Genomic DNA, 57105 nt, shown 5'->3' on the forward strand with positions numbered 1-57105 from the left:
CGCCACGCGCTTCGACCGGCGTGCCATCCACTTCCTCGGCTTCCTGCAGATCGCAGCCGCCATGCTCTGGATGCGCTGAATGTCGAGTCAGCCTAGACGGCCAGGAGCTCAACTTCCGGCCGCTGGTTATCGGCAGCTACGGTGTCTTCTTCGCCACGAGCTGGGCGGTCTCAATCCTGACCGCTGAGCGGCCAGGGACTCAACCTAACCTCTTGCAACCCCATGGACAAGCGCAATAGTTTTGGGCATGTTTCCACAGGTCCAGCATCTTTATCCGACGTTCGCCCTCAGATTTGGCCTTCAAACCCATCAAAAAGGCCATATTATCATGTTAAAACAGAACGATAATAATTTTCCACACCCCTCGCAAACACCCCTCGCAAGGCGTGTTTGAGCACATGGTGCGCCTGGATACGCTCCAGGAGGCCTGGGAGCGGGTGCGCGACAACGCCGGCGGTCCCGGCGGCGACGGGCAAACCGTGGGGCAGTTCGCGATCCAGAGCCCCACGCGGCTGCTGCGCCTGCGCCGCGACCTGATCGGTGGCACCTATCGCCCCGGCCCGTTGCGGCCGGTGGACATTCGCAAGGACGACGGCAGCCTCCGCCGCCTGTCCATCCCGTGCGTCATCGATCGCGTCGCACAGACCGCCGCGGCCACCGCGCTGATGCCGGTGCTGGAGCCGGAGATGCGCGTTCTGTACATCCTGATCGGCCGCGACAGCGTCACGGGGGTCATGGGACAGATCCTTGTGTGGGAGAGGATGGGGTGCCGGTTTCTGCTAGCGTCTGGCGCTTGCGTCACCGGCGCGCGGTGGCTATGATGCTTGCATGAACAGCAAGCACAAAAAGACCTTGGAGGCCGTGTTCCGGGATCCCGTGTCCGGGACCATCGCCTGGGCGGATATCGAGGCGTTGCTGCTTGCGGTGGGCGCGGAGCGGATCGAGGGCAGCGGGTCGCGCGTCCGGTTCGCACGGGGCGATGCGATGGCGTCCTTTCACCGGCCGCATCCGGCCAAGGAAGCCAAGCGCTATCAGGTCCGGGATGCCCGCGCCTTCCTCCAGGCCATAGGGGTCACGCCATGAGCACCATGACCTACAAGGGCTACAGCGCCCGGATTGAGTTCGATGCCGACGACGAGATTTTCGTGGGCCATATCGCCGGCATTCAGGACCGGGTCGGGTTCCATGCCGACACGGTGGCCGATCTGAAGACGGCCTTTCATGAGGCGGTCGACGACTACCTCGACGCCTGCATCAAGGTCGGCAAGGCGCCGCAAAAGCCGTACTCCGGCAAGGTGATGTTCCGGGTCGATCCGGAGGTGCATCGCCGGGCCGCCATGGCAGCGGAACTGGCGGGCAAGAGCCTGAACCAGTGGGCCGAAGAGGTCCTCGACCGGGCGGCGGAGTGACGCGGTTCGCCCCTACCGGCCGAGGGCGGCGTTGATGCCGGCGAGCAGATCGGTGCCGGCGACGACCATCTTGGCCGGCATCAGGCCGATCTCGTGCAGGGTCTGGTCGCCGATCTCCCAACGGAAGTAGCGCACGCCCTTGATGGTGTAGCCAAGGCCGGCCTTGTCCTCGCGGGCCCAGGTGTCTGTCGGCGTCGGGCTGGGCGAGACGGCCCTCGTAGACCAGAACGCTCGGGCGGGTGGTGCCGTCCATCTCGTCGACCAGGGCGCCCCGGAAGGTGAAGGTGTCCACGGCGCCGGGCGGGCGCAGCAGCATGCGGTCGTCGACGGGCGCGCAGGTGGCGGCAATGTCGGCCTCGGCGTCCTCCAGCGCGGCGGCGGTGACGCGCTCCGGCATCCAAGGCGGCGCCCTCGCTGGGACGATACCCCGTATTCACCATGCCCAGCAGAATGGCCCGCGCCTCGCCGTTGAGGCCGTTCAGCGCCCCGGGTGCCAGAAGCTTCTCGCGAATCCAGCGACTGGAGAAGGGCGGCCGGGTCCGCTGCTCGCCTTCCCGAAAGGCCAGTTCTCCAAGGGGCAGGTCCAGCCCGAGCCGCTTCACGCTGTTGACGGTCTTTAGGACGGCGCCCAGGTGGATCAGATCTTTGTTCGCCGATCCCGCGCCGACGTCTCCGGACTCGATGCGCTCCAGCCACCATTGCCGGAAGTCCAGCATGTCGTCCCGGGTAATGTCTTCGATCGGCTTGTCGCCGATAACCGCAATGGCGTTATTGACGGCTTTGATGCGAGGATTTCGCCAACGGCGCAGCTGATCCGGGCTTTTCCCTAGGGTCTTCTCGCGGGCAAGCGTCCAGTATAGGTCCAGGGCTCGCGACAGTGTGATGGCCGGGTCCTGAACCGTGCCCAGCAAGGCGGAGGCTTCGACGGAATCCGGCGTGCCGGATGGGGCCGGCACGGCCTCGACCCGGTCCAGCAAATCCTCGCCGGGCAATCGGGCCACGCGACCGACGTCCAGATAGCGGTATCCCCGCACCCGGGCCAGATCCTGGGCCGCAGCATAGCGGGCTTCGGCGTCTTCCGTATCGCCCGCAAGCCGGGCTTCCCAGGCTTCGATCATCTGCGCCCAGGCCCGATCCGCCTTGCCTCGGGCGACCGTTTCAGAGTCCGTATGCAGGCTGATCCAGACGGTTTTGCGCGGCTCTACTGGCTCATACCGACAGGGTACACGCCGACGCAGATGGTAGGTTTTGCCCCGGAGGAGGATGCTCACCGCCGTTCCCTGTGTGCTGCGTTTTGTGTAGCACAAAGTGTAGCACGAACGACGGACCCAACCCAAACGCACATTGCCCGAGCAAGGTTTTCCATGGCCGGGCAATGGGTTAGCATGTAGGCGATATGCTTCAACTGGCGGAAGGGGTGGGATTCGAACCCACGGTACGGTTGCCCGCACGGCGGTTTTCAAGACCGCTGCAATCGACCACTCTGCCACCCTTCCTGACCGCCCCGCCAGACCGTGCGGCCCTGCGACTCACGGCGGACGCCCTTTTTGTCGAAGCCGCGACGGCGGGTCAATCCCTACGCGGTTCCGCGTTCACATCGGGACGAAGGGCGTCATATCGGGCGGGCCGGCGGCGAACCGGATCACGGGCGGGCGCGGGTCCAGCGCGGGCGCCGGCAGCGCGATCTGGGTGGCGCAGATGGTGCCGAATCCGCTGTCGTACGCGAAGCACATGCCGGCCCCGGCCATCGCCGCATCCGGCGGCGGCCCCATCGTCTGCACGGCCGTCCAACCCGCCCACCCCTCAGGCGCTTCCGGGTCCGGCACGGCGGCCGCCCGGAAACGCGGCAGGTGGGCGGCGATGCGCGGATCGCCCGTATCGTTGACGTCGGCGGCCGTCAGCATGGAGAGCCCCTCCGCGAGCGCCTCCACGGCGACCGGCCCGGTCCCGGCGTGACGCACCCAGAACGCCTCGTGCGTATCGGCGACCACCAGATTGAACGGGCGGTAGGCCTCGGGGTTCAGGTCCGCGAAGACCTCTGCGGCGTCGCGGGCGTCGGCGTGATCCAGAGCCTCCAGCACCAACTCACCCCGGCTGCGCTTGCCCTCCTGCGGCCCCAGGGTGCCGTGACGGTTGAGCATCGCCGCGACCACGCCGTGATCGTTCCAGCCGAGCCACGAGCCTCCGGCCAGATCATCGCGTCCGGCGATCACCTCGGGCCGATCCGGCCAGTGGCGGCCGGGCGCGGTCCAGGGCCGGTCGCGCATTTCATCGCGATTGGCCGCCAGAAGCAGCGGCCAGGCGTGACCGGGGCGGCGCAACAAAACCAGAGTGCACATGCGAAACGATCTTTCCTGAATGACGGGTGCAGGACCGATGGTCCGGCGGTCCGTCGCAATAAGGGGCGCTGTCCGCGCATCCAACTTTAGGGTAGGCCCGTTGCGGTCGCGAGGGTATAAGGGCACCCGTTCTGCCAGTAGGCCTTGCGAACGAAGAAGGGGGGACCATGAGCGATCCGTTCCGCGACCGCGAAAAAGGGTTTGAAGCCAAATACGAACACGACGAAGCCCTTCGTTTCCGGATTCTGACACGCCGCAACAAGCTGCTGGGGCTGTGGGTGGCGGCCGAGATCGGGAAGACCGGACGGGACGCGGACGTGTACGCGCAGGCGCTGATCGACTACGCCCTGGTGCACGGCGCGCCGGACGCCCTGGCCTCTCGGGTCTACGCGGACCTAACCAACGCCGGCGTGGAGATCACGCGCCATCGGCTGGAAGTGCGCATGAGCAAACTGCTGCATGAAGCGGAAGCCAAGATCAACGAGGAACGGGTTGCGGGCTCCCCCAGCTTCTAGGTGTTTGGTCCCTGCGTGTGATGGCTTGGCGTTCGGTTGAAGACCTCCAGCATGGCCTCGCAGATCGAGCGGATCGGCTCGCGAGGTATTTTAAATCGTAGTGCCTTACGTTGCTTTCCTTTTTTTTATGCACTGGGATGCCGGGCCCACAAATCGTCCCACGATCGGGCTTGGGTATGACCGTTTTGGCCGGGAGGTCGGTGACGCGGCGGCCCCTCATCGCAACACGAACCGGATGGTAACGCGGGCGGTGGCGGAGACCGGAATGCCCGCCCGTCGGGCCGGTCGGAAGCGCCAGCCTTCTACGGTTCTCGCGGCGGCGCGATCCAGGAGGCCGTAGCCGCTGCTGCGCGTGATGGTCACCTGATCCGCGGCGCCGTCGGGTAAGACCCGGACGGACAGCACGACGGTGCCCTCCTGGCCGAGTCTCCGCGCCTGCTGCGGATACGTCGGGGCCGGGTTCCGGGCGCTGCCAAGGGTGTAGCCCGGGGGGTGATGTGGATCACCGCTCCCGGCCGCCAGAGCCCCCTGCGCGCCGGCCGTCGCGGTGGTCGCCGGCCGGTCCGAGCGGGCCGTGTCCGGTCCCGTCCGACGCAGCGCCACCGGGGTAGGGGGCGCCCGATCCGGTGCCGTTTGCGGGGGGGGCGTGGTGCGCGATGGAGCGGGCCTTTGGGGCTCCGCCGGGCGCGGTGGCGGCGGGCTTGGTGGCGGTGGTTCCGGCTCAGGCTGGGGCTCGGGCTCGGGCTTGGGGTCCGGTATCGGTTCGGGCTGCGGTTGCGGCTCGGGTTCCGGCTCGGGTTCCGGCGTGGTGTCGACGTCGGTTTCGGGTGGCGACGCGGGCGCCGTGTCCGGCGCGGATGCCTCCGTCGTCTCCGGCGCGGGCTCGTCCGCCGTATCCGGGGTTGGTTCCGGCGCCGTCTCTGGTGCGGCTTCCGGTGCGCCACCGCCTCCCCCGGGTGGTCCCGCCAGCAGGACCGCGAACACCGGCGGCCCGACGGGCTCAGGCTCCGGCGCGGACCCCGACCCCAGAAGAACGGCCGCCGCGAGCACGCCATGGATCCCCACGGAGGCCAGACCGGCCAGCGCGATCTCGCGCGGCCGGGCCGAGCGAACGGCGGGCGCAGGGCGGTCCGTCTGGGTCCGGGGAAGGGCCGCATCGTCGCGCATGGCCGCCTCCGTTGCCGTCACGAGGCATGGCGTTGCGGTTCACGGCGGCACTCTTCGACGTCGAGCCGTCGGACGGGCGTCACCACGGGCACCGCCTGAACGCGCCCCTGCCCGAACCGAACGGCGTAGACGCGATCGAGCCAAGGCGAGGCCAGAACCGCCTCCGCCGGGCCTGCGGTGACCACCCGGCCCTGATCCATCAACACCAGCCGTTCGCAGGCGCGGGCCGCCAGCGACAGGTCGTGCAGGACGACGACCACCGCGCGGTGCTCAGCGCGGGCCTCGTCGCACAGCATCTCCATGACCGCGAGCTGGTGACCGGGATCCAGCGCCGCGACCGGCTCATCCGCCAGGATCACCGCCGTGTGCGCCGCCAGCACGCGCGCCAGCAGGACTCGGGCTCGCTCGCCCCCCGACAGGGCGGTGACGGGCCGGTCCGCGAACCGGGTGCTGTCGGTCTTGGCCAGGGCGGCCTCCACCGCCGCCACGTCCGCGCGCGCGAGCGATTGCCAGGGGCCAAGATGCGGCAGGCGTCCGAGTTCGACGGCGCGCCGGGCCGTGACGGGCCAGTGCACGTCCTGACCTTGCGGCAGAAACCCGATCAGACGCGCCCGGGCCCGGCTGCCCGGGCGAGGCAGCGGCGCGCCATCCAACGTCACCCGTCCCGCATGGGGCAGGACCCCGGCGATCGCCCGCAGCAAGGTGGACTTGCCGGCGCCATTGGGGCCGATGACGCCGGTGACGGCCCCGCGTGGCGCCTCCAGCGTGACACCGTCCACGAGCGTCCGTCCGCCGATACGCACCCCCACGTCCTCGATCGCAAGGCCGGTCACGAGCCCTGTCATGGCATGGTCCTCCAGTGCCGCAGAACGAGTGCCAGGAAGAACGGCGCCCCCAATATCGCCGTCAGCACCCCGACCATGACCTCCTGGTGGGTCGGCAGGACCCGCGCCAGGGTATCCGCGACCGTCACCAGGGCCGCGCCGCCCAAGGCGCTCGGGATCAGCAGGCGGCTGGGCTGGTGCCCGACGAAGGGCCGCATCATGTGCGGCACCACCAGCCCGACGAACCCGATGGCACCGGAGACCGAGACCGCCGCGCCCACCACCAGCGCAATGCCCACGATCACCAGCGCCCGCAGGCGCCCCAGGTGGACGCCCAAGGTCTGCGCCGTCTCCTCGCCCAGGGTCAGGGCATCCAGGCCGCGCGCGGTGGCCAGCAGCAGCCCACTGCCCACGATCAGGAAGGGCAGCACCAGCACGACCTCGTTCATCGACCGGTCCTTGATCGACCCCATCAGCCACAGCACCATCTCGTTTAGGGCATAGGGGTTCGGCGCGAGGTTCAGGGCCAGCGAGGTCAAGGCCCCGGCCAGGCTCGACAGGGCGATGCCGGACAGAATCAGGGTCAGGGTGCCGGGCGCCCGCCGGGCGATCATCAGCAGGATCAGCGTGGTGGTCGCGGCCCCCAGAATGGCGGTGGCCGGCAGCGCCCAATCCGCCCAGGCCATCAGACCGAAGTGAAAGGCGATCACGGCCCCCAATGCGGCGCTCGACGACACGCCGATCAGGCCGGGCTCGGCCAGGGGATTGCGCAGCAGGCCTTGCAGAGCCGCGCCGGCGAGCCCCAAGGCCGCGCCCACCTCCAGCGCCAGCAGGGTGCGCGGCAGCCGGACCTCGCGCACGATGGCGGTCACCACCGGGTCGCCGTGTCCGGCCAAGCCCTCCAGCACCGCCAGCGGTCCATAGGGCACATAGCCGATCATGAGGCCGCCAAGGGCTCCGACCAGCCCCACGGCGAGCAGCCCGATCGCAAACGGCACGCGGGCGCTCATGGCTGGAGGTCCGCGGCGTTCAGGTGCTCCAACCGGCTCTGCAGGACCGCCGCGGCTTCCGCCAGGACCCAGCCGCCGCACACCCAGTTCCGGCCCGGTACGTCAATACGGTCGATCCGCGCGGCCCGGCGCACGAAGGCCGGATGGTTGCTGAACACACGCGCCCTTGCGGCGCCCGGAGAATTAAAGAAACTGGTGATGATCACCTCGGGCGGGGCGGCGATGAAACGCTCCAGGTTCCACGACGTCCAGCCGGTCAGCCCGGCCTCCGTGGCCTGATTGCGCAGACCGGCGGCCTCCATCAGCGTGGCGACGTACGCACCGTCCGCCGCCGTGCCGCCGCCCGGCCGCAGGTACAGGGCCAGGCGGTCCCGGCCCGGCGCGGCCTGACGCAACGCGTCCACCCGCGCCACAAAGCGCGCGGCCAGCGCGTCCCCGCGCTCGGGCTGGCCCAGGGCATGCCCGATGTCGCGGGTCATGGCCGCGATGGCATCCATGTCGTTCAACGTCGGAATCCGGACGACCCGCACGCCGAACCGTTCCAGAAGGCGGGCCGTGGTGTGGTCGGTCCACGCGTTCGTGATGAGCACATCCACCCCGGCGTCCAGATATGCCTCTGCGGCGTTGGGCCGGCGCGGATAGGCCGCCGCGTCTTCGGCCAGCAGCGACAGGCGTGGATCGGTGGCCTGCGACGACAGGGCCGCGATCTGCGCCGGGTCCGCCAGCGCCAGAACGTACTGATCGCCGCATACGGTGGCGGACGCGACGCGCGGCAATGGCGTCGCGCCCGATGGGCTGGGTTCCCCCCAGCTCTGTCCCCCACAGGCGAGACCGATGATCAGCAGGAGCGCGCCGACCAGGCTCCCGCGCGCCATCAGCCGCCCCCGCATGGGTTCCCATGGCCGGTGCGGTCCAGGGGATCCGGCTCCAGCCCCAGATACCGCCGACGCAGGTCATCCCAGAGATCCAGGCGGGACCAGTCCGGCGTTTCCGTGATGACCTCGCCTGGGTCCAGGAACGGATGCGGCAGGAACACGGTCATCTGGTTCTCGTTCTGGCCGTTGAACAGCCTCACCTGCCAGCTTCGCGGCGTGCCGTCCGGCCGCAGCATGCGGGCGAGTTCGGCGCGGTGGGTCCGCCGGTGCGCCGCCAGCGCCGGGCTGGTCGGGCGGTGCGGCAGGCCCTTGTTCTCGCCGATGCAGACGTGGAAGTGCCACGCGCCCAGGTCCACGGTGGCATAGCCATCCAGCAGACTGATGCGGCGCGGTGGCTCGGTAAGCTGGATCTCGTAGACCGCGCCCTGGATCAGCGTGCCGAACACGATGCGATCCCAGGCGCCCTCGAATAGGTCCTTAAGCAACTGCAGCAGGGTCGCCTCGTCGGTGGGCAGGGGGAAGATCTCCACCCGGCCGGCGCCCGGTTCCTCGACGAGGTAGGGAATCGGCGCCGGCGTGGCCGTCGTCTGCGTGGACATGGCATGAACCTCCTCGCGATGGGGGCGGGATGGCGGTGCCGATATCAAAACCGGACCGTCAATCCGGCATAGAGCGCCCGCCCCGGCGTGCCGTAGGCCGCGACCTCCTCGTAGTCGGCGTCGAACAGGTTCTCGACCCGGCCGTGCAGGGTCACGGTCTCCAGAATGTCGTAGGCGAGCCGGACGTCGGCGGTCCAGAACGCGTCGCTCTTGCCGTTGAACCCAGTGGTCCGGTCACGGTAGCGCAGCCCCACATTCGCCGTCCCCTCGCGCACGAACCGCCACGTGACGGAGGCGGTCCCTTGATTGACCGGGATATTGTCCAGGCGCTTTTCGGTCTGATTGTCGATCGCGTTCTGCCACGTGTAGGAGAGGCCGACGTCGACATCGGGGTGCGGACGCGCGGTCAGGCCCACCTCGACGCCCTGGGCGAACGCCTCGTCGACGTTCACATACCCGCCGCCGTAGCAGCCCGGCCGGTCCGCTGGGCCGCCGCGCCAGGCGAGTTGGTCTTGCGTCGAACTCTCGAAGTAGGTGACATGGCCCAGCACGCGCTCATCCCACAGGCGCTGGTCGAGGCCGATGTCCCAACTGCGGCTGGACTCCGGCTCGAGGTCGGTGTTGCCATAGCAGGGGTCGTAGCGCTCGTACAAAGAGGGCGTCTGCCATGCCGTGGCATAGCTGCCGCGCAGCGTGGTGCCCGTCGGCTCGATCGTATAGGCGGCGCCCAGGCGATACGTGGCCTCTGATCCATAGCTTTCATGCGTGTCGGCGCGCAGGCTCGCGGACAGGTCCAGCCCCTGCAGCGGCGTCACGCCAAGGCTGATGAACCCGCCGCCCTTCCAAAGCTCTTCATCGTTCCGGGGCGCCAGGGCATTGCCGCCGCTGGGCGCGTAGACATCGATGCGCTCGTTGGTCGCATCGCCGCCCACCTCGACCGAGACGCCCTCCATGACCGCCCAGGATGCGACATAGTCCAGCCGCGTCTTCCCGCCGTCATAGGAATCGTTGCCCCGTCCCGCGCCATCGAAGTCGCGGGTCGACAGCGTGTCCGAGATCCCCAGGGTGTGAATCAGGGTGTCGTCCAGCGTCTCCAGGGTCGCGGAGGCCCGCACAAACCGCTTGGTCTGCCGGTCGGCGCCGTCGACGTCCCCGGTGGCGTAGTCCCACTCGAAGCGTTCCTGCAGATACCGCCCGACCAGATCGAACCGCAGGTCGTCGGTGGCCTGAAGCCCGAGACGACCGCCAATCGTGAAGGCGTTGTAGGGGTCCTCTTCCCGACCGCCGCGGTTTTTGTTGAAATCCGAAAAGCCGTCGGAATACGTGCCGCTGGCCGACAGGCGGAGGTCGATGGGGCCCTGCTGGCCGCCGATGGCGCCGCTCAGTCGGGATGTGTTGTAGCCGCCGTATTCGGCGTCGACATGACCGGACAACGGGCCGGTGGCGCGCTTGGTGGTGATGGTGATGACGCCGCCCCCGTTGTCCGCACCAAAGCGTCCGGGGCGCGCGCCGCGCAGAACCTCGATCCGCTCGACATCGGACATGGTCAGGTCGTCGGTCAGATACTGCGCATTGGCCCGGCTGGTGTCGCTGACCTCGATTCCGTCGATGAACACGCGCGTGTTGCGCGGCCCCAGACCCCGGATGGAGATCGCCTGCGGCTGGCCGACGGACCGTTGGCCGTTCAGGGACAGGCCGGGCACGAGGGTCAGGGCGTCGTCCAGCCGGCGGATCTGCTGGTCTTCGATCTCCTCGGCGGTGACGGTCGTGTCGGCGCCGGTCGCGCGCTCCTGGGGAACGCCCTCCAGCCGGGGCGCGGAGACCGTGATCGCGGTGTCGGCGATCGCATCGTCGTCGTCGGAGTCTTCAGCGGCCCAAGCGATACTGGGCGCCGACAGCGCGAGTGTGCCCACCACCGCAAGGCGGGCCAGAACGGAGGATAAGGGATAGCACGGATCAGACGGACCCATGGGCGCGCACTCCATCGTCGGGGCGGCCCATGCGCGCGGGGGTGCCGGATCGGCACACGTCCCCTCTGTTCGCGCCACGCCACCCCACCAGGTTGACGACGGACGTCGGCCATCAGCGAACGGTCCGGCGCGTCACGGACGCACGGCTTCCATTCCCTGATCCTGGACATTGGCGGAGGGCGCGACTGGCGCGCATCCATTCGACAAGCCCGGCGACGTCCACACGGCGCGTCACCGCAACGGCTTGCCCGCACCCCCGGCACACCCCGACCGTGGGTAGAGTGACGCTGTCGGTGGCAGGTCTCCTGGCTCGCGGGTCACGGATCCGAACCACCTTCCCCGGTCCCCGAAGGGGCCGAGTGGCCTTTCGGAACGGATCTCGCCGCTCACAGTTGCGGGGGCAGCCACGGCTTGCGGTTCCGGTTCGGACCCGCTCCGTCGTTCCCTTTTCACCTCCGGCCCGAAGACCGTGAGGAACCACCAACATCGTCACCTTTAGGAGCCACCGATCCGCCTGTCAAGGCGGAGGCGTTCATTCGGCGCGCGTGGTCACGGTCGCGAACGCCGTGGCCCGGGACGCCGCCAGGGCCGGGAACGAGCGCCCATCGGGATCGGCGGGCAGGGCGGCCGTGGGGCGGGCGTGTTGCAGCACGATGTCCCGCACGCCCATGGCTGCCAGATCGGCGGCCAGCCGGTCGAGCGCAGCGGCGTCCAGCAGGGCCGGATGCACGGTGGTGCGGGCCTCGAACGACACGCCGCTGGCGATCAGTCGGCGCAGGCTGTCCCGCGCCGCCACCCCGCTACCGGGTACGCCGGTCACGGCCGCATAGTCATCGAACGGCGCCTTGACGTCGAATCCCACCCAGTCGAGCCGGGGCAGCGCCGTCGCCAGCCGCTCCGGCCAGGGGCCGCCGGTATGCAGCCCCACCGCGAAACCAAGCGCCCGCACGGCATCGATGGCGTCGGACAGGCCGCGCTGCGCGGTCGGTTCGCCGCCGGAGAACACCACGCCGTCCAGCAGGCCGCGCCGGCTGTCTAGGAACGCCAGGATATCGCTCCAGGCGACGTCTTTGGCGTCGTCCGGCGGATGCGCCGTCAGCAGGTCCGGGTTGTGGCAGTAGGGGCAGCGCCAGGGGCAGCCGCGCAGAAACACGGTCGCCGTCAGTCGGTCGGGCCAGTCCACGGTGGAGAAGCGGGCGAGGCCCCCAATGCGCAGGTCCCCAAAGCGACGGGGAGCGGTTGGGTCAGTCAACGGTGCGGCTGTGTTCGCGGAACGCCACGCGGTCGGCGAACTCGCCCTGCTTGCCCTGGTTAAAGGACGACACCGGGCGATGATAGCCCATGACACGGGTCCAAATTTCGCAGGGCTGGCGCTCCTCGTCCTTCAGTTCCAGGACGGCGGGCGTGCCCAGCATGTCGGCGGTGGTCAGGTGGCTCATGGGGATCGGTCCTTGTCTCAGAGATCGGTGTTGCGGTCGGCGTCCCGGCGCTTCCGCGCCAGGAGTTCGGCATCGCATTTCGGGCAAAAGGCGTGCTCGCCGGCGATGTAGCCGTGCGTGGGGCAGATGGAGAACGTCGGCGTGACGGTGATGTAGGGCAGAGCGAACGACCCCAGCGCCCGCTTGACCAGCGCCTTGCAGGCGGCGACCGAGGAGACGCGCTCGCCCATGTACAGGTGCAGCACGGTGCCGCCGGTGTACTTGCGCTGAAGCTCTTCCTGGCGCTCCAGGGCCTCGAACGGATCGTCCGTGAAGCCCACGGGCAACTGGCTGGAGTTGGTGTAGTACGGCTGGTCGGGCGTGCCGGCCTGAAGGATGTCGGGGAAGCGCTTCTTGTCCTCGCGGGCGAAGCGGTAGGTGGTCCCTTCGGCCGGCGTGGCCTCCAGGTTATACATGTGGCCGGTTTCTTCCTGGAACGCGACGATGCGCGCCCGGATATGGTCCATCACCCGCACGGCGAAGGCATGGCCCTCGGCGGTCGTGATGTCCTCCGCGTCGCCGGTGAAGTTGCGGATCATCTCGTTGACGCCGTTCACGCCCAGCGTCGAGAAGTGATTGCGCAGCGTGCCCAGATAGCGGCGCGTGTAGGGGAACAGGCCGGCGTCCATGTGCTGCTGGATGACCTTGCGCTTGATTTCCAGGCTGGTGCGGCCGATCTCCAGCAGCCGGTCGAGCGCCGCCAGCAGCGCCGCCTCGTCCCCCTTGTGGAGGTAGCCCAGACGGGCGCAGTTGAGGGTCACAACGCCCAGGGACCCGGTTTGCTCCGCGCTGCCGAACAGACCGTTGCCCCGTTTCAGCAGTTCGGTCAGATCAAGTTGCAGCCGGCAGCACATGGACCGCACCATGTTCGGCGACAAATCGGACTTCAGGAAGTTCTGGAAGTAGGGCAGGCCGTACTTCGCCGTCATCTCGAACAGCCGGTTCGTGTTCTCGCTGTCCCAGGGGAAGTCCTTGGTGATGTTGTAGGTCGGGATCGGAAAGGTGAACACGCGCCCCTTGGCATCGCCGGCCGTCATGACCTCGATGTAGGCGCGGTTGATCATGTCCATCTCGGCCTGGAGATCGGCGTAGGTGAACGGCATCTCCTCGCCGTCGATCACCGGGACCTCGTCGCGCAGGTCCTCCGGGCAGGTCCAGTCGAAGGTCAGGTTGGTGAACGGCGTCTGCGTGCCCCAGCGCGAGGGCACATTGAGGTTGTAGACCAGCTCCTGGATGGCCTGACGCACCTCGGCATAGCTCAGCTCGTCCTTGCGGATGAACGGCGCCAGATAGGTGTCGAAGGAGCTGAACGCCTGCGCGCCGGCCCATTCGTTTTGCAGCGTGCCCAGGAAGTTGACGATCTGGCCCACGGCGCTGGACAGATGCTTGGGCGGGCTGGCCTCCACCTTGCCCGGCACGCCGTTCAGGCCCTCGGTCAGTAGGGTGCGCAGCGACCAGCCGGCGCAGTAGCCGGACAGCATGTCCAGGTCGTGGATGTGCAGGTCGCCCTCGCGGTGGGCGCGCCCGACCTCGGCCGGGTAGACGTGCGACAGCCAGTAGTTCGCCACCACCTTGCCGGAGACGTTCAGGATCAGACCGCCCAGGGAATAGCCCTGGTTGGCGTTGGCGTTCACCCGCCAGTCGGCGCGGTTGAGGTATTCGTTGATGGAGCGTCCGACGTCGACCACCGTCTCGCGGTCGCGGCGCAGGCGGGTGCGCTGTTCGCGGTAGACGATGTAGGCGCGCGCGGTCGCGGTGTGGTTGGCCGAGATCAGGGCCTGCTCGACGACGTCCTGGATCTGTTCGATGTGCGGCGGCCGGTCGTGGAACCGGTGGGACAGCACCTTGGTGATTTGGATGGCCAGTAGGTCGGCCTCGCTGCCGTCGAACTCTCCGGTCGCCTTACCGGCCCGTTCGATCGCCAAGCGGATGCGGTCGCGGTCGAACGGCGCCTCGGTGCCGTCGCGGCGCACCACCGCGCGCGGGGGCGCCACCAGAGGGCGCCGCGCCACGATGCCGGGCGTGGATTGGGGCTCAAGGAACGACGACGAAGTCATGCGGGCGATCCACTCCGAACACAGGGAGGCGGAGGGACCGGCCGCGGACGCGACACCGACGCGCGAATCCGAGAGGACCTCGCACGGCACCGACACCGCTCCACCGGGGCACCCCGCCCGAGGGAGAGTTAGGGCTCACGGCAGGTCTCCTGGCTCGCGGGTCACCGCAACCACCCAACCTTCCCGGCCCCCGGAGGCGCCAGTGGCTTACGCAAGGCGGTCACTCGCCGCTCACAGTTGCGGGGGCAGCTTCGGTTTTTGGCCCTGGCATTCGCCGGGAAGACCGGGCGCACCAAATTCCCTCTTGGCACGGCACGCCCCATATCTGGAACGCGCAGTGACCGTGAGCGCGATATATGGGGCCCAAGCCCACATCGATGTCAAGGATTAAGGTTCTCGATCCGCCGCGTAGGGCGCGAAGCGGCGGCGAGTCTCGTCGATGCGCAGCGGTTTGCCCAGCGGTTTGCCCAGGGGTGGAAAGGCGCGTTGCGGGCCGTTCGGGCGTTCGCAGACCGTGCCGTCGGCGCCGATGGGAGCCGCGGCGGCCGGGGTGGTCAGATCCGAAGCGGTCGCAGAGATCAGCCGCTCGGCATCACGACCTGTTTGATGTGGCCGGGTTCGAGGCCCTCGACCCGTCCCCCCGGGAAGGCGACGGACGTCGAGTCTGGGCGCCTTCAGTCGGCTTCATGCCGACGTCCTATGGTTTTACATAGTGCATAAAACGTCGTTTTGGCTTGGGTCGGGTTGCCTTGCGACGGATCGCACCCGCTCATCACAATTGGCTTGATTCATTGAAAAAATTCTGTCGGGGCAGGATGGGGCGGTCCCGTCATTCTGCTGAGTTCCCGACCGCCAGCGTTCCGAAAGCAGCCCTATGTGTCCTACACTCTTGAGAAGAAACGCATCGCCTCGGCGCGTCTCTTCGGGGTACATGTCTTATGGTGTGTTTGGGTGGTTTTTCGGCCTAAAATAGAAGGCTGCGTGCTCTTGACCAAGCGAGGGGCGGGACGGTGTGTCGCGCGCGACCATGTCGACCGCGCGACACACCGTGTCCGTCGACACAGACGCGGCGCCAAAGGCGTGCACGCACGGTCACTAGCGCTGCGCGCATACAATGCGTGCGAACAAATGGATTGAGAACCGGTCCCATACGGTCAACACTTCCCCAGGCGACTCACATGCCTCCGCTGACCCGACGTCTCCGACACAGTCCCAAGCCGCTGACGATGTCACAGTATGCACTGGAAGACCTCGTGTACCAGGGACACCCCTTCCGGTATCTGCGGGCGTTCGACCGCGGGCAGGGGCAGCGCGTTCTCATCAAGACGATCACTGCGGACGTCTCACGCGAGGCGGCGTCAACGCTATCCAAGAAGGATCTCGAACGAGAGGTCCGGATCCTGTCGCGAGGACAGGGGACGCGGATCATGCGCCCGCTGTCGCTCACTCTGGTCAACGGGGCGCCGGCCGTTCTGTTCGCGGATGCGCCCGGCACGATCTTGTCGCATGGCCTGGAGGAGGCTCCGGTGCCGTGGATCCGCGTCCTGTCGTGGGCGGTGGATATCGTCGACGCGCTTCAGGACCTGCATGGCGCCTGGGTCGTCCATCGCAACGTCAATCCGTCCAGCTTCTGGTGGTCGCCGGAGACGGATGAGGTGCGTCTGATCGACGCCGCCTGGGCGGTGGAACGGGACCCGGGGCATCCGTATGTCGCCAACTCCAAGGATCTGGTGGGGGCGTTGTCCTATGTGTCGCCGGAGCAGACCGGGCGCACCGGAACGCCGGTCGATCACCGGAGCGACCTGTACTCCCTGGGCGTGCTGCTGTTCGAGGCCCTGACCGGCGACGTGCCGTTCCGCGCCGAGGACCCGATGGCGGTGATCCATGCGCATCTGACCCGGCCGGTTCCTGACGTGTCCGGCCGCAACCCCAGGGTTCCGCGTCCGGTGGGGGGGCTGGTGGCTCGGTTGTTGGCCAAGGATCCCCGGGACCGCTACCAGAGCGGCTATGGCCTGCGGGTCGATCTGGAGGCCCTGCTGGCCCAGGCGCGTGCGGGCGGGGCCCTGGACTCCGTGCGGTTGCGCACCGCCGATCCACCCAGCGACCTGCGGCCTCCGGCCCGCACCCACGGCCGCAACAAGGATATCGCGGTGCTGCAGGCGGCCCACGCCCGGGCGCGCCTGGGCGGGTTCGAGGTCGTGCTGGTGGCCGGAGAATCGGGGAGCGGCAAGACCCGGCTGGTGCAGGAACTGGAGGCCGCGGTCGGGACGGTCGGGGACCGCTTCGTGTCGGCCAAGCTGGACCCGTCCGCGCAGTCGGTGCCGTATCTGCCGATCAGCGAGGCTCTGGGGCACCTGGTCTCCGACATGCTGGCGCGGGACGAGGAGACGGTGAACGCCTTTCGCCGCAGCCTGCCGGAGCGTCTGGATGAAAACACGGCGCTGGCGGTGGAACTGGTGCCTGGGCTTGCCAATGTTCTGGCCCCCACAACCAAGGCGTCGGCAGGGCCGACCCAGGAGGCCCAGGCCCGCGCGTTTCTGATCCTGCGGGAACTGGTGCAGGCGTTCACCGCCCAGGGTCAGGCCCTGGTGCTGTTTTTCGATGATCTGCAATGGGCCGATGCGGCCTCGTTGCAGACCCTGGCCGCGTTGGGGCGCGACGACGGTCTGCACAATCTTCTGCTGATCGGCGCCTATCGCAACACCGAAGTGCTCGCCGGTCATCCCTTGCTGGACACGATGGCGGTGCTGGAGACAGCGAACGTCACCCTGTCCACGATCCATCTCTCGGGGTTGGATGGCGATACCGTGGCGGCCTTGGTCGCCGAATGCCTGAACTGTCCGGTCGAGGATGTCGCCGATCTGGCCCAGGCCTGCTGGACGAAGACGCTTGGCAATCCATTCTTCGTCACCCAGGTGCTGCACACCCTTATTCGGGCCGGGGGGCTGGTCTTTGACCACCGGCGAGGCCGATGGGAGTGGTGCGCCGAGGTCGTGGGTCGTCTGGCCGCCGCCGACAACGTCGCGGGCTTGATGGTCGAACGGCTGCACACGTTGCCGCCGGCCACCCAGCGGGTTCTGTTGATGAATGCGTGCGCCGATTCCGCAGTGGACCTGAGCACGCTCGCGGTGTTGAGCGATCAGTCGCTGGAACAGACCGTGCGTGCGATCACCCTGGCCCGGGAGGCCGGGCTGGTGGCCGCCACAGTGCGATCCGCCGGGACGGGGGCCGTGGGGGATGAGGCGGCGGAGCGGCCCTCGGTCGACCGGCCCGATACCACCTACCGGTTTGTTCACGACCGGATCCAAGAGGCGGCGCTGACCCTGGTGGACCACGCCGAGCGGACCGCCATCCACCGGCGTATCGGGCGGACTCTGCTGGCGCGGTTGCCGAGCACCGCGATCGACGATCACGTTTTCCAGCTCATGTATCACTACGTTTGGGCGCGGGCGCTTCTGGAGGATCCGGCCGAGTGCCAGGACGTGGCCGACCTTGCCCTGCGGGCGAGCCGAAAGGCGGCCGCGACCGGCGGCTTCGGGCCGATGTTGGAGTACGCGAGCTTTGGTTTGGCACTGTTGCCCAAGGACGCCTGGCAGCAGGCCTATCCGCTGACCCTGGGTCTGCACGACCAGTGCGTGGCGGGGGCCTACATCAACCATCAGCACGCTCAGATGGACGCCAGGATCCGGGACGTGGTGGCCAACGCCGCCCGGCCCGTGGACAAGACAGGGGTGATCGCCTACCAGATTTTGCGGGCCAACGCCGACGGCGCCATGGGCCAATCCATCGACATCGGGTTGGCGTTCCTGGAGGAGTTGGGGGTGCCCTTTCCGCGCCATCCGACGGCCGAGGACGTCGGTGCGGGGCTGGCGCAGGTTCAGGCGCTGTTGGGGGACCGCGCCGTCGACACGCTGGCCGCGCTGCCCGAGATGGTGGATCCTGTCGCGCATGGCTTCATGCGGATCTGCAATGCTATGGCCGGCCCGACCTACAACGCGGAGCCGGCCCTGTTCCTTTGCATGGTGTTCAAGCAGGTGGAGTGGTTCGTGACCCACGGCAACAGTGCCGATGCGGTCGCGGGCTATTCGACCTACGCCATGGCTTTGTGCGTGGTGGCCCGTCGCTACAAGGACGGCCAGGCGTTCGGCGCTCTGGCTTTCAAGCTGGCAGATCGCTATAATGCCGGTTATATAAAGGGTCGCCTCTATCTTAACGTGTACCTGTTCGTGCACCACTGGCGACACCATTTGACCGAAACCCTGGCCCCGTTGATGGAGGGGTGCCGTCAGGCCTACCGCCACGGCGATCTTTTGTTCGCGTCTTTGAACTCGACCGTGTACTGCCACCACTCCTGGTGGGCGGGGGCGCGGCTGGCGGAGGTCGAGGCGACCATGGCCGACCGTCACGCGTTTATTCAGGATGCGTGCGGGCACCACGGGATCGCGCGCTGGACCCGCTTGTACTGGCAGACCGTGCGCAACCTACGCACGGCGAGCGCGGATCCGGTCGCGCTCGTGGGTGACACCTTCGATGAACGCGCCAGTGCGCCCCAGCCGGACGAGACCGACCAGACGTATGTGCTGCTGTACCACCTGTGCAAGCTGATCCTGGCCGTGCAGTTCGAGGATAGGACGGACATTCCCCGGCACCTGGAGGTGGGATTCCAATACCTGTCCGCGTGCAACGGTATCGTCATCGTGCCGGTGTTCCACTTTTTTGCCTTTCTGGGCCGTGTGTTGGTGCTGCGCGATCCCGATATCCCACCCGCGCCGGAGCAGGCCGAAGCGATTCGTGCCGGCCTGGAGGCCCAGGCCGAGGAGATGCGGGTGTGGGCCGAGAATGCGCCGATGAATTTCGCCCATAAGCACGACACCATGCTCGGCCTGCTCGCCTGGCTCGACGGGGACGCCGCAGGCGCGCTGCACCGGCTTGATTCCGCGATTGCTGGCGCCAAACGCCATGGGTATCTGTGGGATCAGGCGGTCATTCAGGAGTGGCTGGGGCGTGTCTGCCTGGACCTGGGCCACTCCCAGCTTGGCGCCATGGCTCTGCGCGAGGCGCTGCATACGTACGCGGCGTGGGGAGCCGGGGCCAAGGTCGCGCATTTGACGGCGTGTTATGGTGCGTGGGACGCTGGCGACCGCGGTATCGTCCCGGGGCGTGTGGGCGACGGCACGGGCGGGGTGTCCGACGCCATCACGCACAGTGATCTCGATCTGGCCACGGTGTTGAAGGCGTCCCAGGCGATCGGCGCGGAGATCGTGCTCGGGCGGCTGTTGGACCGTATGATGCAGACGGTGCTGGAGAACGCCGGCGCCGATCGCGGTGTGTTGCTGCGGGTTGAGGTGGGCGCTGGCGGCCTCAGGCTGTGGGCCGAAAAACGGGCGGGTGACGCGACCCACGTGGTGCCGGACGCGAACGGGATGGTGACCGAGGGGATGCTGCCCCTGGCCCTGGTCCATCGCGTCATGACCACCCGAAAGACGGTGATCGTGCCCCAGGATGGTCCCGATGGGCGGGCGCGGTTCGACGTGCCGCTGGACCGGCATGGGGTGCGCTCCGCTCTGTGCTTGCCGATCCGCGTGCGGGATGCCGTGCCTGCCGTGCTGTATCTGGAAAACCGGGTGACGCCGCACGCCTTCACGCCGCAACGGGTGACCATCCTGGACATGCTGGCCGGCCAGATCGCCGTGTCGCTCGAGAATGCGCGCCTGTACGAACAGCTTGAGGTGCGCGTGGCGGAGCGGACGCAAGAGCTCCAGGCCAAGATGGCGGAGCTGTCCGAGGCCTACGAGGCGCAGCGCACCACCCAGATCAAGCTGGAAGCGCAGGCCATTGAGCTGCGGCAGGCCATGCAAATCGCGGAGAACGCCAATCTGGAACTGATGGAAAAGAATGCCGTCATCCAGAAGATGGCCTCGACCGATGCCCTGACCGGTTTGTGCAACCGGCGCTCTTTTGATGACATCCTGGCTAAGGAGGTGGAGCGCGCGCGACGCTACCAGGACACTCTATGCTTGGCCATCGTCGACATCGACCACTTCAAGCGGTTTAACGACCGTTACGGTCACGCGTTCGGGGACGTGGTTCTGGACACGGTGGCGCGGGTCTTGGTGTCGCGGGTGCGTGCTGCCGATACCGTGGCCCGCTGGGGCGGCGAGGAGTTCTGTATCCTTATGCCCGAAACGGACCTGGATGGTGCCCATACGGTGTTGGAGGATATTCGCACGGCCATCGCCCAGATCGCGTTGCCTGACGTCAATGAATCGCCCACGGCCAGTTCGGGCGTTGCGGCTCTGGAGGCCGAAGAGTCGCCCGACGCTCTGTTCAACCGTGTGGACGCGGCGCTGTACGCCGCCAAGGAAGGGGGCCGGAATCGGGTGCGGATGTTTCGCCGAGGGCGGCTCGAATAACCGTCTGAGCGACCGCCCCGGCGCCCGTCACCCCTGTTCATCACCCGTGGCCGTCATCAGGGGCCGTCATCAGGGGCCGTGGACACGGCCCTGAAGGTCCGGTTGGGTCAGCGCGATATACCCGGGGGAATCGCGCAACGCCCGCAAGTGCGCATCGAACCGTGCCACGAAATCAGCGGACACGGTCTTCTTGGAAAACATGGCGTAATAGCGTGTCTGGGCGGCGATGCGATCAGTGTAGATGTGAAGCGTGTTCTGCAAGGCATTTTTCTCGATCAAATGCGCGCAATTCCGAAAGTCGCAGACCGCGTAGTCAATGCGGCCGCCCTGTAGCATAAGAAGGTTCTGGTAGTTCTGGTCCACGACCTCGGTCGTGACGTTTTGCTTCAGGAACGTGTCGAACGGGTCGCCATACCGATACCCGCGGACGACGCCCACGCGGCCGCGTTTCAGGTCGTCCCAGGAGGAGAAGGGGAACCGCGCGCGATCCGCCGCGCGCACGGCCACGACCCATTCGGATTCGATCAACGGGGTTTCAGGAAACCACAGGGCATCCCGACGGTCCTCGGTCAACACGCCGCTATAGGCCAGATCGATGTCGCCGGCTTCCGCCAGCCGGACGGCGCGGCCCCACGGGTAGACCCGCACCTCCTCAATGGGCACCTGCATGGACTCCAGCACCGCCAAAACGATGTTGGTGGCGATGCCGGCCACGCTGTTTCCGACCCTGTATTCGTAGGGAGACCACTCATCGGTCCCGAGGCGCAGGCCATCGGCGCCCGCCCAGGTTGCGCCACCGATGGGGCCGCCGAAGGGGCGCAGCAGAAGCAAGAGAAGCAGCGGTCCGCCGCCTACCCACAGAACCAGCCGCCGCATGGTGCCCCTCCCCAAACTGGTGGCCTCCGGCGGCCTTCTGCTATCGGTGCCAACGACTGTACCAGAAAGCGTGCGGACTCCTGAACAGGGAATGGTTGTGTCACGATGCGGTCCGGTCGCGCCGACAGCCTGGCGAACGACCTGTCGTTGTGTCTTGGGCACGTCGGGGATGCCATACGGGCCCGTTCCAGGCGACGCGCTGGGGCGCGCGGTGACCGCCGGGGGGCGTTCCGCCCTCGAGGCTCAGTGTCCGGTCGGACGGGCCCAGGGGCTCGGCCACGGTGTGTGTGACAATTAGGCGGGCGGGTGCCGTATAGAGTGGGTTCGCGGCGGAAGGCACGCGGGAGGCCGTTAGGCCGTCTCGACACGACAACACTTGTAATAACATATATCGTCTATCATATCCGCATCTAGCGGAAGGCGTAGCGGGTGGCGATGGAACAGAACAGATCGCTTGTGTTACGTTCGTTCTGTGGTGTCCTGCGGCAGGGCGGGGAGCAGCGGGCCCTGGCGTTTCGGGATTGCCTCCCCGCAGGTCATGGCTCATGGTCGTTCCATCGCTTGCCAATCAAGCAGCCAAAGGTGCCACGCAATGAGCACGTGGGCGGACGATTACAATCAGTACCGGAGCTGGTTGACGGACCAAGGCGTTATATTCTCTTTTTCCGGGTATTTGTCAGAGGATATGCTCTCTACACTCGCGGCGGCGCTGAAACAGCGCATGGCCCTGACCGAGACGGACTCCAACGTTGCCAAGCGAGTCTTCTCTGTTTTTGTGGAGCAAGTGCAGAATATTATTCGATACTCGTCGGATCGCCTGTCAGCCCAGGCTCCGACGGTTGAGATGAGTGCCGGAATGGTGTCGGTCGGCGCCGAGGCGGGACGATTCTTTGTCATCTGCGGCAATGCGGTGGACGCGCCGCGCGTTGCGACGCTGCGGGAGCGGCTGGAGTTCCTGGCCGGCCTCGATCGCGATGCGTTGCGTGCGTACTATCGGCAAAAGTTGCGGGAGGCGCCCGAGGCCGACAGCCTCGGGGCATCCATAGGACTGATCGAGATCGCCCGTCGGTCCAGTGAACCGATTGCCTATGACTTTGTATGGATGGACGAGGAGCAAAGCCGGGCATTCTTCTGTATCAAGGCGTTTATTTGATGAACGATGGGCTCGTCAGCATGGATATGATCCGCATTGAGGCGACAGACCGTTCTCCCGAGGTCGTGTTCGATTTCGACCAGGGGCGTTTCACCCTCTCGGGCGAGTCGTACCCCGAGGACTCGGCGGCCTTTTTTGCCCCTCTTTTAGCGGCCGTCCGGACCTATCTGAGTGACGAACAGCCAAAGCCTGTTACATTCGATCTGTCCATGCATTACTTCAACAGCAGCAGTGCCAAGGCCCTGATGAACCTGTTTCAGGACCTTGAGGAGGCGGCGGAACAGGGGTGGCCGACGACCGTAAACTGGCATTATCACCCCGATGACGATACGATGGCAGAGTTTGGCGAAGACTTTGCGCTCGACTTCAACCATGCGGAGTTCCGCCTGTGTCCAACGCCCGAAACCGCGTGACGGTGTCGTGACGACGCCTCTGAAACACAGCCCGGACGACGCAGCTGAATTCAGCCTGTTCGAGGTTGAGGAGCGCGTCCTGCGCGAGGCGGATGCGATGGTCCGCAAGCTCGACGAAGTGGCGGGCGGGGTGAACGCCCTCGCGGCCGCCTATCGGCGTGGGTACCGGGAACAGCGGCGTCTGGTGCGGCTGAGCGACCGTATGCAGGGCGAACTGCATCAGGCCAACCGACACCTGACGGACCAGGCGCAGGCGCTGAAAAAGCTGAACGCGGCCCTGGAAGCCGAGATTGTGGAGCGGGAACGCCTGACGCTCGAACTGGAGCGTCTGGCGACCGTGGACGAACTGACCGGCTTGGCCGGACGACGGCATTTCATGGTTCTGGCGGAGCGTGAACGCGCCCGGACGGAACGGTTCGTCACCTGCCTGTCGGTCCTGATGCTCGACCTCGACCGGTTCAAGGCGATCAACGATACCCACGGACACGGTGTCGGCGACGCTGTGCTGCGGGCCTTTGGCGCCGTGCTCCAGCGGGAGTTGCGCCAGATCGATGTGGCGGGCCGGCTGGGTGGGGAGGAGTTCGCGGTGCTGTTGCCGGGCGCCAATCTGGGCCATGGCCTGGAGGTGGCGGAACGCCTGCGTGCCGGGACCGCGGAAATCGGCCGGAATTCCGCAGACCTCCATCGTGATAGCGGGGCCGAGGCGCCGCCGGTGCCGGTCACGGTCAGCATCGGCGTGACCACGTTTATGCCCGGCGATACGTTGGACGCTCTGTTGAAGCGCGCCGATACCGCTCTGTATGCCGCCAAGCGGGCCGGGCGGGATCGGGTCCTGTGCTGGACGTCCGCGATGTCGGACGATAGGGGGGCGGCGGAGGCGTCGTGATCTCGGAGGCCCGCCAAGAAGGGCGGGGGGCGTGATGAGAATGGGGGCACGGATCATGGCCACGGCCACGGCGTCGGTTTCGGCAAGCGCGGTGGCGGCCCGCTCCGTTCGGGCAAAAGGGCGGCATCGGAGGCGCGCTGGGCGGATGGGGGGCGTGGCACGGCGTGCGGGTGTCGCTGTTGTGTGTGCGGGCATCCTGACGATGCTGGTGGGCCGGGTGGGTTTTGCGTCGGCCGAGGAGCCGGCGGACACTCGGTCCTCCTACACGGAGGTGCTCGTGGTCGGTGTGGAAAGCGTGGCCTATCGCCCGCTGTACACCGTCGAGGCCGGAACGTACGAAGGCTACGCGCGGGCGCTGCTGGATGCCTTCGCGGCGGATACGGGCCTGACGCTGGACTATCGGCCCATGCCGGTCACGCGCTTGTACGCAAGCTTTGCGGCGGGCCGGATCGACCTGAAATTCCCGGACAATCCCGCCTGGAACAGGCCCTTCCGAGACCAGCATGCCGTGGTGTACAGCGTGCCGGCGGTGGCGGTCCTTGATGCATCGGTGGTGCGCGCGGATCGGGCGGACCTGACCCCGGAGGCTGTGCGCACGCTCGGCACCGTCGTGGGGTTCAGTCCCTGGCCGTGGGCCGAGCGGATCACGATGGGGTCCGTGACACTTGTTGAGAATGCGGATTTCGTCTCCCTGGTGCGGCAAGTCCTGGCCGGTCGGGTCGATGCGGCCTACGCCAGCATTGCGGTGGTGAACCGGGTGCTGGACGTGGATCTCAAGCAGCCCGGCGCGCTGGTGGCCGCGCCCCATTTGCCCCAAGATTCCGTCGAATACCGTCTATCGACCATCGCGCGGCCCGACATCATCGGCCGCTTCGACGCCTGGATGGAGACGCAGGACGCGCGCGTGCGGGCCTTGAAAGCGGACTATGGGGTTGAGCGCGGTGTCAACCGTGACGGGAGCCTTGGGCGCGGGCCATGATCGAGACATCTCAGCCGTTGGATCCTCGCTCATCCTCGGTGCGCCGCCGCCTCTGGCGTGGCCTGACGCCGCGTCTGGCGCTGGTCACCCTACTGGTGGCATTGGTCGTGGGCGTTGTGGGCGGGGCGCTTGAATTGGCCCTGGACCTCCACGAATCGCGCCGCACCGCGCGGGAATCCCTCGATAACATCGTGAATTTAGTGCGGGCCTCCGCTGCCGAGGCGGCCTTTCAACTCAACCCGGGCGTGGCGCAGCGGGTGGTCGATGGTCTGGCGCGCAACGAGACCGTTGCCAGCGTGGACCTGCGTGACAACTTTGATGGCAGGCTGGCGCACCTGGAGCGGGATACGGCCGACGCGGACGCCGGGCCGGGCGTGTTTGGCGGCTTGTTCGCGGACATCAGCCGGAGGGAGGTCGCGCTGACCTACGATACCGGCGGCGGTGCGGAACTGGTGGGCACACTGACCATCACGCTGTCGCCGCGCGCCCTGGGGGAGCGCTACGCCTATCGGGCGTTCACCGGTGTCGTGGCGGGCGCGTTGCGCGCCCTGCTGATTTCGGCGGCGCTGGCTGTGGTGTTTGCCGTGGTCCTCATCCGGCCGCTGCTGCGGCTGTCCGCCGATATCGGGCGGGTCGACCCGACCCATCCCGGGGCGTCGTCCATCGCCATGCCGCGCGGTCACGCCGGGGATGAACTGGGGGACGTCGCCGGGTCCCTGAACGACCTGCTTGGCGCCTTTCAGAGCAGCCTGGATGCGCGCGACCGGGCCGAGGCCGCGTTGCGGGCGCTGACGGCCGATCTGGAGGAGCGCGTGCGCCAGCGGACCAAGGATCTCGAAGACGCGATGGATGAGTTGGCGGCCGAGAAGGATGAGACGGAGGCCGCCTTCGCCCGCCTGGACGACGCGCATCAGGCGTTGGAGCACGCTAACCGCATGGTGCTGGAAAGCATCCGGTACGCGCGGCGAATTCAGACCTCCCTGCTGCCGGACAAGGCGGCGATCGACGATCTCGTGCGCGAGGTCCATGTGTGCTGGGAGCCGTTGGATGTGGTCGGCGGCGATTACTTCTGGTTGGAGCGACTGGATGACGACACCGCCGTGCTGGCGGTGATGGACTGCACCGGCCATGGGGTTCCGGGCGCGTTCATGACCTTGCTGGTGGCCTCCGCCCTGGATCAGGCGCTGCACGATCGCCGGTTGCGCGCGCCGTCCGATATTCTGGCCGCGTTGGATGCCAGCGTGCGGGCGCGGTTGCGTCAGGACCACCCGGACTCGGACAGCGATGACGGCCTGGAGGCGGCGGTATGCCTGTGGAACCGCCGGACGGGGACTCTCACCTTCGCGGGGGCCGGGTTGCCGCTGCTGTATGCCTGTGACGGCGTGGTGCAGGAGGTGCGGGGTGATCGCGCCTGGCTTGGCTACCGCTCCCTGCCCACCGCGCCGGCCTTTACCGATCATGATATCGCGGTGCGGCCTGGGATGGCCTTCTACCTCCTGACGGACGGTGTGCCGGATCACATGGGCGGGCAGCCGCGCCGGCTGTTCGGACGGCGGAAATTGGGCCGTATTCTTCGCGATCTTCAGGGACGCCTTATGGCCGATCAGCTTGCGACCCTGCGCACGGCGCTGGAGGACTATCGGGGGCCGGAGCCACGGCGGGACGACATGACTTTGATCGGTGTTATACCACTATGACCTGTTATCAGATCTGATTTGGCGCGCGCGTCGCTTTACCTATGGTCGGGCCTGTGGAATGCTCGCCCTCTTTTTTTTAACAGTGGCAAGCCGTGTCCGATCCTTTGCATACGGAATCGAAGCTGTCCCAGGACGGGGGCGGTGGGGACCCCGCGGCGTCGACCGGGGCGTTGGCGGCGGCTGCGGCGCGGGCGGACGGTCGCCTAGACGCTTCGACGGCCGATGGCACGGCAGCATCGCTACCGACGGCGGGCGTGCGGCGGGAGGTCGCGCCGTGGCGTCGGACGGTCTACGTCGTCAGTCCGTCGCGGAAGCATCGTTTGACCGTCTCAGATGTCCTGGCGGGGCGTTATACTGTGCGGGTCTTCTGGGAGACGTCCCTGATGATCCTGGCCACGATGAAGCGCCGGCCGGATATCATCATCCTGGACGAGGCGGCTGTTCGGAGTGGGGCGGAGGCGGCTCTGAACCGGCTCATGGAGCATCCAACGCTCCAAACCGTGCCGCTGCTTGGTCTGGCGCAGGCGCCCCGGTCGGCCTTTACGGCTCTGCTGCGGGCGCGCGCGATACCCTTCCTGACCCGGGACGTGCGACCGGACGATCTGCTGTCGCTGGTCAGCGACATGATCAGCGACGGTGTTGAGCGAAACTGGATCACGATTGAGCCGGTCCAACGCAAAGCTCTGACCGATAGTGTGGCGATGTTCCGCACCGTGTCCCGTCTGGTGGTCGCGGGCGAAACGATCCCATACAACCACGTTCGGGAAAGCTGTGCGTCCCTGGTCACGGCCGTGTCCAATCGGAATGTTTTCAGCCTGTTATCCAGCGTGAAGGGGCACGACAATTATTCCTATGTTCATTCCGTTCGGGTTGCGACGTTTCTGTCGCATTTCGGGTATGAGTTGGGCTTGCGCGGCGAGGAATTATACACCCTGACCGCCGGAGGGTTGCTGCACGATATCGGCAAGTCGGCGATTCCCCATCACGTTCTGAACAAGCCCGGGCGGTTGACCGAGGGCGAATGGGCGACGATGCGCACGCACGTCGATGAGGGCCTTGCCATCATCGACCGCGTGGACAACGTGCCGCGCGGTGTTGTCACCATCGCTGCCCAGCATCACGAGCGACTGGACGGCAGCGGGTATCCGCGCGGTCTGAAGGGGGCGGACCTGAACGATCTGGCCCGCCTCGCGGCCATTGTGGATGTGTTCGGGGCGCTAACGGACCAACGCACCTATAAGGCGCCCCTTCCGGCGGACCGTGCCCTTGCCATTATGAGGGACATGACCGGGCATCTCGACATGGGTTTGGTTCGCCTGTTCCAGGACATGCTCATGAGCACCGACACGCTGCTCGACACAGGGTAGCCGGTCCTCCGATCGTCCTTCTGTGTTCACGGGCGGTATTTTGCACGGCACCGTCGGACCGTGTATTGCACCGCACACTTCTGCGGTGCGTCCTCGAATAGTCAAAATTTTAGGTTAAAGTATCTTAACGTTATGTTACAGTAACGCACTGAGGCGATCGTTGCGGAGGGGGGCTCAATGTTCACGCTGTTTCGATTGGTGCCGAAGCGGGATGCGATAATAGCGCATGTGCCCGTTTTGGTGGTGTCTCTGCTTATGGCCGAACTGTTCTACACCTTCGGCAGTTTTATCCTCCAATGCTTGGCCTTCCTGGCGACCTGGTTCCTGGTCGATCTGGTGGTGTCGGTCGTGCGCGGCGCATCGGGGGAATCCGAGCCGGGACTGTGAGTTCGCCACCTCCAAATGGACCGGCCATCCTGCTTTGGCGGGCGTGACGTCGTAACCGGCGCCGACTCGGCCGTTGTGGCCGCGCGAGGGTGCCGAAGGGGCCAAGGTGCGCGCGGTATGGCAGATCATCACCGTGGTTCTACGCGGATATCGCGATCTTTCTGCCCGGTCTTGGCCGGTCTCTCCAAGGCGCAAAACGCTTTTGTTGCAGGATAAATCGCGCGAGCTTATACCGTTTTGACCCGAGTGCCGCGCTGCGGTAAACGAGAGACGAGTCTCGTCCGAGCGCCGTAAGGCCCGGAGACATAACGAAATAAAGTACCGTTGCGCCAACGTATTCGATAACAGTCTTGCGTTTCCTGATGCTGCGCCGCATGGTGTCGCCCCGCGCCGCAATGTGGTGCCGTGCGGACACGGTCAAGGACGAGACGAGCAGGAACCCCAAAAATGCAGGACATCATTCGTCAGCTCGACGCCAAACGCGTACAGGCCCGCCTCGGCGGTGGCCAGCGGCGCATCGATGCGCAGCACGCCCGCGGCAAGCTGACCGCGCGGGAACGCATCGACCTGCTGCTCGACCCGGGCTCCTTCGAGGAGTGGGATATGTTCGTCGAGCATCGGTGCCACGACTTCGGCATGGATGAGACGCGCGTGCCGGGTGACGGCGTGGTGATCGGTCAGGGCACCATAAACGGGCGCCTGGTGTTCCTGTTCAGCCAGGACTTCACGGTGTTCGGCGGGTCGCTGTCGATGGCCCACGCCGAAAAGATCTGCAAGATCATGGACAAGGCCATGAAGGTCGGCGCGCCCGTAATCGGGCTGAACGATTCCGGCGGCGCGCGCATCCAGGAAGGCGTGGATAGCCTCGCGGGCTACGCCGAGGTGTTCCAGCGCAACGTGCTGAGCTCCGGCGTGGTGCCCCAGATTTCCATGATCATGGGGCCCTGCGCGGGCGGCGCGGTGTACTCCCCGGCGATGACGGATTTTATCTTCATGGTCGAGGACAGCTCCAACATGTTCGTTACCGGGCCGGAGGTCGTGAAGACCGTGACCCACGAGGAGGTTACGGCCGAGGAGCTGGGCGGCGCCATGACCCACACCGGTACGTCCGGCGTGGCCGACCTGTCGTTCGCCAACGATGTGGAGGCGCTGCTGTCGCTGCGGCGCTTCATGGACTTCCTGCCGTCGAGCAACCGCGAGGACCCGCCGTTCAAGCCGACCGAGGACCCGTTCAATCGCATGGAAATGTCGTTGGATACGCTGATCCCCGACAATCCGAACAAGCCCTACGACATGCGGGAACTGCTGGAGAAGGTCGTCGACGAGCACGATTTCTTCGAGATCGCGCCGCGCTACGCCCAGAACATGATCATCGGCTTCGGTCGCATGGAGGGCCGGACGGTCGGCTTCGTCGCCAATCAGCCGATGGTGCTCGCCGGGTGCCTGGATATCGACAGTGCGCGCAAGGGGGCGCGGTTCGTGCGCTTCTGCGATGCGTTCAACATCCCCATCGTGACCTTCGTCGATGTGCCGGGCTTCATGCCGGGTGTGTCGCAGGAGTACGGCGGCATCATCAAGCACGGCGCAAAGCTGCTGTATGCCTACGCCGAGGCGACGGTGCCGAAGATCACGGTCATCACTCGCAAGGCCTACGGCGGCGCCTACGTGGTCATGGCGTCGAAGCATCTGCGCGGCGATCTGAACTACGCCTGGCCGTCGGCGGAAATCGCGGTGATGGGGCCGAAGGGCGCGGTGGAGATCATCTTCCGCAAGGACCTGGACGATCCCGAGAAGATCGCCCAGCGCACCGAGGAATACCGCAGCCACTTCGCGAACCCGTTCGTGGCCGGCGCGCGCGGCTTCATCGACGACGTCATCATGCCGCACGGCACCCGCAAGCGTCTGTGCAAGAGCCTCGCCATGCTGCGCGGCAAGAAGCTTGAGAACCCGTGGCGCAAGCACGGCAACATCCCGCTCTGAGCCTCGGCCGATCGCCACAGACCCAGACGCCACGCACCGTACCGACCGAGGACCAGGGCACGACCATGTTCAAGAAAATCCTGATCGCCAACCGTGGGGAAATCGCCTGCCGCGTCATCAAGACGGCGCGCCGCATGGGCATCAAGACGGTGGCCGTCTACTCCGACGCCGATGCCGACGCCCTGCACACCCAGATGGCAGACGAGCGGGTGCACATCGGCCCGTCGCCGTCGGCCCAGAGCTATCTGGTCATCGACCGCCTCGTGCAGGCCTGCAGGGACACCGGCGCGGAAGCCGTCCATCCCGGCTATGGCTTCCTGTCGGAAAACAAGGCGTTCCAGCAGGCGCTGACGGCGGCCGGCATCGCCTTCATCGGGCCGGACGCCCACGCCATCGAGGCCATGGGCGACAAGATCACCTCCAAGAAGCTGGCCCAGGAGGCCGGCGTTACGACCGTGCCCGGCTTCATGGGAATCATCGACGATCCGGAGGAGGCGGTCCGCATCGCCGAGGAGATCGGCTTCCCGGTGATGATCAAGGCCTCGGCCGGCGGTGGCGGCAAGGGCATGCGCGTCGCCTACGATGCAGACTCCGCCCGCGAGGGCTTCGTCTCGGCCGCCAACGAGGCGCGCTCCAGCTTCGGCGATGACCGCGTGTTCATCGAGAAGTTCATCGAGCAGCCGCGTCACATCGAAATCCAGGTGCTGTCCGACGGCTCCAACTGTCTGCACATCGGCGAGCGGGAATGCTCCATCCAGCGCCGCCATCAGAAGGTGATCGAGGAAGCGCCGTCGCCCTTCCTGACGCCCGACGTGCGCGAGGCCATGGGGGCACAGGCGATCGCGCTGGCCCAGGCCGTGGGCTACAAAAGCGCCGGTACGGTCGAGTTCATCGTCGATAAGGACCGTAACTTCTATTTCCTGGAAATGAACACCCGCCTTCAGGTCGAACACCCGGTCACGGAAATGATCACCGGGCTTGATCTGGTGGAGTGGATGATCCGGATCGCCGCCGGCGAGCCGCTGACGCTGGCGCAGTCGGATATTCACTTCAAGGGCTGGGCGATCGAGTGCCGTATCTGCGCCGAGGACCCCTTCCGCAACTTCCTGCCGTCGATCGGCCGTCTGGCGTGGTTCAAGCCCCCGGCCGATGAAGACGGCTTGGTCCGCGTGGATGCCGGCGTCATGGAAGGCGGCGAGATCAGCATGTATTACGATCCGATGATCGCGAAGCTGATCGCTTACGGCGGCACGCGCGAGCTGGCGATCCGCCATATGCGCCGGGCGCTGGATGCATTCTACATCCGGGGTGTGGCCCGCAATGTGCCGTTCCTGTCCTCCGTGATGGGCAAGGATCGGTTCATGCGGGGCGACCTTTCGACCAACTTTATCGCCGAGGAGTATCCGGACGGCTTCCATCTGTCCGATCTGCCGCCGGACGACCCGACCGTCCTCGTCGCGGTGGCGGCCTGCGTGCACCGCAAGCACGTCGAGCGTGATGCTCGCATCAGCGGTCAGATGCCCGGGCACGAGAAGGGCGTGCGTGACGACTGGGTCGTGCGCCTGGGGGACACCAACCACCCCGTGACGGTCACCCTGCTGGAAACGGGATTCCGGGTGATCGTGGACGAGGAGCCGGTGGTCATCCGGACCGACTGGCGCCTGGGCCAGAGCCTGTTCAAGTGCGAGATCAACGGCCATCCGGAGTCGGTGCAGATCGACCGGCTGGGTGTCGGCTATCGGCTGTTCCACTCGGGCGCAACCGATATCGCCGTGGTGATGACGGCCGAGGCCGCAAAGTACGCCGCCCTGATGCCCAAGAAGGAGCCGCCGGATCTGTCCAAGGTCCTGCTGTCGCCGATGCCGGGCCTGTTGGTGTCGCTGCACGTCGAGGAAGGCCAGGAGGTCAAGGCTGGCGAGACCCTGGCGGTGATCGAGGCCATGAAGATGGAAAACATCCTGAAGGCCACGAGCGACGGTACGGTCAGCAAGCTGGCCGCGCAACCGGGTGATAGCCTGGCGGTGGATCAGGTCATCCTGGAATTCGCCTGATCCGGCGAGCACCGTCGTCCTGCCCCGCCCGTGACGATGATGCCGGGCGGGGTGGTGGGGCCGTAACGGAGACGGTCAGGTGACGACGTGAAGACCGGCGCGTCGCAGTTGGTCCACGTCGATGTCGTGGGTGTGATGAAAGGCGATGTGGACCCCCTCCGGGCCGAGGGCGACCACTTTCCCGTCCCAGGCCATCGACGACCGAGGCGCGCTGATGGAGACCCGCGTGCCGACCGCGAGGGACGGCAGCGGTTTCAGAAGGGCCCCACCGGCCGAAATGTCGATCAGTTCGCCGTCCCGGGTCTGGTGTCCATCGTGGACCTTGACGGGCGCGGACACGGTGAAGCGTTCGTACTGGCGGCGGTTGGTCTCCTCGGTCGAGGTCCGGATCGCCTGCACCACCGCGCCCTTCAAGTGGGTCACTGCCGCCGCAACGTCCGCCGACGCGCGGATCAGGTCCTGGGAGCGTGCCTCCGTGGTGCCGGCCTCGTCGGAGACGATCTGGATCTGGCGGGCGACGTCCTCGGCCGCGGTGGAGGCTTCGCTGACGCCCCGGCTGATCTCGTGCGTCGCCTCGGCCTGACTTTCCATGGCCTCGGCAATGGCGTTGGCGACCGTGTCGATCTCGCGCACCGTCGTCACGATGTCGTTGACGGCGGTCACCGCCCGTTCGGTGACCGCCGTGACGGACTGAAGCTGGTCGGTGATGCGCTTCGTCGAGGCGGCGGTCTGGTTGGCAAGCGCCTTGACCTCTTCGGCGACCACGGCGAATCCCTTGCCGGCGTCGCCGGCGCGGGCGGCCTCGATGCTTGCGTTTAGGGCGAGCAGGTTGGTCTTGGACGCGATGGCCTGAATAAGCTCCGCGATGTCGCTGATCTGCCCGACCTCGGCGGTCATGGAATCCAGAATCGCGCCGGTTTCGCTGCCCCGGTCGACGGCGCTGCGCGTCACGTCGGCGGTGCGGCGGACCTGAGCCCGGATCTCGCGAATCGACGAGGTTAGCTCCTCGCCGGCGGCCGCGACCGTGTGGGCGCTGGCCTGGGACTGGTTGGCGGCGGCGGCCACGGTCGAGGCGTTTTGTGAGACGACGCGCGCGCCCTCGGCCATGGCCTCCGCGTTGGCCCGCATGGCCTGGGAATGCTCCGCCACCTTTTCGACGGCCGCGTTCGATTCCGACTCCACCGCCGTCGCCATGCCGCGCAGGGCTTCCTCGCGCTGGCGACGTGCGATGAGTTGCAACTCCTGCTGCTCCTGCCGCGCGAAGGTCAAATGTGCGCGCACCGCGTTGAGCAGCAGAGTGATCCGCGTGAACTCCTTGATCGGCGAGGGCGTGACCACCTGACTGAAGTCGCGTAGCGCGAACCGGTCGAGGTGCCCCTCCACTTCGGCCATGGGGCCGCGCATGCCGGCGGCCACACCGAAGGCGGCCATGGCCGACACGAGGGCCGTGGCGGCCAACAGAAGCGCCGATATCAGCACCAAGTTGCCGGTGTTCGGGCCGGCTTCCGACAGGACCATGCCGAACTGGGCTACCATCAGGGCCAGGACGACGGCGAACCCGGCAATGGTGCGATTCAGGACGCTTCGGCTCAGGCGCTGGGCACGGCCCATCAGGGACAGGTCGACCACCTGACCTTCGCGAACGGTCAACCGGCCGGCGGTGTTGCTGTTGATGGCCTTGTACAGGGCGGCGGCTGCGTCGATGTCCGCGCGGCTGGGTTTCGTGCGTACGGAAATGTACTCAACGACCGCCCCGTTCTCCACAACCGGGGTGACGTTGGCGCGGACCCAGTAATGGTCCCCGCTTTTTGCACGGTTCTTGACGATGCCTTCCCACGGCAGGCCCTGCTTGATCGTGTCCCACATATCGCGGAACACGCTGGGGGGCATGTCGGGGTGGCGCACGATGTTGTGCGGCCGGCCCATCATCTCGTCGCGGGAATATCCAGCGACGGCGATAAAGTCGTCGTTGACGAAGACGATCTTGCCCTTCAGGTCCGTGCGGGACACGAGACAACGATCGTCGGGATAGTCGATCTCCTTTTGGGTGACGGGCTCGTTCACACGCATCGGTTCGACATCCTTGGCCCTGAAAAAGTGTAAAAATCAGAAGAGTTTGCAAGACTACGTCCTGGAATACCACAAGAGACGCCCTATGCTCATGGGTTTTTATGGCTGGGCCCATCGACGGGGTAGCGGAAAGGACCGGGGCCCGCGACCCGCCATGACCGCCATGACCGCCGTGGACGTCGCCGACCGGAGGAGTCAGGATACCCAGGCGCTGGCGGCGGCGGGGGGCCGCGCCTTGCGAACCGGGAGCTTGCCCGATCAAAGGGCCCGACCGAAGGGAGTGACGCGCATGACCCAGATCCCCGCCACGCTGATCCGGGGGGATGGCATCGGCCCCGAAATCGTCGACGCGGTTCTCGCGGTTCTGGAGCCGTTGGGCAATCCGTTCGCCTTCACGGAGGAATCGGCAGGCCTCGGCGCGCTGGAGGCCCACGGGGATCCGCTGCCGGAGGCCACCCTGGCCAGCATCCGCCAGACCAAGCTGGCGTTGAAGGGCCCCCTGACCACGCCGGTGGGCTCGGGGTTCCGCTCGGTCAATGTGCGCCTGCGCGAGGCGTTCAGCCTGTACGCCAACGTCCGCCCGTGCCGGACCATCGTGCCGGGCCGCTTTTCCGACGTGGATTTGGTTGTGGTGCGCGAGAACCTGGAAGGTCTGTACGTCGGTCAGGAGCACTGGATCCGGATCGAGGACGACCCCTATGCCGTTGGTGTCGCCACCGGGTTCAACACGCGGGCCTCCTGCCGCCGGATCGTCGAGTATGCGTTTGACTACGCCGTCAAGCACGGCCGGCGCACCGTGACCGTGGTCCATAAGGCCAACATCCTCAAGGTGCTGACCGGCGTGTTCCTGCAAGAGGCGCGGGCCGTGGCCAAGGCCTACGACGGGCGCGTGGCGCTCGACGAGCGGATCGTGGATGCCTGCGCCATGCAGTTGGTGCAGGATCCGTCCCGCTATGACGTGATCGTGACCACCAATCTGTTCGGCGACATCCTGTCGGATCTGGTGGCCGGCCTCGTGGGCGGCCTGGGCTTCGCCCCCGGGGCCAACATCGGCAAGGACGCGGCGATTTTCGAGGCGGTGCACGGCTCCGCGCCGGATATCGCGGGGCAGGGCAAGGCCAATCCGGTCGCGCTCATGCTGGCGGCCGGGCTGATGCTGGACCATGTCGGCCGGGATGACGACGCCCAACGCCTGCGGGCGGCGATCGCGGCGACGATCAGCGGGGGGACGCGCACAGCGGACATCGGCGGAACCGCATCCACGTCCGATTTTGGAAAGGCGGTTGCGCAGGCGATCCGCGCCGGGTCGTAAGACCGGCCGCCTCTCACGATCGGGCGGCGGCGCGCTCCAGGATACCGGCGATCACCTCCGCTGCGCGCGCGCTGGGGGTGGAGCCGTCATCGTGGCCCTCCAGCCGTGCCCGCGCGTCGGCCAGGGCCGTGCGTTGCGCGTCGGCTTCGGGACCGCCGTCAAGCAGCGGCGCCAAGGCGTCCACCAGCCGATCCGGTCGACAGTGTTCCTGCAACAGTTCCGGCACCACCAGCCGGTCCATCAGGATGTTGACCGGTCCGGCGTAGCGCAGCGGGGTCATGACGCGGAACATCAGGGCCGAGAGCGGGTTGACCCGATAGGCGATGACGTGGGGCACGCCCGCCATGGCCAATTCGAGGCTGACGGTGCCGGAGGCGGCGAGGGCGGCATTCGCGGCGGCGAAGGCGCCGTACTTTTCGGCCGTGCCGCGCACGGTCAGGACGGGCACCGGCCAGGCGGCGACCGCGGCTTCGACCGTCTCCGCGACCGTCGCGACCGTGGGCACGACCACCCGCAGGTTCGGCCTGGCGCCAGCCAGCCGTTCGACCGTGGCGCGGAACACGGGCAGCAGCCGCTCCACCTCGGTTCGGCGGCTGCCCGGCAACACGACGATCAGGGGAGCGTCGGCGGGCAGGCCGTGGGCGGCCCGGAACACCTTCGCGTCCCCGGCGTCGGCGCCCGACTCCGTGACCGCATGGCCGACGTGTGTGCAGGACAGGCCCAGCGGTGTGAAGTAGGCGCCTTCGAACGGCCAGAGCGTCAGCAGGTGATCGACGCGCGCGGCCACGGCGTGCTTGCGGTTCTCCTTCCAGGCCCAGACCATCGGTGCGACGTAATGCACGCGGGGGATCGTGGAGCCGCGCGCCTTCAGCGCCTCGGCCACCCGCCCGGTGAAGCCCCAGGAGTCGACCGTGACCACCACGGCCGGCTGTTCGTGCAGGATATGCTCGACCGTTTCCGTGATGCGGCGTTTGAGCGCCAGGGCGCGCGGCAGGACTTCCAGGAAGCCCATGATGGCGAGTTCGCGCTGTTCGATCCGGCTGGTTAGGCCTTGCGCGGCCATGGCCTCGCCGCCGATGCCCGCGAACCGGATGCGTCCGTCGAAGCGGGCGCGCAATGCCGCCATCAGGCGCCCACCCAGCAGGTCGCCCGACGGTTCCCCGGTGATGAGGTAGACGAGGGGGGGCGCGCCCTTTGGCGTGGGCGGCGCGGGGACCGGTGGCGTATCGGTCGTGATGGCGGCATCGGCCGTGTCGTCCTGAATTCCGATCAGGAACAGGCCCAGCGCGTCGGCGCGGGCGGCCATGGCCTCCGGCGCCAGAAGAAGGGTCGCCCCTGCCTCATACGCAATACCGCGCAGGCCGGCGCGGTGGGCGGCCTCGACGCTGGAGACGCCGAGGGTGGGAAGATCGGCCCGGGTGTCCTGGCCCGGCTTGCACAGTTTGACCAGCACACCGCCGGCGCCGTCCAGGCGCAACGTTCCACACCGCTCTAGCAGGGCGTCCGTGCCCTCCAGGGCCTCGACGCCCAAAACCACCCCTTGCTGAACCACCACCGACTGGCCCACGTCCACGGCCCCGAGGGCGCGCCCGACCGCAAGGCCCCGGCGGATGTCCGTCCAGGCTGCGTCATCCGGATCGTGCTGGCCTTGTCGCCCGGCTTGCCCCACCACGTCCCCGAGGAGGCTGGGCACCGGGTGAATCCGCAGGCCCTCCGACTCCATCTGCGCCATCACCGCGCGCAGCAAGCCGTCGTCGCCCAGCGCGCGCATGCCGACCCGGGCCACGAAGCGGGCGGTGTAGGCGTCCGGCCATAGACTCGTGAGGCTGGGACGCCGCACGCCGCCTGCCAGCACCAGGTCGTGGATGCCGTGTGTCCGCACATAGGCCAACGCCGAACCGCCCTGGCCGAGCCGATAGGTCTGAACGGGGACGCCGAGATGGGCATACACGGCCGGGTCGCCATGATCCTTGATGACCAGCACATGCAGCGGGCGACCCTCGCTCCGGCATCGCTCGGCGACCCGCAGCGGCAAATCGCCCCGGCCCGCGATCAGGGCCAGGGGGGTGTTCGGGGGCACGTCGGTCATCGGTCCGCGCGGGCGGATCAGGTCAGTTCGGTCCCGGGATGCGCCGGCCGGCACAGACCCCGGTCGGACTTGGTCCGGACAAAGTCGAGTACTTCCATGACCGGGGCCACCCCGTCGAAGCTGGCCGCGACCTCCTCCGCCTTGTCGGCGATAACGCCGTCGTCCTCGAACAGCATGCGATAGGCCGACCGCAGCGCCTGGATCTCCTCGCGGGAGAACCCCCGCCGCTTCAGGCCAATCAGGTTCAGGCCATGCAGGCGCGCCCGGTTGCCCATCACGGAGCCGAACGGGATGACGTCGGTCTCGACCCCGGAGACTCCGCCGACCATGGCGTGCTTGCCGATGCGGACGAATTGATGCACCGCACTGCCGCCGCCCAGGATGGCATGGTCTTCAATACGGATATGCCCGGCCAACAGGACGTTGTTGGCCAGGATGACGCCGTTCCCGATCTGGCAGTCGTGGGCCACGTGGCACCCCACCATGAACAGGCCGCCATCGCCTACGCGGGTGACGCCACCGCCGCCGGCGGTGCCGGGGTTCATCGTGACGTGCTCGCGAATCGTGTTGCCCGTGCCCAGGATCAGCTGGGTTTCTTCGCCGCGGTACTTCAGGTCCTGGGGAGGCGTGCCCAGGGACGCAAAGGGAAACACGCGGGTGTTGGCCCCAAGGTGTGTTCGGCCATCGACGACGACATGCGAGACGAGGGTAACGCCGGCGTCCAACGTGACATCGGGGCCGACGGTGCAGAACGGGCCAATGGTGACATCGTCCGCCACGCGGGCAGCGGGATCGACCACGGCGGACGGATGAATACTCGGCATGGGAAAGCGGATCCCCGTGTTCGGGTGAGCGCGGGCACGCCGGCCGCCCCGCGCGCGGCGGCCCGGCCCGGCGCGCGTGTTCGCGACTTTATTTATCCAGGATCATGGCCGAGAACGTGGCATCGGCCACCACGGTGTCATTGACGACGCCGCGTCCGGTGAACTTCCAAACGTTGCCACGGTTGCGTTGCTTGGTGACCTCCAGCCGAAGCTGGTCGCCGGGCACCACCGGTTTGCGGAAGCGCGCCGCGTCCACGCTCATGAAATAGACCAGCTTGCCCTCCGCCGAGGCTCCCAGCGTGGCCACCACAAGCACGGCGGCGGTCTGGGCCATGGCCTCGACCACCAGCACGCCGGGCATCACGGCCATGCTGGGAAAGTGGCCCTGGAAATGCGGCTCATTGTTGGTGACGTTCTTGACGCCGCAGGCACTTTCATTCAGCCGGACGTCCACCACCCGGTCCACCATCAGGAAGGGGTATCGATGGGGGATCATGTCGCGGACCCGGTCCGCCTCAATGACGATGCTGTTGTCCTCGACCTTTCCGAAGTCGTCCATCCCCTCAAGCCTTCCTGTCAAACCGGTCCCCGGCACCGGGCACGCCCACCGAAACAAAGCCTGTGTCCACACGCGGACACGGCGCCTAAGCGGCTCTTCGCCGCCGCGCACACAATATTACAGTCGGCGCTGAAGACAAGCCACGGCGCGCGTCCGGGGCACATTACTGGCCGCCGTCGCCCTGCGTCGGCAGCGCGGCCGGGTCCGGGAAGGAGACCTTCGGCAGCCGCTCGTTCAGGCGGGCCAGGACGTCGTCGGTCATTTCCATGCGCGGATCGAACAGCGGCACCTGCGACCGGTACAGAACCAGGTTGATGCCGCGTTCCGCCGCGACCTCGTCCGCGACCACCGTGATGGTCTGCTGGACCTGGGACAGGGCGATGGACAGGGCCCGCTCCAGGTTGCGCCGCCGCTCGGCGACACGGCGTTCGAAAGTGGCGACCTTGCCACGGAACGCCTGCGCCTTCTCCTGCAACTCGGGGCTCGGCGCCTCATTGGGGCCGATGGACAGGCTGCGCTGCTCTTCGCGCAGGGCCTGCTCTTCGGCGGCGGTTTCGCGGTTGTAGGCCTCCAGATAGGACTGCCGTTCCTTTTCGACCCCTCGCGCGGCCGAGGAGTCCTGCAGGATCCGCTGCATGTCGATGATGCCGATGGCCGCGTTGGGGAAGGGATCCTGTGCGCGGGCGTCGGATGCTGGCAGGGTCGTCACGGCGGCAACCGCGATCACCAGGGCCAGGATGGCCGGGAACGGGCGCGTACGAAAGAACGACGGGAACATCATCACCTCGGTTGGTCGAAAGAGGGGGGGCCGCCCACGCGCGGCCCCACGGGTGCCGGACGCACTCTAGACCGGCGCGCCCGGCGAAGGCCAGAGCCATAAATGTGGCGGACGTTCGCGAGCGCGACCGGTGTGCCTGGCGGGGGGCTCGGTCCTAAAAGCGCGACCCGAAGCTCAAGCGGAAGAATTCCTCTTTGTCGTAAGGCTGTTTGACGACCGGCACGGCCAGGTCCACGTTGACTGGGCCGACGGGCGAGGTCCACAGGAAGCCCATGCCGACCGAGCCGCGCAGGGCCGTGTCCTGGTTCAGGTCCTCGTCCGGCACGCCGTCCGGTTCGCCGGACAGGCCCCAGTCGGTGAATATCTTGGCGCCGAGTCCCAACTCGTCCGGCAGGCCCAGGGGGACGCGAAGCTCCAGACCGCCGTCCACCATCCAGTCGCCGCCGAGCGCGTCGCCGGTCGCCCGGTCGCGGGCCGAGGCGCCGGACTGCTCGAACCCACGCAGATTGCTGCCACCCAGGAAGTAGCGGTGACGGATGGAGACATCCTTGGACAGCCCGACGATGTAGCCGGCGTGGCCTCGGACTCCGAGCACCCAGGTTGGATCCCAATTCAGTTCGTCGCCGAGCGGATAATGGTACGACCCGTCCACGTCCGTGCGCAGGAATCGGGCGTCGCCGCCCAGGCCGGCGACATCGTTGCCGATCTCGAATCGGAAGCCTTCGGTGGGAACGATCCGGGAGTCGCGGTCATCGTAGGTCAGCGAATGGCCGATCATCGACAAAACCTCGACGCCTTCCTGCTCCTTGATGAACAGGGAGGCATCGTCTTCAACGTCAAAAATATCCTGGCGTTGCAGGGTGTACTTGTAGTCATGCCGCCAGCGATTGGAATACTTGTACCCGAACCGGAGCGCGCCGCCCTGCTGCCGGACCTGGTGCGAGCTTTGGTCCTCCAAGTCTTCTTCCGTGGCGAACAGGTCGAAGCCCGCCGACACCGGCCGGTCCATGAAATAGGGTTCGGTGAAGCTCAGCTCCACCTGACTGCGGCGTTGCGCCCAACTGACACGCGCCGACAGGTCCTGACCGCGTCCCAGCAGATTGCGCTCGCGCACACCGACCTCGACCATGGCGCCGACGCTCGACGACCACCCGACGCCGAAGGACAGCTCGCCCGTGGACTGCTCCTCGACCTCGACGCGGATGACCGTCCGGTCGGGCTTGTCCACGACCGGCTCGTTGTTGACCTCGACGGATTGGAAGAACCCGAGGTCTCGGACCCGCTGGCGCGATCGCCGCAGTTTGGCGGAGTTAAAGGCGTCGCCCTCGACCAGCTGGAATTCGCGCCGGATGACCTCATCGAGGGTGCGCACGTTGCCCTCGATCTCGATGCGGTCGACGAACACACGCGGCCCTTCGCGTACGTCGAAGGTCAGGGAGATGGTGTTGGCCTCGCGGTCGCGCTCGACGCGCGGACGGACATCGACGAAGGCGTAGCCCAGCGAGCCCACCATGTCCGTGATGTTCTGAACCGTCTCCTCGACCCGGTCGGCGTCGTACCAGTCGCCTTCCTCCATCTCCAGTGTCGGCGTCAGCATCTCGGGCGTCAGGTCTTCGAGGGTCGTTTCGATCCCGACGCTGCCGATCCGGTAGCGGTCGCCTTCGTCCACCGTGACGGTGATGAAAAAGCTCTCGCGGTCCGGCGTCAGTTCGGCGACGGCGGAGCGCACCTCGAAGTCGGCGTAACCGTTGGCGAGATAGAACCGACGCAGCAGTTCACGGTCGAACGTCAGGCGGTCGGGGTCAAAGGTGTCCGAACTGGACAGCAAGCGGTACCAGCGCTCTTCCTTCGTCGCGATGACGTCGCGAAGCGAAGAATCACTGAACGCGCTGTTGCCGACAAACGTGACGCGGCGCACGTAGGTGGCCGGCCCCTCGTCGATCTCGAACACCAGATCGACCCGGTTTTGCGGCAACTCAATGATCTTGGGATCGACGGAGACGGCGTAGCGGCCGGACCGCCGGTAGACGTCGAGGATGCGCTTCACATCCTCCTGCACCTTGGCCCGCGTGTAGACCGTGCGCGGGCGCATCTGGACCTCGGGCGCCAGCGCATCGTTCTGGATGCGCTTGTTGCCCTCGAAGGCAACGCGGTTGATGATCGGGTTTTCCACCACGACCACCACCAGATCATTGCCCTCGCGGCGCAGCGATACGTCCGCGAACAGTCCGGTCAGAAACAAGGCCTTGAGGGAATCGTCAATGCGGCCGCGGTCAAACGGGTCGCCCTCGGTGACCCGGAGATAGGTGCGGATGGTGTCGGGCTCGATGCGCTGGGCGCCCTCGACCAGGATCCGTTCGATCACCGGTCCGCCCTGGGATCCCGTGCTCGGGCCGCTTTGGGCAAAGGCGGGAGACACCGAAAGGGGCGCGGCGACAAAGGTCGCGGCCCATGTCAAGACAAGCAGCCCCGCCGCCAAAATCGTGCTCACCGTCCTCAACACATCCCCCCGCATTCCGTCGAGACCGGCACGATACGCCGTTGTCTCCGCGCCGTCATCCTGTGGTCGCCACTGACCGGGACCATCCGTTAGGCATCAGCCTTCGAGGAACTGATGAACCTCGCGGACGATGTCATTCCAGGTCACGAACACCATCAGGGCCACGATGATGGCAAGCCCGACACGGAAGCCGTATTCCTGAGCCTGCTCGTTCAACGGACGTCCCCGAACGGCCTCAATGCCATAAAACAGAAGGTGGCCGCCGTCCAGCACGGGTATGGGGAGAAGGTTGATAAGGCCGAGATTGACCGAAAGAAAAGCCGTGAACAACAGCAGGCTGACAAAGCCCAGTTCCGCGACCTGACCGGACATTTCCGCGATCCGCAAGGGGCCGCCCAGGTCCTCCGTGCCGCGCTCGCCGGCGATCATCTGGCCGACGCTGATGACGGTCGCTTCCGTCAGGCTGTAGGCCTGCGTGAACGCCGCGACCACGGCATCAACCGGGCCGAGGCGTACAAGGTCATCCTCGCTGCTGCTGGCCGAGATGCCAAGAACCGCCTGCTTGCGGGTTTCGCCCAGCGAGTCCGTCACCTCCTGAATATGCGGCGTCGCCATCAGGGTCAGCGTCTGGCCGTCTCGCTGAACGGACAGCTCCAGAGCGGCCCCGTTCGACAACGGCACAAGGTGCTGCAACTCTTCGAAGCGCTGAATCTCATGCCCGTCCACGGCCAAAATGCGGTCGCCCGGTTCCAGGCCCGCTTCCGCCGCGGCGCTGTCCGGTAGCACATCCGCGATGACGGGCGGCGTGGCCATCTGTCCAAACGCCGCGTAGATGATCGCAAAGACGACAATGGCAAAGATCAGGTTGGCAGCCGGCCCGGCGAAGACAATGGCAATGCGCTGCCAGACCGACTTGTAGTGAAAGGCGACCTTCTTCTCGTCGTCGGTTAACTCGGCCTCCTCGGCCGTTGCGCTGCTCGCGTCACCATCACCGAAGAACTTGACGAACCCGCCCAAGGGCAGGGCCGAGACCTTCCATCGTGTGCCGTGCCGGTCGTTGAAGCCCACCAGCTCCGGCCCGAAGCCGATGGAAAACACATCGACGCGGACGCCGTTCCACCGGGCCACCAGGAAGTGGCCCATTTCATGGACGAAGACGACGATGCTGAGGACGACGAGGAAGGCGAGGACGGCAGTCACGGCGGCGGCGTCTTTCGTAAGGGGCCGAGGGATACGACGGTGCCGGTCAGGCCGCCGCCGCCTGGATCAAGTCCGCGCATACGGCGCGGGCGTCACGATCAATGGCCAGAACATCCTCAAGGGAGGTCGGGGCCGCGTGCGGCACGCGCTCAAGCGAGCGTTCCACCAACGCGGCGATGTCCAGGAACGCGATCCGGCGAGCGAGGAACGCGGCCACGGCCACCTCGTTGGCAGCATTGAGGATAGTGGGCGCGGCCCCCCCTGCCTTCAAGGCTTCACGCACCAGTCGAAGGGCCGGAAAACGCGTTTCGTCCGGGGCCTCAAACTGAAGCGTGCCAATCGTCCCGAGGTCCAGACGCGCCGTCGGCGCCTCCATCCGGCGTGGCCACCCGAGGGTGAAGGCAATGGGGGTTCGCATGTCCGGCGTGCCGAGTTGGGCCAGCACCGATCCGTCGACGTATGACACCATCGAATGAATGACGGATTGCGGATGCACAAGAATGTCGATCCGATCGACGGGCATCGCGAAAATGTGGTGCGCCTCGATGAACTCCAGCCCCTTGTTCATCATGGTGGCGGAATCCACGGAAATCTTGGCGCCCATGGACCAGTTGGGATGCGCCACCGCCTGTTCCGGCGTAACGGCCACCATCTGCTCGCGCGTCCAGGTGCGAAACGGGCCGCCGGAGGCCGTCAGGATGATGCGGTCGACGCGGCTTCTTTGTTCGAAATCAAAGACTTGGAAAATAGCGTTGTGCTCGCTGTCAACCGGCAGGAAGGTCGCGCCCTTGTCCGAGACCGCCGTCATGAACAGCTCACCCGCGCAGACAAGGCACTCCTTGTTGGCCAGCGCGATGGTGGCGCCACGGTTGACCGCCTCCAGTGTCGGCTCCAGGCCGGCGGCGCCCACGATGGCCGCCATGACCCATTCGGCCGGGCGTGCGGCGGCATCCTTGAGCGCCTGAGGGCCGGCCGCGACCTCGGTGTCCGTGCCGGCCAACGCCTCCTTAAGCGCCCCGTAGTGTGCCGGATCAGCCACCACGGCGAGCCGGGCATTGAAGGCGCGCGCCTGGGCAGCGAGGGTCTCGACGTTGCTGTTCGCGGTGAGGGCCTCGACCTGATAGCGGCCGGGGTTGCGTCCGATCAGGTCCAGCGTGTTGGTGCCGATCGAGCCCGTAGAGCCGAGGACCGTCACCGTGCGGGGCGCGCCGGATTCCGCGTCGCCGAGAGGGGCCGTCGTGCGTCCCACACCGGGCTCCGTCGCACCGGGGCCCCTACCAATCAAGCCTACCACGTCTGGATCCCTCCCTCCGCCGCGAGCACGGCAATCGCCAGAGCCGGCGTTGCCGCGATAAGACCATCCGCCCGGTCCAGCAGACCACCGTGACCCGGAATGAGGTCGCCACTGTCTTTGACCCGGAACCGCCGTTTAAAGGCCGATTCAAACAGATCTCCGCCCTGTGAGACAATGCCCAGCAGAAGCGCGAGGCCCGCAATGTCCACCAACGCGTCGGCGCCCATCATCCAGGCGGCACCAACGCCAACCACTGCGGCCGACCCAACCCCGCCGATCAGACCGGCCCAGGTCTTGTTCGGGCTGACGCGCGGCCAGAGACGGGGGCCTCCGATGCGGCGCCCGAAGCCGTAGGCCGCGATGTCCGTGGTCCAGACCACCAGAAACAACCAGAGAACGGTTTGCCAGCCCGCGTCCAGGCGAATCCAGGCCAACCCGATGGCGGGCACGCCAATATAAAGACAGCCCGCCGCGATCCACAGGGGGCGGCGCCGGTCCACGTCGACCCGATAGAAGGCGACCAGAAGGCCCAGAGCCGGTGCCAGCAGTGCCCAGGCGCCGAACGGGTCCACCAGAAGGGGCGCTACGGCGACCAGCGCCATCAGAACCTTGCCGAGCCCGCCGCGCCGCCCGCAGCACACGGTGCTCCACTCCCACGCCACCACCACAGCGGCGACGGCGACCATCAGGTCGAACCAGAGGCCGCCCAGAACGACGGCGAGAATAGCCACCGGCCCCAGCACCAGGGCCGACAGCACACGCGCGCGCAGTGCATCGCGTTTGCCCTTGTCGGACGTCATCGGGTTGGCCGTCATCGGCGTGTCGGCCTACCCGGAAACGGCGCCGAAGCGCCGGTCCCGTGCGCGGAACTCGTCCAGGGCCGCCGCCAGATGCGCCTCGCCGAACTCGGGCCATGGCGCATCCACGAACACAAGCTCAGCATAGGCGATCTGCCACAGAAGGAAGTTGCTGATCCGCTGTTCCCCGCTGGTCCGGATCAGAACGTCCGGATCGGGCATGTCGGGTGCGTACAGAGCGGCGCAGACCTGGGCCTCATCAATGCTGTCGGGCGACAGGTGGCCGCTCTGGACCGCCTCGGCCAGATGGCGGGCAGCGCGCACAATTTCCGCGCGTCCGCCATAATTCAGCGCGATCGTGAGGTTCAAGCGTGTGTTTGCGCCGGTCCGCCGTTCGGCCTCTTCAATCAGACGCAGTATGTCCGCACTGAAGCGGTCGCGTTCGCCGATGACTCGAAGCCGAATCCCCTCACGCTCCAGCTCGTTCATGTCACGCCGCAGGTACACCCGCAACAGACCCATCAGCGTGGACACTTCCTCGATCGGACGGCGCCAGTTCTCCGAGGAGAAGCCGAACAGGGTCAGGTGGCTGACGCCGAGGCGTACCGCGCCCGTGACCGTAGCACGGACCGCCTCAGCGCCCTTCCGGTGGCCTTCCGTCCGCGCCAGCCCGCGGGAGCGCGCCCACCGGCCGTTGCCGTCCATAATGATGGCGACGTGCAAGGGATCGGGGGGCCCGTCGTCGGATTGGGGTGCTGGGATGTGCGACATGGAGGGTTCCAGGGAGAAGAGCGGGGGCCCACGGCGGCGCGGCATGCCAGAACCGCGCCTTTAACGGTACACTACAGAACGGCACCCGAACACGCACGGTCTGCGTAACATTCGCTCGCTCTGCACGGTATGGTCTGGCGCCTGACACCCCATCCGTCCGTCAGACCTGCATGATCTCCTCTTCCTTATGGTGCAGCGCCTCGTCCACGGTCTTAATGGCGTCGTCCGTCAGCGCCTGGACCTCAGTGCCATGTTTTTTATGGTCGTCCTGCGAGATGTCGCCGTCCTTTTCCATCCGCTTCAACTGGTCCATGCCGTCGCGGCGGACGTTGCGGATGGCGACGCGGGCGTGCTCGGCATACTTCCCGGCCACTTTGGTCAGCTCGGTGCGGCGCTCCTCGTTCAGGGGCGGAATCGGCACGCGGATGGTCTGGCCCTCTCCGGCAGGATTCAGGCCGAGACCACAATCCCGGATGGCCTTCTCGACGGCCTTGGCCATGGTCCGGTCCCAGACCTGGACCGTCAGCATGCGCGGTTCCGGTACGTTCACGCTGGCGACCTGATTGAGCGGCATAGAGGAGCCGTAGGCGTCGACCATTACGGGGTCCAGCAGGCTCACGTGGGCCCGTCCGGTGCGGAGGCCCGCGAACTCCTTGCGCAGAACATCCAGCGTGCTGTCCATCCGGTGCTTCAGGTCCTGCTTCAAGGCCGCGAAGTCCGCTGGTTTATCGCTCACGTCACGTCTCCTCACGAATCATCGTGTACCGCCCCGCGCCGCGCAGGACGTCCGCCAGTGCGCCCGGCTGTTGCAGCGAGAACACGAGGATTGGTATCCCATTGTCCCGCGCCAAGGCAATCGCAGAGGTGTCCATGACCCGAAGGTCCTGGCGCAAGACGTCGCCAAAGGTCAGCGTTTCGTAGCGCGATGCGTCCGGAACCAGCTTGGGGTCGGCGTCGTAGACGCCATCCACCTGCGTGGCCTTCAGCAGGGCGTCGCAGTTCATCTCCACGGCGCGCAAAGCCGCCGCCGTGTCGGTGGTGAAGAACGGGTTGCCGGTGCCGGCCGCGAAGATCACCACGCGCCCTTTTTCCATGTGCCGCACGGCGCGGCGCCGGATGTAAGGCTCGCAGACCGAGGCCATGGGGATCGCGGACTGCACCCGGGTCGGCACGCCGGCCTTCTCCAGGAAGTTCTGCACCGCCAGGGCATTCATGACGGTGGCCAGCATGCCCATGTAGTCCGCGCTGGTGCGATCCATGCCACGGGCGGCCTTGGACAGGCCCCGGAAGATGTTGCCGCCGCCGATGACGACGCACAACTGAACGCCGGTCTCATGGACGTGGCGGATCTCCCCGGCCAGCCGCTGGACGACGTCAAGATCGATGCCGTAGCCCTGCACGCCCATCAGGCCTTCGCCCGACAGCTTCAGGAGGACTCGGCGGAACGGGAGGGGGCAGGTGTCAGAGGCGTCCGCGTCGTGCCGTGCCAGGGGCTCCGCCATCACCATGTCTCCATCCTTCCACACATATTCCGGGCGGACGCACCGATTGCGTCGCGCCGTGCCGCGCCAGGGCGCGGCGGCGACCACCCTAGGCCGGTCCAGGGCTCCTTGCCAGTCTTCGTCAAGGCCCTGTCGCGGGATCGACCACGGGGTGGCGGCCGGGGGCCGGAACAGCCCGCGCCCGGGTATGGGCGCGGGCCGCCAGCGATGGTCTGGTCCTACTTGTTGAGCTGCTGCGCGACTTCGGCGGCGAAGTCCTTGTCTTCCTTCTCGATGCCCTCGCCGAGATTGAATCGCACGAACCCCGTCAGCGCGATGGGGGCGCCGATATCCTTGGCGGCGGCCTCGACCACTTTCTCGACCTTGGACTCGTTGTCCATCACATAGATCTGGTCGAGCAGGCAGACCTCTTCATAATACTTGCGAAGGCGGCCTTCGACCATCTTTTCGATGATGTTATCCGGCTTGCCGGAGGCGCGCGCCTGCTCCGTCAGAACGGCCCGCTCGCGGTCCAGGGCGTCGGCGTCGACCTGAGTCCGGTTCAGGAACTGCGGCGATGCGGCCGCCACGTGCATGGCGAGGTTCTTGCCCAGTTCGGCGAGCTTGGCGGCGTCCCCCTCGGACTCGAGCGCGACCAGCACGCCGATGCGGCCCAGGCCGGGACGTGCGGCGTTGTGGACGTACGCGGACACGAGACCGTTGCCCACCTCCAGCACCTGGGCGCGGCGGAGGTTCATGTTCTCGCCGATGGTTGCAACCTGATGCGTCAGCTCCTCGCCCACGGTGCGGCCGGTGCCCGGGTAGGCCTTGTCTTTAAGCGCCTCGAGATCGTCGCCCTCGGTCAGGACGAGGTCGCCCAGGGTCTCGACGAGCTCCTGGAACGTGTCGTTACGAGCGACAAAGTCGGTTTCGGCGTTCAGCTCCACCACGGCGCCCCGGGTGCCGGTGGCCTTGACGGCGATCAGGCCCTCGGCGGCCACGCGGCCGGCCTTCTTGGCGGCGGCGGCGAGACCCTTCTTTCGGAGCCAGTCGACGGCGGCTTCCAGGTCGCCATCGGTTTCGTTCAGCGCCTTCTTGCAGTCCATCATGCCCGCGCCGGTCTTTTCGCGCAGGTCCTTGACCATGGAGGCGGTGATCTGGGCCATGACTCTTCCTCTTCGTTGGCGAGTGTCGCGGTCCCGCCGGGGGCGGGCGGGGCCTCATGCGGAACCGCCCGGACGCGGCGCGCGGGAAGGGCGCGGGCCCGGGCGGGCAGACAATCTCAGGCGTCGAACCGTCCGGTCCGTCCGGACGGTGGTACGCGCGTCGGGTCACGAACCGGCGTACAACAATGGCGGCAACCGGGGTCGCCGCCATCGTGTTGTCCGGCGCGGCGCAATCAGGGCGCGCTGGCCGGATCCTGCGCCGTCTCACCCTCGGTCGGCACCTCGGCGGCGTCCGCGTCCTCAAGGGCCGGTTCGCTCACCTGTTCCATGGCGCCGATGTCGACGCCGGCGGCGCTCATCTCGGCCTGAATGCCGTCCAGGGCGGCGCCGCTGATGAGTTCGCAGTAGGTCTGGATGGCGCGAATGGCGTCGTCGTTGCCCGGGATCGGGTAGGTGACGCCCTTCGGATCGCTGTTGCTGTCGAGAACCGCGACCACGGGGATGCCGAGCTTGGTGGCCTCGTTGACCGCGAGGTCCTCTTTGACGGTGTCGATGATGAACAGGATGTCGGGCAGGCCACCCATCTCCTTGATGCCGCCGAGCGCGAGGTCGAGCTTGTCCTTTTCGCGGGTCAGGTTCAGCAGCTCTTTCTTGGTCAGCGCCGCCAACTCACCGGAGTCCAGCTTTTCCTCAAGATCGCGCAGGCGGCGGATCGAGTGCGAAATGGTCTTCCAGTTCGTCAGCATGCCGCCGAGCCAGCGGTGGTTGACGTAGTACTGACCGCAGCGCCGCGCGGACTCCGCCACCACGTCCTGGGCCTGACGCTTGGTGCCCACGAAGAGCACGCGGCCACCGCCGGCCACGACGTCGCGCACGGCCTGCATCGCCCGGTGCATCATCGGCACGGTCTGCTGCAAATCGATGATGTGGACGTTGTCGCGCACCCCGAACAGGTACGGGGCCATCTTGGGGTTCCAGCGGCGCGTGTTGTGGCCGAAGTGGCAGCCAGCTTCGATCATCTGGCGCATGGTAAAGGTCGGCATCGTCATCGTCGTGTTCCTTGACTTTTCCGGTTAGGCCGCCGCGGGATGTGAGCCGACACGCCGAAACGCGCCGACACCGGAACGACCCGCTGGCCATAGTCGCCGCATGGCGAAGGGCCCGGGCCGCGTTCCCGCGTGTGGGTTTGTGCGGCGGGTTCTACCCCTTCGGCGCACCCTTGACAAGCCCTTGGGGAGCGCTCTTACGACACGCGCTTGGGGCAGGGGGGCGACAGTGACGGGAGAGACCTGCGGGCTGTTCGGGCGGCCGCCGAACACATGACCTTCTCCCGAGGCGTCTGTCTCGGCAGCCGCGGCGCCACTTGCGCGCACCCGGCCGTGATCCGCGGCGGCGACGGTGCCGACGCGCAGCATGTTGCCGGCGCACCCCGGCGCCCCGCGCTTACAGCGGGATCCTATCTGGCTTCCTTGCCTTCCCAGACCTGCATGGCGTGGATAACGCGCCGCATCAGATCGAGGAAGGTGGCGCGCTCCTCGTCGGATAAGTCCGTCAGGGCCACCCCGTTCTGCGCATCGGCGGCGTCGGTCGCCGCGTCCCGGACCGCGCGAGCCTTCGGGGTCAACCATGCTTGATGGGCGCGGCCATCATCGGGATGCGGTCGGCGTACGATCCAGCCGTCGCGCTCCATGCGTCGCAACGTGTTCGCCATGGTGGCCTGTTCCACGTCCAGGCGTTCAAGAAGCTGTTTCTGTGTCAGGCCGTCCTCATCCCACAGTTCAAGCAGGGTCATGAACTGTGCGGGCGCGAGCCCAAGCGGCTGAATGCGGCGCTGCAGTCCGTTGGCGAACAGGCGCGCCATGTGGTTGGTCAGATAGCCGGCTGACTCGCTTTTCTGGAAGGTCATCGCTTCATGATGTCTCGATAAAATCGCTCAGGGCCATGGTGACTCACCCGCATATAGCATGCTATGGTTTTTTACATAGCACGCTATATTAACAAGATCCGGAGGCTCTAGCTATGACCAAGACCCTGCACCCTATCGCCGGCACGCTCGCGCTCGGCCTGATCGTTCTGTTCTGGATCGCGACCGTCGTTTCGGAGCTGTTTGCTCCCCTCCCCGTCGTCGTCGCGGTCAAGACGGCGATCCCCTGGGCGTTCCTGGTGTTGATCCCGGCCTTGGTGCTTGCCGGGGCGAGTGGGGCCTGGTTGAGTCGGACGGCCCCCTCACCGTTGGCCTTCACCAAGCGCCGGCGGATGCCCATCATTGCCGCCAATGGCCTTCTGGTGCTTGTGCCCGCCGCTCTGTTTTTGGCGACCAAGGCGGCATCCGGCGCGTTCGACACCGCGTTCTATGTGGTTCAGGGCGTCGAGTTGGTGGCGGGGGCGGTTAACGTGAGTCTGCTGGGTTTAAACCTGCGGGACGGCCTGCGTATGACGGGGCGCGTCGGCCGTGTCGCTCCGTGATCCCTGCGACGGACGCGCGATCAATGCCGCACGCACAGCCGCGCGCTTTCCCGATACCGTCGCCGAGAATCAGCCGAGAATCATAGGTGGAGCAAAGCCAACAGCGCTTTAACCACCATAGGGCTCGTTTGGAGTGGGGGCACGCGACTACATTCTGCCGGGTCCGAACCTGGCGGTCCGAGGTCCACGCATTCGACGTCTCGGGGATTTTCACGCCGCGAATCGAGCATGGACCGAACAGGAGTTGGTCGCCGTCACCCTCGCGCGTTCACCGGAGCGCGAGAAGGCGACGTGTTGCGCCTGACCTGGGCCCAGATCGATTCGCCGGGAGACGACGGACTGCCGTCTGCGATCCGCTACCGCCAGGGCAAGACCGGGCGTGCGTTGTGACTTCCCGTTCATCCTGTTCTCGCCCGCGTCCCGACCGAGACGCCGTGCCATGAAGGCGATCGAACTCTTGCAGAAAGCAGAAGAACAGACGATGAACATACGGTCAGGTATGGAAAACGCTCACCCCGAATATGGAAAAAACGGTCAGGATCGCTGACCGTTTTTCAAGCGAAGTCTTTGAAAAGACTGGTGCCGCAGGAGGGACTTGAACCCCCGACCCACGCATTACGAATGCGTTGCTCTACCAGCTGAGCTACTGCGGCATTCTGGATTCGGCATTGAGTCCGAATCAAGCGACGCGCGACTCCCATCGACACGTCCCGACGGGCCCCCTTGGGCCGAACGGACGCGCACCATACTGAGGCCCGGCCGCGCTGACAAGAGCCAATCCAATACCCATAACCGCGACCCGGCATTGAAGACGTGCGGTGGAGCCCGGTATGCTGTCATGCAGCATGGCTGGTCGCGCAACACACCTCGGAGGGAGGGGCGCGGCGGTCTGTGGTCCCGCCAACCAGGAGTCGCCGTCATGCCAGAGGGCCGTCCCCGCATCTATCTGGCCGGACCCGAGGTGTTTCATGCCGAGGCCCGGTCTCTCGGCGCGCGCAAGGTGGCGATCTGTTCCGCCGCGGGGCTGGACGGCGTCTACCCTCTGGACGGTGTGCCGGACGATGAGCCCGAACCGACACCGCGTGCCGGCCTGGCCATCTTTCAGCACTGCCTGGAGACCATGAACGCCTGCGATGCCCTGATCGCCAACCTGACGCCCTTTCGGGGGCCGAGCATGGACGTGGGGACGGCGGTCGAGATGGGGTATATGCGCGGGCTTGGCCGCCCGGTCTTCGCGTACAGCAACACGGCGTTGCCCTACATCCAGCGGGTGACCGTGGCGTTGGGGGGGCGGCTGCCTCGGCGCGAGGACGGGACGCCTGTCGATCCGGAAGACATGGCGGTGGAGCCCTTCGGCCTTGCCGACAACCTGATGGTGGATGGGTGCGTGGCCGACTCGGGGCACGGTGCGCGGGTCGTGACTCGTGAAACACAGTTCGTCGCGCGCTGGACCGACATGACTGCGTTCACAGAGGCCGTGCGCCGCGCCGCGGCGGTCCTGCTGACGCCGCCCTGTCGGGAGCGCGAGCCCCTGGATATGGGGGGAGAGAGGGTGTGACGGGGGGCATCCCGCATCACCGGGTTCAAGGTTAACGGGCCGGCGCGCGCTTTCGCGCTGTCGCCCCGATCACCAATGTCTCGGATCTCAGCGGTGTTTCGCTGCACTTCACCCAAACGGCCCTGAACCGCGTCACGGGACCTTGACCGTCACGATGTCGTGAGCGTCAGACGGGGACACGGATGGGGGTGGCTCAAAAGTCGGTGCATCGCCCCTTCTGTTCCCAATCGTTGTAGCGCGTGGGTTCCGGTCCCTTCGGGCCGCCGACCTCGGTGACGTCGGCCCCTTGGTTAACTCCATGGTCGGTCTCTGCGTCGACTCGGGCCGCGTTGAACGAGGCACGCCGCAGGGCCTGACGGGAGTGCATGACCGCGCCGGTGGGCTCGGGCGGTGGCGCCTCGGGGGTCAAGGGGAGGGGCAGGGCGTCGCCCCAGCCGGTGGCGGGGTTCGGCGTGCCGGAATCCCGGGTGTTCGACGTCGTCATGGAACCAAAACCCAAGGTCTGATGGGTGGGGACCGGCATCAAGATGCGGCCGGACGTCAGGATCGCCGTCTCGGGCCGGCATTTCAACCGTGCGGGTCAACCGCGCTGGCCGGTCATGGCATCGTCGAGTGAACACCCGTGCCGCAACACGGCATCCGCCGCCGCTGTGGGCGGACCGTCCGGCGTGTGCAGGACCAGCCCCGGCCATAGGGTCGCCGGTCCCCGGACCCCCTTGCGCGCCCGCACGATCACGCGGCGGGCCGGGCGGGGTCCACCATCGGAGCCGGGGCCGGGCCAGAGGGGCAGGATTTCGGCGGCGCCGGCCCGGCCGTGCAAGGCCGCCAGCAGAGCATCGATCCGGTCGGCCCGATGGATGACCACGAAACGCCCTTTCGGCCGCAGGCGGTCCAGACAGGCGCCCACCCAGTGCTCCAGCGGAACAACGGTGGCATGGGCGCGAGCGCGCCCGGCGTCTGGCGACGGGGTGCCGTCCTCCAGGTACGGCGGGTTGGTCAAGACCGCGTCGAAGGGGGCGGCCGTCAGGGCGGCGGGCGGGGCGCACAGATCGCCGGTGAGGATCTCCAGCCGGTCGGCCCAGCCGTTCAACGCCGCTGACCGTGCCGCCAGCGTCGCCACGGTCGCCTCGATCTCCAGACCGACCACCTGGAGGCCTGCTCTTACATCCGCCCCCGCCCGGGCCAGCAGGCAAAGCGCGGCGGCTCCGGTGCCGGTGCCGGCATCCAGAACGCGGGCCGTGCGGCCGGGGCCGGTCAGGGGGACGGCGGCGGCGAGCAACACCGGGTCGAAGGCCACGCGGTACCCCCGCACGGGCTGAAGCAGCCGTACGCGCCCGTCCAGGAGGGCCGTTTCCTCGACGTCCGCGTCTTCTCGCGGGGGGGGCGGGGCCGACGGCCCGGCCGCCGTCACGGCGAGGATCCCCCCTGTGGCTCCTGTTGTGCCCTCTCTTGGTCTCCCTCCTGTACGCCGTCTTGTGCGTGACCGAGCACCCAGCGGGCGCGTTGCAGCCGATGGGCCGGAACGAGCACCCGTGCCCGGATGGCGCCAATGGCGCCGCCGAGCGCCGCGCTGGTATGCTGGTCGAGTACGGTGGCCTCGATCTCCTCCTGCTTCAGGCAGGCCAGCAGCCAGGACAGGAAGACCGGGTCCTCGATGCTGGTCAGTTCCGCCAAATCCTGCATGGCCGCGCGTTCTCCTGGTGGGGTGTGCCGGACACGATGGGCTCCGAACGTCGGGCGGGTCATGGCCCTTGACCCCGATCAGAGCCCGCTCCTATGCTCCGGGCGCTTGGGCGGAGGCGTCAACCCTGTCGTGCCGGGTCCGCCGTCCGCCGTCTTGTCTGCTCCCTCATCCTGGTCGCCATCGTGAACGCCTCGACTCAGCCGAACTCCTCCTCCTCCGGCGCTGATTCCAACGCCGGAGCCGATCAAAAGGTCGCCTTTGACGCCCTGATGGACCTCGTTGGCGAGGACCTGAAGCGGGTCAATCAGGCGATCCTGGATCGGATGCACAGCCCGATCGCCCTGATCCCGCAGTTGGCTGGCCACATCATCGCGGCGGGCGGCAAGCGTCTGCGGCCGCTGCTCACCCTGGGGGCGGCGAAGCTGGTCGGGTACGAGGGCGAGCGTCATATCCAACTCGCCGCCTGCATCGAATTCCTGCACACCGCCACGCTGCTGCACGATGATGTGGTGGACGAGAGCGACAAGCGGCGCGGCCGCGATACCGCCAACGCGGTGTGGGGCAATAAGCCCAGCGTTCTGGTGGGAGACTTCCTGTTTGCGCGCGCGTTCGAGCTGATGGTCGAGGACGGCTCGCTGGAGGTCATGGGCATTCTTGCGCGGGCCTCGGCGGTGATTTCGGAAGGCGAGATCCACCAGCTTCTGACGGCCAACAACATCGAGACGACGGAAGCGGACTATCTGGAGGTGGTCGGCGCGAAAACCGCCGCCCTGTTCGCCGCCGCCACCCGCATCGGCGGTGTGGCCGCCGACCGGCCCCGCGAGGAGTTGGATGCGCTGGATGCCTATGGCCGGAATCTCGGCATTGCGTTCCAGATCGCCGACGACTTCCTGGATTATTCGGCGCGCGAGGCGGATCTGGGCAAGTCCATCGGTGACGACTTCCGCGACGGCAAGCTGACGCTGCCGGTGATCCATGCCATCGCCGCGGCGAACGATGAGGAGCGGGCGTTCTGGACCCGGGTCCTGGAGGAGCAGGCGTTCAGCGACCCGCACGGCGACGCGGATTTCACCCACGCCATGACCCTGCTGAGCAAGCATGGCTCCCTGGAGGCGACGGTGCGCCGGGCGCATGACTTCGCCGAGGCCGCGCGGCGCTCGCTCGACATGTTCCCGGATAGCCCGGTGAAGACCGTTCTGACCGAGGTGGTCGATTTCAGCGTGGCGCGCGCCTACTGAGACACGCCATCGTGCACTGAAGACCGGAACCGCCGGGGCCGCGTAGACGGCTCCGGCGGTTGCCGTTTCGGAGGTCGGCTCAGGTGAAGCGGATGGTGGGCGCGGCCGGGTGCGCGGCGTCCGACCCGCCCTCGAGCTGCGCCAGCACCGCGTCCGCGATGGCCAGGTACGCCTGGGCGTGCGCGCTGTCGGGTTCCGCCGCCACGATCGGCGTGCCTTCGTCGGCGTTCCGGCGGATGGCGATGTCCAGCGGGATCGCCCCCAGGAACGGGCATCCCATTTCGGACGCCGCCGCCTCGGCGCCGCCATGGGCGAACACCTCCTCGCGGTGGCCGCAGTTCGGGCAGACGTAGTAGCTCATGTTCTCGACGATGCCGAACACCGGCACGTCGACGCGGCGGAACATGTTCAGCCCCTTCCGGGCGTCCAGCAGTGCGATGTCCTGCGGGGTGGAGACGATCACCGCCCCCGCCAGCGGCACTCGCTGGCTCATGGTCAGCTGCGTATCCCCGGTGCCGGGCGGCATGTCCACGACCATCACGTCGAGCTCGCCCCACTCTACATCGCGCAGCATCTGCTCCAGCGCGCCCATGACCATGGGGCCGCGCCAGACGACGGGGTCCTCCTCGTTCATCATGAAGCCGATGGACATGACCTTCAGGCCGGGCCCGTCCAGCGGCAGGATGCGGTCGTCGGCGACCATCGGGCGCTGACCCGCGAGCCCGAACATGCGCGGCATCGACGGGCCGTAGATGTCGGCGTCGAACACGCCCACTCGCTTCCCGCGCGCGACCAGCGCCATGGCCAGATTCGCGGCCGTCGTCGACTTGCCCACCCCGCCTTTGCCGGAGGCCACGGCGATGATGTGGCGCA

General features: G+C 67.0%; 52 protein-coding genes, 2 tRNA genes, 1 pseudogene and 2 riboswitches (1 of these 57 only partly in view). Of the genes and pseudogenes, 20 read left to right on the plus strand and 35 right to left on the minus strand.

Annotated features, from left to right (window positions below; all coding sequences use genetic code 11):
* Window positions 1–398 precede the first annotated feature (398 nt).
* From GGD82_RS16745 to GGD82_RS16755, 3 genes are read left to right on the plus strand one after another with little or no spacing between them, the layout of a single operon-like run.
* The gene (locus GGD82_RS16745; RefSeq protein WP_150063361.1) at window positions 399–821 is read left to right on the plus strand and encodes a reverse transcriptase family protein; all 423 of its coding nucleotides are present in this window, start codon (window positions 399–401) and stop codon (window positions 819–821) included.
* A gap of 7 nt (window positions 822–828) precedes the next feature.
* Complete coding sequence (locus tag GGD82_RS16750; protein ID WP_150063362.1) at window positions 829–1083, plus strand: type II toxin-antitoxin system HicA family toxin; 255 nt, start codon at window positions 829–831, stop codon at window positions 1081–1083.
* Complete coding sequence (locus GGD82_RS16755; protein WP_150063363.1) at window positions 1080–1409, plus strand: type II toxin-antitoxin system HicB family antitoxin; 330 nt, start codon at window positions 1080–1082, stop codon at window positions 1407–1409. Before GGD82_RS16750 ends, GGD82_RS16755 begins: the two co-directional genes overlap by 4 nt.
* Before the next feature lie 12 nt (window positions 1410–1421).
* Here the strand turns inward: GGD82_RS16755 and GGD82_RS16760 are convergent, their stop codons facing one another.
* Window positions 1422–1757 carry a phage major tail tube protein gene (locus tag GGD82_RS16760; protein ID WP_170284385.1) on the minus strand — a complete coding sequence of 112 codons (336 nt, stop codon included), beginning with the start codon at window positions 1755–1757 and terminating at the stop codon, window positions 1422–1424.
* Here GGD82_RS16760 and GGD82_RS16765 point away from each other — a divergent pair.
* Together GGD82_RS16765 and GGD82_RS16770 are read left to right on the plus strand one after the other, a co-directional pair.
* Window positions 1724–2029, plus strand: coding sequence for a hypothetical protein (locus GGD82_RS16765; protein WP_170284384.1), 306 nt, complete (start codon window positions 1724–1726; stop codon window positions 2027–2029). The two genes, GGD82_RS16760 and GGD82_RS16765, sit on opposite strands and share 34 nt — an antisense overlap.
* Before the next feature lie 12 nt (window positions 2030–2041).
* Window positions 2042–2239, plus strand: coding sequence for a hypothetical protein (locus GGD82_RS16770; RefSeq protein WP_170284386.1), 198 nt, complete (start codon window positions 2042–2044; stop codon window positions 2237–2239).
* Between the two features lie 279 nt (window positions 2240–2518).
* Here GGD82_RS16770 and GGD82_RS21625 read toward each other — a convergent pair.
* From GGD82_RS21625 to GGD82_RS16780, 3 genes and pseudogenes are all read right to left on the minus strand, one after another.
* Window positions 2519–2860 (minus strand): annotated as a pseudogene (locus GGD82_RS21625) (DUF6538 domain-containing protein); the annotation flags it as partial.
* Window positions 2816–2905: transfer RNA gene (locus GGD82_RS16775), tRNA-Ser, on the minus strand. The gene GGD82_RS16775 and the pseudogene GGD82_RS21625, both read right to left, overlap by 45 nt.
* Before the next feature lie 96 nt (window positions 2906–3001).
* A complete protein-coding gene (locus GGD82_RS16780) occupies window positions 3002–3748 on the minus strand; it encodes an NRDE family protein (RefSeq protein ID WP_150063365.1) in 747 nt (248 codons plus the stop codon).
* A gap of 167 nt (window positions 3749–3915) precedes the next feature.
* Between GGD82_RS16780 and GGD82_RS16785 the strand changes: the two genes are divergently transcribed.
* A complete protein-coding gene (locus tag GGD82_RS16785) occupies window positions 3916–4263 on the plus strand; it encodes a DUF1476 domain-containing protein (RefSeq protein WP_150063366.1) in 348 nt (115 codons plus the stop codon).
* A gap of 216 nt (window positions 4264–4479) precedes the next feature.
* Here the strand turns inward: GGD82_RS16785 and GGD82_RS16790 are convergent, their stop codons facing one another.
* The 10 genes from GGD82_RS16790 to GGD82_RS16835 form a co-directional block, all read right to left on the minus strand.
* Window positions 4480–5430 carry an energy transducer TonB gene (locus GGD82_RS16790; protein WP_150063367.1) on the minus strand — a complete coding sequence of 317 codons (951 nt, stop codon included), beginning with the start codon at window positions 5428–5430 and terminating at the stop codon, window positions 4480–4482.
* A 17-nt stretch (window positions 5431–5447) separates the two neighbouring features.
* Window positions 5448–6275, minus strand: a complete 828-nt coding sequence (locus GGD82_RS16795) for an ABC transporter ATP-binding protein (protein ID WP_150063368.1) — start codon at window positions 6273–6275, stop codon at window positions 5448–5450.
* Window positions 6272–7264, minus strand: a complete 993-nt coding sequence (locus GGD82_RS16800; RefSeq protein ID WP_150063369.1) for a FecCD family ABC transporter permease — start codon at window positions 7262–7264, stop codon at window positions 6272–6274. Before GGD82_RS16800 ends, GGD82_RS16795 begins: the two co-directional genes overlap by 4 nt.
* Window positions 7261–8139 carry an ABC transporter substrate-binding protein gene (locus GGD82_RS16805; RefSeq protein ID WP_150063370.1) on the minus strand — a complete coding sequence of 293 codons (879 nt, stop codon included), beginning with the start codon at window positions 8137–8139 and terminating at the stop codon, window positions 7261–7263. The genes GGD82_RS16800 and GGD82_RS16805 overlap by 4 nt, the downstream gene beginning before the upstream one ends.
* The gene (locus tag GGD82_RS16810; RefSeq protein ID WP_150063371.1) at window positions 8139–8738 is read right to left on the minus strand and encodes a DUF7676 family protein; all 600 of its coding nucleotides are present in this window, start codon (window positions 8736–8738) and stop codon (window positions 8139–8141) included. Before GGD82_RS16810 ends, GGD82_RS16805 begins: the two co-directional genes overlap by 1 nt.
* A 44-nt stretch (window positions 8739–8782) precedes the next feature.
* Window positions 8783–10708, minus strand: coding sequence for a TonB-dependent receptor plug domain-containing protein (locus GGD82_RS16815; RefSeq protein ID WP_170284387.1), 1926 nt, complete (start codon window positions 10706–10708; stop codon window positions 8783–8785).
* 278 nt (window positions 10709–10986) lie between these two features.
* A riboswitch (cobalamin riboswitch) is annotated at window positions 10987–11205 on the minus strand.
* Between the two features lie 35 nt (window positions 11206–11240).
* Window positions 11241–11960 carry an anaerobic ribonucleoside-triphosphate reductase activating protein gene (locus GGD82_RS16820; protein WP_211364809.1) on the minus strand — a complete coding sequence of 240 codons (720 nt, stop codon included), beginning with the start codon at window positions 11958–11960 and terminating at the stop codon, window positions 11241–11243.
* A complete protein-coding gene (gene nrdD, locus GGD82_RS16825; RefSeq protein ID WP_150063373.1) occupies window positions 11953–12147 on the minus strand; it encodes an anaerobic ribonucleoside-triphosphate reductase in 195 nt (64 codons plus the stop codon). Before nrdD ends, GGD82_RS16820 begins: the two co-directional genes overlap by 8 nt.
* Window positions 12148–12164: 17 nt before the next feature.
* Entirely contained in the window at window positions 12165–14243 is a 2079-nt protein-coding gene (locus tag GGD82_RS16830; protein ID WP_150063374.1) for a ribonucleoside triphosphate reductase, read from the minus strand.
* 122 nt (window positions 14244–14365) lie between these two features.
* A riboswitch (cobalamin riboswitch) is annotated at window positions 14366–14604 on the minus strand.
* A 26-nt stretch (window positions 14605–14630) separates the two neighbouring features.
* Entirely contained in the window at window positions 14631–14921 is a 291-nt protein-coding gene (locus tag GGD82_RS16835) for a short-chain fatty acyl-CoA regulator family protein (RefSeq protein ID WP_150063429.1), read from the minus strand.
* A gap of 548 nt (window positions 14922–15469) precedes the next feature.
* On the opposite strand from GGD82_RS16835, the gene GGD82_RS16840 reads away from it, so the two are divergent.
* Window positions 15470–20656 carry a diguanylate cyclase gene (locus tag GGD82_RS16840; RefSeq protein WP_170284388.1) on the plus strand — a complete coding sequence of 1729 codons (5187 nt, stop codon included), beginning with the start codon at window positions 15470–15472 and terminating at the stop codon, window positions 20654–20656.
* A gap of 69 nt (window positions 20657–20725) precedes the next feature.
* Here GGD82_RS16840 and GGD82_RS16845 read toward each other — a convergent pair whose 3' ends face one another.
* Window positions 20726–21532, minus strand: coding sequence for a substrate-binding periplasmic protein (locus GGD82_RS16845; protein ID WP_150063376.1), 807 nt, complete (start codon window positions 21530–21532; stop codon window positions 20726–20728).
* A 592-nt stretch (window positions 21533–22124) separates the two neighbouring features.
* Between GGD82_RS16845 and GGD82_RS16850 the strand changes: the two genes are divergently transcribed.
* The 9 genes from GGD82_RS16850 to GGD82_RS16890 all read left to right on the plus strand — a co-directional run bounded on the left by GGD82_RS16850 (window position 22125) and on the right by GGD82_RS16890 (window position 32445).
* Window positions 22125–22685 carry a SiaB family protein kinase gene (locus GGD82_RS16850; RefSeq protein WP_150063377.1) on the plus strand — a complete coding sequence of 187 codons (561 nt, stop codon included), beginning with the start codon at window positions 22125–22127 and terminating at the stop codon, window positions 22683–22685.
* Between the two features lie 20 nt (window positions 22686–22705).
* Entirely contained in the window at window positions 22706–23098 is a 393-nt protein-coding gene (locus GGD82_RS16855) for a DUF1987 domain-containing protein (protein WP_150063430.1), read from the plus strand.
* Window positions 23099–23105: 7 nt separating this feature from the next.
* The gene (locus GGD82_RS16860) at window positions 23106–23984 is read left to right on the plus strand and encodes a GGDEF domain-containing protein (RefSeq protein ID WP_246163970.1); all 879 of its coding nucleotides are present in this window, start codon (window positions 23106–23108) and stop codon (window positions 23982–23984) included.
* A gap of 154 nt (window positions 23985–24138) precedes the next feature.
* Complete coding sequence (locus tag GGD82_RS16865) at window positions 24139–24963, plus strand: substrate-binding periplasmic protein (RefSeq protein WP_170284389.1); 825 nt, start codon at window positions 24139–24141, stop codon at window positions 24961–24963.
* Complete coding sequence (locus GGD82_RS16870) at window positions 24960–26660, plus strand: PP2C family protein-serine/threonine phosphatase (protein ID WP_150063380.1); 1701 nt, start codon at window positions 24960–24962, stop codon at window positions 26658–26660. The genes GGD82_RS16865 and GGD82_RS16870 overlap by 4 nt, the downstream gene beginning before the upstream one ends.
* Before the next feature lie 383 nt (window positions 26661–27043).
* The gene (locus GGD82_RS16875; RefSeq protein ID WP_184013309.1) at window positions 27044–28027 is read left to right on the plus strand and encodes an HD-GYP domain-containing protein; all 984 of its coding nucleotides are present in this window, start codon (window positions 27044–27046) and stop codon (window positions 28025–28027) included.
* Window positions 28028–28204: 177 nt separating this feature from the next.
* Window positions 28205–28414, plus strand: coding sequence for a hypothetical protein (locus GGD82_RS16880; RefSeq protein ID WP_150063382.1), 210 nt, complete (start codon window positions 28205–28207; stop codon window positions 28412–28414).
* 447 nt (window positions 28415–28861) lie between these two features.
* Window positions 28862–30394 (plus strand): acyl-CoA carboxylase subunit beta, encoded by a 1533-nt coding sequence (locus GGD82_RS16885; RefSeq protein ID WP_150063383.1) that lies wholly within the window; start codon window positions 28862–28864, stop codon window positions 30392–30394.
* A 65-nt stretch (window positions 30395–30459) separates the two neighbouring features.
* The gene (locus GGD82_RS16890; RefSeq protein ID WP_150063384.1) at window positions 30460–32445 is read left to right on the plus strand and encodes an acetyl-CoA carboxylase biotin carboxylase subunit; all 1986 of its coding nucleotides are present in this window, start codon (window positions 30460–30462) and stop codon (window positions 32443–32445) included.
* Between the two features lie 75 nt (window positions 32446–32520).
* Here GGD82_RS16890 and GGD82_RS16895 read toward each other — a convergent pair whose 3' ends face one another.
* Window positions 32521–34515, minus strand: coding sequence for a methyl-accepting chemotaxis protein (locus GGD82_RS16895; RefSeq protein ID WP_150063385.1), 1995 nt, complete (start codon window positions 34513–34515; stop codon window positions 32521–32523).
* A 289-nt stretch (window positions 34516–34804) separates the two neighbouring features.
* Between GGD82_RS16895 and GGD82_RS16900 the strand changes: the two genes are divergently transcribed.
* Entirely contained in the window at window positions 34805–35827 is a 1023-nt protein-coding gene (locus GGD82_RS16900; RefSeq protein ID WP_150063386.1) for an isocitrate/isopropylmalate dehydrogenase family protein, read from the plus strand.
* A gap of 13 nt (window positions 35828–35840) precedes the next feature.
* Here GGD82_RS16900 and lpxB read toward each other — a convergent pair whose 3' ends face one another.
* The 14 genes from lpxB to GGD82_RS16970 all read right to left on the minus strand — a co-directional run bounded on the left by lpxB (window position 35841) and on the right by GGD82_RS16970 (window position 51192).
* Window positions 35841–37916, minus strand: a complete 2076-nt coding sequence (gene lpxB / locus GGD82_RS21475; RefSeq protein ID WP_311731977.1) for a lipid-A-disaccharide synthase — start codon at window positions 37914–37916, stop codon at window positions 35841–35843.
* A gap of 17 nt (window positions 37917–37933) precedes the next feature.
* Window positions 37934–38740 carry an acyl-ACP--UDP-N-acetylglucosamine O-acyltransferase gene (lpxA, locus tag GGD82_RS16910; protein WP_150063387.1) on the minus strand — a complete coding sequence of 269 codons (807 nt, stop codon included), beginning with the start codon at window positions 38738–38740 and terminating at the stop codon, window positions 37934–37936.
* An 88-nt stretch (window positions 38741–38828) separates the two neighbouring features.
* Window positions 38829–39299, minus strand: a complete 471-nt coding sequence (gene fabZ, locus GGD82_RS16915; RefSeq protein WP_150063388.1) for a 3-hydroxyacyl-ACP dehydratase FabZ — start codon at window positions 39297–39299, stop codon at window positions 38829–38831.
* A 163-nt stretch (window positions 39300–39462) separates the two neighbouring features.
* Complete coding sequence (locus tag GGD82_RS16920) at window positions 39463–40080, minus strand: OmpH/Skp family outer membrane protein (RefSeq protein WP_150063389.1); 618 nt, start codon at window positions 40078–40080, stop codon at window positions 39463–39465.
* Between the two features lie 151 nt (window positions 40081–40231).
* Complete coding sequence (gene bamA, locus GGD82_RS16925; protein WP_246163971.1) at window positions 40232–42568, minus strand: outer membrane protein assembly factor BamA; 2337 nt, start codon at window positions 42566–42568, stop codon at window positions 40232–40234.
* Between the two features lie 105 nt (window positions 42569–42673).
* Entirely contained in the window at window positions 42674–43777 is a 1104-nt protein-coding gene (gene rseP, locus GGD82_RS16930; protein ID WP_246163972.1) for an RIP metalloprotease RseP, read from the minus strand.
* Between the two features lie 46 nt (window positions 43778–43823).
* Window positions 43824–45026: a 1-deoxy-D-xylulose-5-phosphate reductoisomerase gene (locus tag GGD82_RS16935; protein WP_150063391.1), complete on the minus strand. Its 1203-nt coding sequence runs from the start codon at window positions 45024–45026 to the stop codon at window positions 43824–43826.
* A 38-nt stretch (window positions 45027–45064) separates the two neighbouring features.
* On the minus strand, window positions 45065–45871 hold the full coding sequence (locus tag GGD82_RS16940) for a phosphatidate cytidylyltransferase (protein WP_150063392.1): 807 nt from the start codon (window positions 45869–45871) through the stop codon (window positions 45065–45067).
* 27 nt (window positions 45872–45898) lie between these two features.
* The gene (locus tag GGD82_RS16945) at window positions 45899–46639 is read right to left on the minus strand and encodes an isoprenyl transferase (RefSeq protein ID WP_150063393.1); all 741 of its coding nucleotides are present in this window, start codon (window positions 46637–46639) and stop codon (window positions 45899–45901) included.
* A 160-nt stretch (window positions 46640–46799) separates the two neighbouring features.
* A complete protein-coding gene (gene frr / locus GGD82_RS16950) occupies window positions 46800–47321 on the minus strand; it encodes a ribosome recycling factor (RefSeq protein ID WP_211364810.1) in 522 nt (173 codons plus the stop codon).
* A 55-nt stretch (window positions 47322–47376) separates the two neighbouring features.
* Entirely contained in the window at window positions 47377–48141 is a 765-nt protein-coding gene (gene pyrH, locus GGD82_RS16955; protein ID WP_150063433.1) for a UMP kinase, read from the minus strand.
* Between the two features lie 218 nt (window positions 48142–48359).
* On the minus strand, window positions 48360–49286 hold the full coding sequence (tsf, locus tag GGD82_RS16960; protein WP_150063395.1) for a translation elongation factor Ts: 927 nt from the start codon (window positions 49284–49286) through the stop codon (window positions 48360–48362).
* 233 nt (window positions 49287–49519) lie between these two features.
* Entirely contained in the window at window positions 49520–50335 is an 816-nt protein-coding gene (gene rpsB / locus GGD82_RS16965) for a 30S ribosomal protein S2 (RefSeq protein WP_150063396.1), read from the minus strand.
* Window positions 50336–50742: 407 nt separating this feature from the next.
* Window positions 50743–51192 (minus strand): MarR family winged helix-turn-helix transcriptional regulator, encoded by a 450-nt coding sequence (locus tag GGD82_RS16970; RefSeq protein ID WP_150063397.1) that lies wholly within the window; start codon window positions 51190–51192, stop codon window positions 50743–50745.
* A gap of 113 nt (window positions 51193–51305) precedes the next feature.
* Here GGD82_RS16970 and GGD82_RS16975 point away from each other — a divergent pair, with 113 nt between their 5' ends.
* Window positions 51306–51752, plus strand: a complete 447-nt coding sequence (locus GGD82_RS16975; RefSeq protein ID WP_150063398.1) for a hypothetical protein — start codon at window positions 51306–51308, stop codon at window positions 51750–51752.
* Between the two features lie 577 nt (window positions 51753–52329).
* On the opposite strand, the gene GGD82_RS16980 is transcribed toward GGD82_RS16975, so the two are convergent.
* Window positions 52330–52405: transfer RNA gene (locus GGD82_RS16980), tRNA-Thr, on the minus strand.
* Window positions 52406–52671: 266 nt separating this feature from the next.
* On the opposite strand from GGD82_RS16980, the gene GGD82_RS16985 reads away from it, so the two are divergent.
* Window positions 52672–53310, plus strand: a complete 639-nt coding sequence (locus GGD82_RS16985; protein ID WP_170284391.1) for a nucleoside 2-deoxyribosyltransferase — start codon at window positions 52672–52674, stop codon at window positions 53308–53310.
* 193 nt (window positions 53311–53503) lie between these two features.
* Here the strand turns inward: GGD82_RS16985 and GGD82_RS16990 are convergent, their stop codons facing one another.
* From GGD82_RS16990 to GGD82_RS17000, 3 genes are all read right to left on the minus strand, one after another.
* Entirely contained in the window at window positions 53504–53794 is a 291-nt protein-coding gene (locus tag GGD82_RS16990) for a DUF1674 domain-containing protein (protein ID WP_246163973.1), read from the minus strand.
* Window positions 53795–53890: 96 nt separating this feature from the next.
* Window positions 53891–54721 carry a tRNA1(Val) (adenine(37)-N6)-methyltransferase gene (locus tag GGD82_RS16995; protein ID WP_150063400.1) on the minus strand — a complete coding sequence of 277 codons (831 nt, stop codon included), beginning with the start codon at window positions 54719–54721 and terminating at the stop codon, window positions 53891–53893.
* Complete coding sequence (locus tag GGD82_RS17000; protein ID WP_150063401.1) at window positions 54718–54993, minus strand: putative signal transducing protein; 276 nt, start codon at window positions 54991–54993, stop codon at window positions 54718–54720. The genes GGD82_RS16995 and GGD82_RS17000 overlap by 4 nt, the downstream gene beginning before the upstream one ends.
* Before the next feature lie 270 nt (window positions 54994–55263).
* Here GGD82_RS17000 and GGD82_RS17005 point away from each other — a divergent pair, with 270 nt between their 5' ends.
* Entirely contained in the window at window positions 55264–56232 is a 969-nt protein-coding gene (locus GGD82_RS17005) for a polyprenyl synthetase family protein (protein ID WP_170284396.1), read from the plus strand.
* A gap of 79 nt (window positions 56233–56311) precedes the next feature.
* On the opposite strand, the gene GGD82_RS17010 is transcribed toward GGD82_RS17005, so the two are convergent.
* Window positions 56312–57105, minus strand: partial view of an Mrp/NBP35 family ATP-binding protein gene (locus GGD82_RS17010; protein ID WP_150063403.1) — the 3' portion only. Its footprint extends 331 nt past the window's final position; only the last 794 of its 1125 coding nucleotides appear in the window; the start codon falls outside the window, past its right edge — the gene reads right to left on this strand; the stop codon is at window positions 56312–56314.

The sequence above is a fragment of the Roseospira marina genome, assembly GCF_014197855.1.
GTDB classification, from domain to species: domain Bacteria; phylum Pseudomonadota; class Alphaproteobacteria; order Rhodospirillales; family Rhodospirillaceae; genus Rhodospira; species Rhodospira marina.

Coding starts and splice junctions, on each gene's coding strand:
- GGD82_RS16975 (WP_150063398.1), top strand. CDS start 51,306: ATGACCAAGACCCTGCACCCTATCGCCGGCACGCTCGCGCTCGGCCTG.
- GGD82_RS16800 (WP_150063369.1), bottom strand. CDS start 7,264: ATGAGCGCCCGCGTGCCGTTTGCGATCGGGCTGCTCGCCGTGGGGCTG.
- GGD82_RS16790 (WP_150063367.1), bottom strand. CDS start 5,430: ATGCGCGACGATGCGGCCCTTCCCCGGACCCAGACGGACCGCCCTGCG.
- nrdD (WP_150063373.1), bottom strand. CDS start 12,147: ATGAGCCACCTGACCACCGCCGACATGCTGGGCACGCCCGCCGTCCTG.
- lpxA (WP_150063387.1), bottom strand. CDS start 38,740: ATGCCGAGTATTCATCCGTCCGCCGTGGTCGATCCCGCTGCCCGCGTG.
- GGD82_RS17000 (WP_150063401.1), bottom strand. CDS start 54,993: ATGCAGGATTTGGCGGAACTGACCAGCATCGAGGACCCGGTCTTCCTG.
- GGD82_RS16985 (WP_170284391.1), top strand. CDS start 52,672: ATGCCAGAGGGCCGTCCCCGCATCTATCTGGCCGGACCCGAGGTGTTT.
- GGD82_RS16855 (WP_150063430.1), top strand. CDS start 22,706: ATGGATATGATCCGCATTGAGGCGACAGACCGTTCTCCCGAGGTCGTG.
- GGD82_RS16845 (WP_150063376.1), bottom strand. CDS start 21,532: ATGCGGCGGCTGGTTCTGTGGGTAGGCGGCGGACCGCTGCTTCTCTTG.
- GGD82_RS16890 (WP_150063384.1), top strand. CDS start 30,460: ATGTTCAAGAAAATCCTGATCGCCAACCGTGGGGAAATCGCCTGCCGC.
- GGD82_RS16850 (WP_150063377.1), top strand. CDS start 22,125: ATGAGCACGTGGGCGGACGATTACAATCAGTACCGGAGCTGGTTGACG.
- GGD82_RS16940 (WP_150063392.1), bottom strand. CDS start 45,871: ATGACGTCCGACAAGGGCAAACGCGATGCACTGCGCGCGCGTGTGCTG.
- GGD82_RS16765 (WP_170284384.1), top strand. CDS start 1,724: ATGCGGTCGTCGACGGGCGCGCAGGTGGCGGCAATGTCGGCCTCGGCG.
- GGD82_RS16870 (WP_150063380.1), top strand. CDS start 24,960: ATGATCGAGACATCTCAGCCGTTGGATCCTCGCTCATCCTCGGTGCGC.
- GGD82_RS16840 (WP_170284388.1), top strand. CDS start 15,470: ATGTCACAGTATGCACTGGAAGACCTCGTGTACCAGGGACACCCCTTC.
- GGD82_RS16920 (WP_150063389.1), bottom strand. CDS start 40,080: ATGATGTTCCCGTCGTTCTTTCGTACGCGCCCGTTCCCGGCCATCCTG.
- GGD82_RS16885 (WP_150063383.1), top strand. CDS start 28,862: ATGCAGGACATCATTCGTCAGCTCGACGCCAAACGCGTACAGGCCCGC.
- GGD82_RS16785 (WP_150063366.1), top strand. CDS start 3,916: ATGAGCGATCCGTTCCGCGACCGCGAAAAAGGGTTTGAAGCCAAATAC.
- rpsB (WP_150063396.1), bottom strand. CDS start 50,335: ATGACGATGCCGACCTTTACCATGCGCCAGATGATCGAAGCTGGCTGC.
- fabZ (WP_150063388.1), bottom strand. CDS start 39,299: ATGGACGACTTCGGAAAGGTCGAGGACAACAGCATCGTCATTGAGGCG.
- GGD82_RS16780 (WP_150063365.1), bottom strand. CDS start 3,748: ATGTGCACTCTGGTTTTGTTGCGCCGCCCCGGTCACGCCTGGCCGCTG.
- pyrH (WP_150063433.1), bottom strand. CDS start 48,141: ATGGCGGAGCCCCTGGCACGGCACGACGCGGACGCCTCTGACACCTGC.
- GGD82_RS16815 (WP_170284387.1), bottom strand. CDS start 10,708: ATGGGTCCGTCTGATCCGTGCTATCCCTTATCCTCCGTTCTGGCCCGC.
- GGD82_RS16745 (WP_150063361.1), top strand. CDS start 399: ATGGTGCGCCTGGATACGCTCCAGGAGGCCTGGGAGCGGGTGCGCGAC.
- GGD82_RS17005 (WP_170284396.1), top strand. CDS start 55,264: ATGGACCTCGTTGGCGAGGACCTGAAGCGGGTCAATCAGGCGATCCTG.
- GGD82_RS16945 (WP_150063393.1), bottom strand. CDS start 46,639: ATGTCGCACATCCCAGCACCCCAATCCGACGACGGGCCCCCCGATCCC.
- GGD82_RS16880 (WP_150063382.1), top strand. CDS start 28,205: ATGTTCACGCTGTTTCGATTGGTGCCGAAGCGGGATGCGATAATAGCG.
- frr (WP_211364810.1), bottom strand. CDS start 47,321: ATGGACAGCACGCTGGATGTTCTGCGCAAGGAGTTCGCGGGCCTCCGC.
- GGD82_RS16795 (WP_150063368.1), bottom strand. CDS start 6,275: ATGACAGGGCTCGTGACCGGCCTTGCGATCGAGGACGTGGGGGTGCGT.
- GGD82_RS16970 (WP_150063397.1), bottom strand. CDS start 51,192: ATGACCTTCCAGAAAAGCGAGTCAGCCGGCTATCTGACCAACCACATG.
- GGD82_RS16895 (WP_150063385.1), bottom strand. CDS start 34,515: ATGCGTGTGAACGAGCCCGTCACCCAAAAGGAGATCGACTATCCCGAC.
- GGD82_RS16750 (WP_150063362.1), top strand. CDS start 829: ATGAACAGCAAGCACAAAAAGACCTTGGAGGCCGTGTTCCGGGATCCC.
- GGD82_RS16830 (WP_150063374.1), bottom strand. CDS start 14,243: ATGACTTCGTCGTCGTTCCTTGAGCCCCAATCCACGCCCGGCATCGTG.
- GGD82_RS16810 (WP_150063371.1), bottom strand. CDS start 8,738: ATGTCCACGCAGACGACGGCCACGCCGGCGCCGATTCCCTACCTCGTC.
- GGD82_RS16875 (WP_184013309.1), top strand. CDS start 27,044: ATGATCCTGGCCACGATGAAGCGCCGGCCGGATATCATCATCCTGGAC.
- GGD82_RS16990 (WP_246163973.1), bottom strand. CDS start 53,794: ATGACGACGTCGAACACCCGGGATTCCGGCACGCCGAACCCCGCCACC.
- tsf (WP_150063395.1), bottom strand. CDS start 49,286: ATGGCCCAGATCACCGCCTCCATGGTCAAGGACCTGCGCGAAAAGACC.
- GGD82_RS16755 (WP_150063363.1), top strand. CDS start 1,080: ATGAGCACCATGACCTACAAGGGCTACAGCGCCCGGATTGAGTTCGAT.
- GGD82_RS16805 (WP_150063370.1), bottom strand. CDS start 8,139: ATGGCGCGCGGGAGCCTGGTCGGCGCGCTCCTGCTGATCATCGGTCTC.
- GGD82_RS16900 (WP_150063386.1), top strand. CDS start 34,805: ATGACCCAGATCCCCGCCACGCTGATCCGGGGGGATGGCATCGGCCCC.
- lpxB (WP_311731977.1), bottom strand. CDS start 37,916: ATGACCGACGTGCCCCCGAACACCCCCCTGGCCCTGATCGCGGGCCGG.